Annotated in this window: 43 protein-coding genes (2 of these 43 running past the window's edge); 28 read left to right on the plus strand and 15 right to left on the minus strand. The window is 39.5% G+C overall.

Going from position 1 to position 57,671, the window contains the following annotated elements; genetic code table 11:
• The 11 genes from JN11_RS03005 to JN11_RS03055 all read left to right on the plus strand — a co-directional run.
• Positions 1-1,412, plus strand: partial view of an ABC transporter permease gene (locus tag JN11_RS03005; protein WP_144909478.1) — the 3' portion only. 1,024 nt of this gene lie to the left of the window's left edge; only the last 1,412 of its 2,436 coding nucleotides appear in the window; the start codon falls outside the window, past its left edge; the stop codon is at positions 1,410-1,412.
• Positions 1,413-1,575: 163 nt separating this feature from the next.
• Positions 1,576-3,996, plus strand: a complete 2,421-nt coding sequence (locus tag JN11_RS03010) for an ABC transporter permease (RefSeq protein ID WP_144909480.1) — start codon at positions 1,576-1,578, stop codon at positions 3,994-3,996.
• Between the two features lie 70 nt (positions 3,997-4,066).
• Positions 4,067-6,433, plus strand: coding sequence for an ABC transporter permease (locus JN11_RS03015; RefSeq protein WP_144909482.1), 2,367 nt, complete (start codon positions 4,067-4,069; stop codon positions 6,431-6,433).
• A 46-nt stretch (positions 6,434-6,479) separates the two neighbouring features.
• A complete protein-coding gene (locus tag JN11_RS03020) occupies positions 6,480-8,879 on the plus strand; it encodes an ABC transporter permease (RefSeq protein ID WP_144909484.1) in 2,400 nt (799 codons plus the stop codon).
• A gap of 308 nt (positions 8,880-9,187) precedes the next feature.
• Positions 9,188-9,865, plus strand: a complete 678-nt coding sequence (locus JN11_RS03025; protein ID WP_144909486.1) for an ABC transporter ATP-binding protein — start codon at positions 9,188-9,190, stop codon at positions 9,863-9,865.
• A gap of 26 nt (positions 9,866-9,891) precedes the next feature.
• Entirely contained in the window at positions 9,892-11,322 is a 1,431-nt protein-coding gene (locus JN11_RS03030; RefSeq protein WP_144909488.1) for a TolC family protein, read from the plus strand.
• A 94-nt stretch (positions 11,323-11,416) separates the two neighbouring features.
• Positions 11,417-12,010, plus strand: coding sequence for an outer membrane beta-barrel protein (locus JN11_RS03035; protein ID WP_144909489.1), 594 nt, complete (start codon positions 11,417-11,419; stop codon positions 12,008-12,010).
• A gap of 200 nt (positions 12,011-12,210) precedes the next feature.
• Positions 12,211-14,016 (plus strand): glycoside hydrolase family 9 protein, encoded by a 1,806-nt coding sequence (locus tag JN11_RS03040; protein ID WP_211360619.1) that lies wholly within the window; start codon positions 12,211-12,213, stop codon positions 14,014-14,016.
• A 53-nt stretch (positions 14,017-14,069) separates the two neighbouring features.
• Positions 14,070-16,340 (plus strand): glycoside hydrolase family 3 N-terminal domain-containing protein, encoded by a 2,271-nt coding sequence (locus JN11_RS03045; RefSeq protein WP_144909491.1) that lies wholly within the window; start codon positions 14,070-14,072, stop codon positions 16,338-16,340.
• A gap of 128 nt (positions 16,341-16,468) precedes the next feature.
• A complete protein-coding gene (locus tag JN11_RS03050) occupies positions 16,469-17,521 on the plus strand; it encodes a glycoside hydrolase family 53 protein (protein ID WP_144909493.1) in 1,053 nt (350 codons plus the stop codon).
• A 128-nt stretch (positions 17,522-17,649) separates the two neighbouring features.
• Positions 17,650-18,717: a glycoside hydrolase family 53 protein gene (locus JN11_RS03055; protein ID WP_144909495.1), complete on the plus strand. Its 1,068-nt coding sequence runs from the start codon at positions 17,650-17,652 to the stop codon at positions 18,715-18,717.
• A gap of 72 nt (positions 18,718-18,789) precedes the next feature.
• Here the strand turns inward: JN11_RS03055 and JN11_RS03060 are convergent, their stop codons facing one another.
• The 5 genes from JN11_RS03060 to JN11_RS03080 form a co-directional block, all read right to left on the minus strand.
• Positions 18,790-19,941, minus strand: coding sequence for a DUF3667 domain-containing protein (locus tag JN11_RS03060; RefSeq protein ID WP_144909497.1), 1,152 nt, complete (start codon positions 19,939-19,941; stop codon positions 18,790-18,792).
• Positions 19,942-19,949: 8 nt separating this feature from the next.
• Positions 19,950-21,230, minus strand: a complete 1,281-nt coding sequence (locus JN11_RS03065; protein WP_144909499.1) for a NupC/NupG family nucleoside CNT transporter — start codon at positions 21,228-21,230, stop codon at positions 19,950-19,952.
• A gap of 121 nt (positions 21,231-21,351) precedes the next feature.
• Positions 21,352-21,951, minus strand: coding sequence for a bifunctional nuclease family protein (locus JN11_RS03070; RefSeq protein ID WP_144909501.1), 600 nt, complete (start codon positions 21,949-21,951; stop codon positions 21,352-21,354).
• A gap of 28 nt (positions 21,952-21,979) precedes the next feature.
• Positions 21,980-22,957, minus strand: a complete 978-nt coding sequence (locus JN11_RS03075; protein ID WP_144909503.1) for an electron transfer flavoprotein subunit alpha/FixB family protein — start codon at positions 22,955-22,957, stop codon at positions 21,980-21,982.
• Between the two features lie 45 nt (positions 22,958-23,002).
• Complete coding sequence (locus JN11_RS03080) at positions 23,003-23,740, minus strand: electron transfer flavoprotein subunit beta/FixA family protein (protein WP_144909504.1); 738 nt, start codon at positions 23,738-23,740, stop codon at positions 23,003-23,005.
• Positions 23,741-23,851: 111 nt separating this feature from the next.
• On the opposite strand from JN11_RS03080, the gene JN11_RS03085 reads away from it, so the two are divergent.
• The 6 genes from JN11_RS03085 (at position 23,852) to JN11_RS03110 (ending at position 30,309) form a co-directional block, all read left to right on the plus strand.
• The gene (locus JN11_RS03085) at positions 23,852-24,178 is read left to right on the plus strand and encodes a tetratricopeptide repeat protein (protein ID WP_144909506.1); all 327 of its coding nucleotides are present in this window, start codon (positions 23,852-23,854) and stop codon (positions 24,176-24,178) included.
• Positions 24,179-24,278: 100 nt separating this feature from the next.
• The gene (gene chrA, locus JN11_RS03090; protein WP_144909507.1) at positions 24,279-25,478 is read left to right on the plus strand and encodes a chromate efflux transporter; all 1,200 of its coding nucleotides are present in this window, start codon (positions 24,279-24,281) and stop codon (positions 25,476-25,478) included.
• A 42-nt stretch (positions 25,479-25,520) separates the two neighbouring features.
• Positions 25,521-27,194 (plus strand): hypothetical protein, encoded by a 1,674-nt coding sequence (locus JN11_RS03095; RefSeq protein WP_144909509.1) that lies wholly within the window; start codon positions 25,521-25,523, stop codon positions 27,192-27,194.
• Between the two features lie 87 nt (positions 27,195-27,281).
• Positions 27,282-29,069 (plus strand): translation elongation factor 4, encoded by a 1,788-nt coding sequence (gene lepA, locus JN11_RS03100; RefSeq protein WP_144909511.1) that lies wholly within the window; start codon positions 27,282-27,284, stop codon positions 29,067-29,069.
• A gap of 23 nt (positions 29,070-29,092) precedes the next feature.
• Positions 29,093-29,431 (plus strand): hypothetical protein, encoded by a 339-nt coding sequence (locus tag JN11_RS03105; protein WP_144909513.1) that lies wholly within the window; start codon positions 29,093-29,095, stop codon positions 29,429-29,431.
• A complete protein-coding gene (locus JN11_RS03110; RefSeq protein ID WP_144909515.1) occupies positions 29,428-30,309 on the plus strand; it encodes a bifunctional 5,10-methylenetetrahydrofolate dehydrogenase/5,10-methenyltetrahydrofolate cyclohydrolase in 882 nt (293 codons plus the stop codon). The genes JN11_RS03105 and JN11_RS03110 overlap by 4 nt, the downstream gene beginning before the upstream one ends.
• Before the next feature lie 313 nt (positions 30,310-30,622).
• On the opposite strand, the gene JN11_RS03115 is transcribed toward JN11_RS03110, so the two are convergent.
• The 3 genes from JN11_RS03115 to JN11_RS03125 are packed head-to-tail and all read right to left on the minus strand — an operon-like array spanning position 30,623 to position 32,179.
• The gene (locus JN11_RS03115; RefSeq protein ID WP_144909517.1) at positions 30,623-31,057 is read right to left on the minus strand and encodes a hypothetical protein; all 435 of its coding nucleotides are present in this window, start codon (positions 31,055-31,057) and stop codon (positions 30,623-30,625) included.
• Complete coding sequence (locus JN11_RS03120) at positions 31,054-31,392, minus strand: Rieske (2Fe-2S) protein (protein WP_144909519.1); 339 nt, start codon at positions 31,390-31,392, stop codon at positions 31,054-31,056. The genes JN11_RS03115 and JN11_RS03120 overlap by 4 nt, the downstream gene beginning before the upstream one ends.
• A gap of 22 nt (positions 31,393-31,414) precedes the next feature.
• Complete coding sequence (locus tag JN11_RS03125) at positions 31,415-32,179, minus strand: hypothetical protein (protein WP_144909521.1); 765 nt, start codon at positions 32,177-32,179, stop codon at positions 31,415-31,417.
• 432 nt (positions 32,180-32,611) lie between these two features.
• On the opposite strand from JN11_RS03125, the gene JN11_RS03130 reads away from it, so the two are divergent.
• Both JN11_RS03130 and JN11_RS03135 read left to right on the plus strand, forming a co-directional pair.
• Positions 32,612-33,235 (plus strand): 7-carboxy-7-deazaguanine synthase QueE, encoded by a 624-nt coding sequence (locus JN11_RS03130; RefSeq protein ID WP_144909654.1) that lies wholly within the window; start codon positions 32,612-32,614, stop codon positions 33,233-33,235.
• 460 nt (positions 33,236-33,695) lie between these two features.
• Positions 33,696-35,561 (plus strand): OmpA family protein, encoded by a 1,866-nt coding sequence (locus JN11_RS03135; RefSeq protein ID WP_246138929.1) that lies wholly within the window; start codon positions 33,696-33,698, stop codon positions 35,559-35,561.
• Between the two features lie 825 nt (positions 35,562-36,386).
• On the opposite strand, the gene recQ is transcribed toward JN11_RS03135, so the two are convergent.
• Positions 36,387-38,579, minus strand: a complete 2,193-nt coding sequence (gene recQ / locus JN11_RS03140; RefSeq protein WP_144909656.1) for a DNA helicase RecQ — start codon at positions 38,577-38,579, stop codon at positions 36,387-36,389.
• A 245-nt stretch (positions 38,580-38,824) separates the two neighbouring features.
• On the opposite strand from recQ, the gene JN11_RS03145 reads away from it, so the two are divergent.
• Positions 38,825-39,910, plus strand: a complete 1,086-nt coding sequence (locus JN11_RS03145; protein ID WP_144909525.1) for a mannose-1-phosphate guanylyltransferase — start codon at positions 38,825-38,827, stop codon at positions 39,908-39,910.
• Between the two features lie 446 nt (positions 39,911-40,356).
• Here JN11_RS03145 and rlmB read toward each other — a convergent pair whose 3' ends face one another.
• Positions 40,357-41,124, minus strand: a complete 768-nt coding sequence (gene rlmB, locus JN11_RS03150; RefSeq protein ID WP_144909527.1) for a 23S rRNA (guanosine(2251)-2'-O)-methyltransferase RlmB — start codon at positions 41,122-41,124, stop codon at positions 40,357-40,359.
• A gap of 289 nt (positions 41,125-41,413) precedes the next feature.
• Here rlmB and dnaB point away from each other — a divergent pair, with 289 nt between their 5' ends.
• Positions 41,414-42,976 carry a replicative DNA helicase gene (gene dnaB, locus JN11_RS03155; protein ID WP_144909529.1) on the plus strand — a complete coding sequence of 521 codons (1,563 nt, stop codon included), beginning with the start codon at positions 41,414-41,416 and terminating at the stop codon, positions 42,974-42,976.
• A gap of 298 nt (positions 42,977-43,274) precedes the next feature.
• Here dnaB and JN11_RS03160 read toward each other — a convergent pair whose 3' ends face one another.
• The 3 genes from JN11_RS03160 to JN11_RS03170 form a co-directional block, all read right to left on the minus strand.
• A complete protein-coding gene (locus JN11_RS03160) occupies positions 43,275-45,101 on the minus strand; it encodes an ABC transporter ATP-binding protein (protein WP_144909531.1) in 1,827 nt (608 codons plus the stop codon).
• An 86-nt stretch (positions 45,102-45,187) separates the two neighbouring features.
• Positions 45,188-45,700: a hypothetical protein gene (locus tag JN11_RS03165; protein ID WP_144909533.1), complete on the minus strand. Its 513-nt coding sequence runs from the start codon at positions 45,698-45,700 to the stop codon at positions 45,188-45,190.
• A complete protein-coding gene (locus JN11_RS03170) occupies positions 45,697-46,479 on the minus strand; it encodes an SAM hydrolase/SAM-dependent halogenase family protein (protein ID WP_144909534.1) in 783 nt (260 codons plus the stop codon). Before JN11_RS03170 ends, JN11_RS03165 begins: the two co-directional genes overlap by 4 nt.
• A gap of 180 nt (positions 46,480-46,659) precedes the next feature.
• Between JN11_RS03170 and JN11_RS03175 the strand changes: the two genes are divergently transcribed.
• The 4 genes from JN11_RS03175 to JN11_RS03190 all read left to right on the plus strand — a co-directional run bounded on the left by JN11_RS03175 (position 46,660) and on the right by JN11_RS03190 (position 50,102).
• A complete protein-coding gene (locus JN11_RS03175; protein ID WP_144909536.1) occupies positions 46,660-47,619 on the plus strand; it encodes a PhoH family protein in 960 nt (319 codons plus the stop codon).
• 147 nt (positions 47,620-47,766) lie between these two features.
• Entirely contained in the window at positions 47,767-48,711 is a 945-nt protein-coding gene (locus JN11_RS03180) for a phosphoribosylaminoimidazolesuccinocarboxamide synthase (RefSeq protein ID WP_144909538.1), read from the plus strand.
• A 79-nt stretch (positions 48,712-48,790) separates the two neighbouring features.
• Positions 48,791-49,168, plus strand: a complete 378-nt coding sequence (locus JN11_RS03185; protein WP_144909540.1) for an STAS domain-containing protein — start codon at positions 48,791-48,793, stop codon at positions 49,166-49,168.
• A 22-nt stretch (positions 49,169-49,190) separates the two neighbouring features.
• Positions 49,191-50,102 carry a ribonuclease Z gene (locus tag JN11_RS03190; RefSeq protein WP_144909542.1) on the plus strand — a complete coding sequence of 304 codons (912 nt, stop codon included), beginning with the start codon at positions 49,191-49,193 and terminating at the stop codon, positions 50,100-50,102.
• 133 nt (positions 50,103-50,235) lie between these two features.
• Here the strand turns inward: JN11_RS03190 and JN11_RS03195 are convergent, their stop codons facing one another.
• A complete protein-coding gene (locus JN11_RS03195) occupies positions 50,236-51,180 on the minus strand; it encodes an MlaD family protein (RefSeq protein ID WP_144909544.1) in 945 nt (314 codons plus the stop codon).
• Between the two features lie 12 nt (positions 51,181-51,192).
• Positions 51,193-52,104 (minus strand): N-acetylmuramoyl-L-alanine amidase family protein, encoded by a 912-nt coding sequence (locus tag JN11_RS03200; RefSeq protein WP_144909546.1) that lies wholly within the window; start codon positions 52,102-52,104, stop codon positions 51,193-51,195.
• Positions 52,105-52,201: 97 nt separating this feature from the next.
• Here JN11_RS03200 and JN11_RS03205 point away from each other — a divergent pair, with 97 nt between their 5' ends.
• The 3 genes in view from JN11_RS03205 to JN11_RS03215 are tightly spaced (at most 56 nt apart) and all read left to right on the plus strand, a layout consistent with a single transcriptional unit that may run on beyond the window.
• Positions 52,202-54,871, plus strand: a complete 2,670-nt coding sequence (locus JN11_RS03205; protein ID WP_246138930.1) for a putative LPS assembly protein LptD — start codon at positions 52,202-52,204, stop codon at positions 54,869-54,871.
• Positions 54,872-54,873: 2 nt separating this feature from the next.
• Positions 54,874-56,109, plus strand: coding sequence for a competence/damage-inducible protein A (locus JN11_RS03210; RefSeq protein WP_144909550.1), 1,236 nt, complete (start codon positions 54,874-54,876; stop codon positions 56,107-56,109).
• A 56-nt stretch (positions 56,110-56,165) separates the two neighbouring features.
• Positions 56,166-57,671, plus strand: the 5' portion of a protein-coding gene (locus JN11_RS03215; RefSeq protein ID WP_144909552.1) for a dihydrolipoamide acetyltransferase family protein. It continues 30 nt past the right edge of the window; only the first 1,506 of its 1,536 coding nucleotides appear in the window; its start codon is at positions 56,166-56,168; its stop codon lies beyond the right edge, outside the window.

Here is a 57,671-nt window from a genome sequence, read left to right on the forward strand (position 1 = left end):
TTATAAGCCAGTTTTTAAGCGAATCGATATTAATTACATGGGTTGCATTGATCCTGGCTTTTGCTATCACCAGTTTAGTTCTACCGCTCATAAATAAATTGTCTAATCAGGTATTGTCAATTAACAGTTTGCTTCAATGGCCGGTTTTAATTCCAATATTATTGTTACCATTTGTAATTGGTTTAATAAGTGGTATTTACCCTGCCTTGTTTATGTCTTCATTTGCACCAGTAAAGGTTTTGAAGGGTGTTTTGAAGGTTGGTTCGGGAAACATATCTTTCAGAAAAGTTTTAGTGGTAGTTCAGTTTTCTATTTCTATCATATTAATTGTGGCTACTACAGTGGTGTATCAACAGCTTCAATACATCCAGGATAAAGATTTGGGTTTTAACAAGGACTTCATTTTAACAATGGATTATCCGAACACATTGACCAAACAATATGAATCATTTAAAATTGACCTTGAAAAGAATATAGCAATAAAGAACGTTGGCCGCTCTTCCCGTATCCCTTCCGGACGTTTACTTGACGAACAGGGGGCATCTGTTTTGCAGGGAGGAGTGATGCAATCTGTTAAAGTTGACTTGAAATGCATTGCTGCTGATTATGGTTTTGTCCCAACCTATGGAATGCAAATGGCATCCGGACGCAATTTTTCAAAAGCATTTTCAACAGATACTAATAATTTTATTATTAATGAAGCAGCAGTTTTGGCCTTAGGTTGGCGCACATCTGAAAATGCAGTAGGAAAGGACATTAAATATGGTAATGTACAAGGAAAGGTTATTGGAGTTGTAAAAGATTTTCATTTCGAATCGTTGCATCAACAAATTATCCCGCTGATTATGACATTGCCTTCACTAAATCAAATTAATTATGGTAAGCTATCGATAAAAATTGATGGAAATAATGTTAAATCTGCCATTGCAATAATAAACGATACCTGGCATAAATATCAACCCGAAGTGCCATTTGATTTTACTTTTTTGGATTCGAAATTTGCGCAATTATATTACAGTGAGCAGCAGCAGGGTAATTTGTTCACCATATTTTCATGCATAGCTATATTTATTGCCTGCCTTGGTTTATTTGGTCTGTCGGCATTTACTATAACACAACGGGTTAAAGAAATAGGTGTTCGTAAAGTATTGGGAGCCAGTGTGCCGCAAATAGTAGGTGAATTATCCAAAGACTTTTTAAAGCTTGTATTAATTGCAGCAATTATTGCTTTACCATTAGCCTGGTATGCTATGAACAAATGGCTGCTTGATTTTGCCTCACGTATCAACATAAGCTGGTGGGTATTGGCACTTGCCGGAGTTATTGCATTGATTATTGCCTTTGCAACTATTAGTTTTCAATCAATTAAAGCTGCTTTGGCAAACCCGGTAAAAAGTTTAAGAAGCGAATAACTTATTTATATCTGATCGATATATAATAACTGTATCGAAACCGAACAATTAGTGTGTCACTTACGAACATATTCGTAAATTAATTTTTTTTATAATTTATTGATTGTCAACTAAATATTAGTTTGGTATGCATTTGGATTTCTTATAATAAGAAAATAACATTATGATAAAGAATTACTTTAAAATCGCCTGGCGCAATATTATTCGCCATAAAATATATTCGGTTATCAATATAGCCGGACTAACTGTAGGTATAGCCGCATGCCTGCTCATTTTTACAATTATAAGGTATGAGTTAAGTTTTGATATTTTTCAGCCCAATTATAAAAATATCTATCATATTGTTACTGAACAAAAGAGCGAAAGTGGTATTGATTATAATCCAGGGGTTGCCGTACCAGCCACTGAAGCATTGAGGCTGGAATTTCCGAAAGCAAAAGTAGCATCAATAAATTCCAGCTATGGGAGTCAGATAACTGTAAACGATGGAAGTGACCTGAAATACAATGGTGGCAAAAAGTTTACTGAAAATATAGGAGTAGTTTTTATTGAACCTCAGTTTTTTGACATTTTCAGTTGGAAATGGTTGGCAGGTAATGCTGCTGTTTTGGCAAACCCTAACATGGTTGTTTTAGATAAAACTACTGCTACAAAATACTTTGGCAACTGGACAAAGGCTGTGGGGAAATCCATTACAATGGACAATTTGGTCAATTTGAAAGTAGCGGGAATAATTGAGGATGCACCCAGCAATAGCGATTTACCGTTTAAAGTTCTGATATCTCATATCACCTGGAAAAACTACGCGAGTGTATATAATTATTCAGAAGGTTGGGGGCTACTAAGTAGTAGTCACCAGATATTTATGCTTTTCCCTGACCATACCACTCAAAATGATATTGATAAACAGTTAAAAAGGGTAACCATTAAATATTATAAATCAGGACTAAAAGATCACCTTATTATCTCACAACCATTATCAATAATGCATTTTGATACCAGGTTTGGTGATAATTTAGGAGATCATATCACTACTAATGCAACGCTGCGTACCTTATCATTTATTGCCATTCTGATTATTATAATGGCGTCCATCAATTTTATCAATTTGTCAACCGCACAATCTGTCGGACGGTCAAAAGAAGTAGGTATCCGTAAAGTATTGGGTAGCAGTAGGAAGCAATTAGCTATTCAGGTAATTGGTGAAACTGCGCTTATTGTAATAGGTGCTGTAATTTTGGCTACCATAGTTGCCAAAATCAGCTTACCTTATTTAAAAAATATTGCCAGTGTACCTGATGATATAAGCCTGATAAATGGTGGTAGTATTATTTTTTTAACGCTTACCACACTTGTTGTAATTATCCTGTCTGGTATTTACCCTGCGCTTATAGTTTCTGGTTTTAAACCGGTTTTGGCTCTTAAAAATAAAATTACTGCTGCATCAATCGGTGGTATTTCATTACGTCGAACACTTGTAATAACGCAATTTGCCATATCCCAGCTATTAATTATTGGTACAATAGTAGCTGTTAATCAAATGGATTTTGTAAACAAAGCCGATCTGGGTTTTAACAAAAATGCTGTACTGATGCTTCCCGGATATACCGATAGTATCAGTCTAAAAAAAATGCAATCGTTTAAACAACAGCTATTGCAAAATCCAGCTGTACAGTCTGTCAGTTTTACTTCTGATGCACCATCATCTGATAATAACTCAGCCAGTAACTTTTATTTTAATCATTCGGAAAAGGAGATTGGTTTTTCAACATTTATGAAAATTGGGGACGCTGATTATTTTAAAACATTTGGCCTGCGTTTTACCGCAGGTACGGGATATGATGTTAGTGATACTATGCGCCAGGTAGTTGTAAACCAAACATTGCTGCGTAAACTCGGTATTCAGCATGACGATTATGCTGTTGGCAAAACCCTCAGAATGGGAACTGGGGTATGGGCAACAATAACAGGGGTTGTTGAAGATTTTAAAACTAATTCATTGCGTGAAGCGGTAAAACCTATTATTATTTTCCCATCAAAAAAATATGAGTCGCTGGCTGCCGTCAAATTAAAATCTAATAATCTTGTAAAGACTGTTGCCGGTATTCAATCATTATGGGAAAACACTTATCCCGAATATGCTTACAATGGATTTTTCCTTGATGAAAACATTGCAAAGTTTTATAAACAAGAAAATCAGATGGCCTTAGTTTACAAAATATTTGCCTTTATAGCCATTTTTATTTCCTGCCTTGGGCTGTACGGACTGGTATCATTTATGGCCATTCAAAGAACAAAAGAAGTAGGCGTTCGCAAGGTTTTGGGAGCTTCGGTAAGCAGTATTGTATACTTGTTTTCAAAAGAATTTATGGCATTAATTCTTATATCATGTTTAATTGCCATACCTGCAGCATATTATATAATGAATGGATGGCTGCAGCATTTTGCATACCGGGTTTCTTTAAACATTTGGGTTTTTGTAGCTGCTATTGCAGTATCTGTGGTAATAGCCTGGTTAACCGTTGGCTATAAAGCGATGAAAGCAGCTTTAGTTAACCCTGTGAAAAGCTTAAAAAGTGAGTGAGTTTAGTGATTGTGGGGGTATTAGTTGAGCTTATATAGTAGAAATCTATTAAATCAATAAACTAATTGTCATGATAAAGAATTACATCAAAACTGCTTTACGTAGCTTATTTAAAAACAGAGCATTCAGTTTTTTAAATATTGCAGGTTTGGCAATAGGTGTAGCTTGTGCGTCGCTCATATTTTTATGGGTGCAAGATGAGCTTAGCTATAATCACAACTTTGAGAAGCACAATAGTGTGTATACGATTTACGAAAATCAAACCTACGAGGGTAAGATCAGTACTTTTCATGCCACTCCAGGGCCAATGGCAAAAGTGTTAAAAGCAGAAATACCAGGCATAAAAACTGCAGCAAGGACCACCGGAGGTGATGGTGATGAGCTTTTTGCCCTTGGTGATAAAATAATAACTGAAAAAGGGCGCTTTGCTGATCCCGAAATATTTTCAATCCTTAAACTGCCTTTTGTAAGCGGGAATGCTACAAATCCATTTCAGCAATTACATTCTGTTGTGATTAATGAAACAATGGCGAAAAAGTTTTTTGGTGATATAAACCCTATCGGTAAAACATTAAAAGTAAATAATGAGCAGGAATATACGGTTACGGCGGTTTTTAAAAATCTCCCAAAAAACTCAAGCTTTCAGTTTCAATGGCTGGCGCCCATGGCCAACATTGACCATAAACAACCCTGGATGAATATTTGGGGAGCCAACTGGACCCGTACTTTTATTGAGTTGGAACCATCAGCAAATTTGACTTCCGTTAATCAGAAATTGCAACATTTTATTGCTGATAAAACAAAAAAGACTAACACCACCGTTTGTTTCCTTTTTGCAATGAACGATTGGAATCTTCGCGATAATTTTGTTGATGGCAGGATGAGTGGGGGACGTATACAGTACGTAAATATATTTTCATTTATAGCGGTCATAATTTTATTAATTGCCTGCATCAACTTTATGAATCTTTCAACTGCACGTTCCGAGCAAAGAGCTAAAGAAGTTGGGGTGCGTAAGGTTGTGGGGGCTGGTAAAGGTAAATTGATAGGTCAGTTTATCAGCGAGGCTGTAATTATGGCATTTATCGCAGTATTGGTTGCCATCGGGCTAATTTATGCAGCAATGCCGTCTTTTAATAACCTGGTTCAAAAAGATTTAGGTGTAGACATTGTTGCGCCTGCTCATCTAGCTTATTTGATAGGAATAGCCGTAATAACCGGTTTACTTGCTGGTAGTTACCCTGCATTCTATCTTTCATCTTTTAATCCGATAGCTGTTTTAAAAAATATAAAAATAAAATCAGCTTCAGGCACAGGCCTTATCCGGCAAAGTTTGGTAGTAATGCAGTTTTCTGTATCTATTGTATTGATAATAGGAACCATTATTATCTACCAGCAAATTCAGCATATAAAGAGCAGGCAATTAGGCTTTAATAAAAGCAATCTGATTTACATCAATCTACAAGGCAAACAAGTTGATCAATTCACCACTGTATATAATGACCTGAAGCAAACAGGTGTTGTTGCAGATGCCGCATTGAGTGATAATCCGGCTTTGCAAATCGGTAGTAACACCGACAATTATTCGTGGGATGGAAAAGACCCTGTTAAAAATCCACTAATCTCCTGGCAAAATGTAAGTCCGCAGTTTTTATCAACTATGGATATGAAGCTTTTAGCCGGAAGAGATTTTTATAATGAAGCTGCTTTAGATAGTAACAACGTAATTATTAACGAAGCTTTTGCAAAGCAAATGGGTAAAGAGGGACGAATTGGGGGGATTATAAGAGATGGCAGCAAAAAAGCATTAGCCATAACAGGTATTGTTAAAGATTTTCTTTACAACGATATGTATGCAAGTGCTGCTCCGCTTTTACTTTATTGCCATCCCGCCGGTACTAGTGTTTTAAGCATACGTTTTAAAAATGGAACTAACTTACAGGATGCTCTTATAAAAACAGGAGCTGTTATAAAAGCTGATAGCCCTGGATATTCATTCGAATATCAATTTATTGATGATGATTTTAATCAGCTATTTAAAACGGAAACATTAACAGCGATGCTAGCAGGCGTATTTGCTTCCTTAGCCATATTTATTTCGTGTTTGGGTTTATTTGGCCTTGCAGCATACACGGCCGAACGTAGAATCAAAGAAATTGGCATACGTAAAGTTCTCGGTGCTTCTGTATCTGGTTTGGCCGGTTTATTATCAAAAGACTTTTTGAAACTTGTAGGCCTGTCATGCATTATCGCTTTTCCTGTTGCCTGGTTTTTTATTAACAATTGGTTGCAAAGTTACCAATATAGGGTAACCATTAATTGGTGGGTATTTATAATATCGGGTGTTTTAGCTATGGCGATTGCTTTAACTACGGTAAGTTTTCAAGCTATTAAAGCAGCCTTAATGAACCCGGTTAGAAGTTTACGCAGCGAGTAATAATAAATTGATAGTATTAAGCGCAAATAACTCAATTACCTGAAAAATGATTAAAAACTATTTAAAAATTGCCTGGCGTAACATTTGGAAAAACAAGGTTTTTTCGGCAATTAATATCATTGGTTTATCCGTAGGGATGGCAGCCTGTATTGTTATTATGCTGTTTGTGTCATATGAAAAAAGCTTCGATAATTTCCATACGAAAAATATCTATCGTTTAAATGAGGTGCAGACGGTTGGCAGCCAGGGAACCACACAAAAGGTAGCACTATCCATGTTCCCAATGGGAGCAACATTAAAACAAGAATTTCCTGAGATAAAAAACTTTACACGAATACATTGGGGCGAGAAATATCAACTAACTCTTGAAAAGAAGAAAATATTCCTGCCGCAGATATTTTTTGTTGATTCCACTTTCCTCAGAATGTTTGATTTTAAGGTAATTCGTGGTGATAGAGAAACAGCATTGTTAAAGCCACATACTGCGATGCTTACTGAGGAAACTGCTAAGAAGCTATTTGGTGATGCTGACCCAATCGGTAAGACCATAACTCATTATGGCGATGATACTACTTCTTTTATAGTTACCGGTATTATGGCTAATGTGCCTAAAAACTCGCAGCTGCAATTTGACGCATTGTTTTCCTTTAGCAGTGTGTACAAGCCGTGGATGTTTACCAATTGGGGTGGTAATTGGTTAAATACTTACCTGGAACTTGCCCCAGGCACAAATCCTACATTACTGGATAAAAAATTCCCTGCCTACCTGAAAAAATATTTGAAGGGTGATGGCTGGAAATTTTTACAACTATTTGTTTTGCCACTGAAGGACATACATGCTAATTCAGCTGATATCGGACTTGATTATATTAATTATCAAAAATTTGATAAAAAATCAACCAACTTATTTGCCATTATTGCACTTATAGTGCTGATAATTGCCTGTGTTAATTTTGTTAATCTTTCCACTGCCAGATCGGCTGAAAGAGCCAAAGAAGTAGGCATCAGAAAGTCTATTGGGGCATATCGGTTTCAGTTAGCCATTCAGTTTATTGGTGAAACTATTCTGATTGCTTTTATGGCATTAATAATCGCTATTGCCTTGGTTGAACTGGCAATTCCTTACATAAACAATCTGAGCGAAAGAGATATCTCGTTTAATATATTCAATAGTGTTTATCCTTTATTAATTGTTTTGGGCGGCACTGTTGTTATTGGTCTATTATCTGGCATTTATCCTGCTCTCTATTTATCATCATTCAATCCTGTTAGGGTTTTAAAGGGATCAATAAAGGTAGGTAAAGACAAAGGGTCACTTAGAAATATTCTGGTTATTACACAATTTTCAAGTGCCATTTTTCTGATGATAGCGACTGTTTTTGTATTAAAGCAGTTAAATTTTATGCAAAAACAGGATCCTGGTTACAATCGCGATCAAATTGTTAATATACCTCTGGATGGTGTCACCACCAAAAAATACGATCTATTTAAAAAAGAATTATCAGGCAGTACTTTGATAGCAGGGGTTACGGCATCACAGGATATTTTGGGAAGCCATCTGGATCAAACAGGAGTAACATTCAGGCCAGCTAACGGTCCGAAAGAAGACCTCGGCACAACGCTGTTAGTCGTGGATACCAATTATCTCGATTTGTATAAAATCAAATTGGTTGCCGGTAAAGACTTCTCGGGCGATAAAATGCCGGACGGCAGTCAGTTTATTGTTAATGAAGCATTGGCTAAAGAACTATTAAAAGATCATCCTAAAGCGCCACTATCATCATTGGTGGGACAGCGATTTGGATTTGATTCATTGGGTACTATCACTGGTGTGGCAAAAAACTTCAATTTTAACTCATTACAATATAAAATAGAACCCATGTTTATGGTGAGCGCTAGGCATTGGGGATTTAGGAATATATCTGTTAAAATAAATGGCAGTAATACTGCAGCGGCACTTGCCCTCATTAAATCTAAATGGGATAGTATTTACCCTGATTATCCTTTTGAGTACCAGTTTTTGGATGACCATTTTAATGAAGTTTATAAAGCAGATAACCAGGTAAGCAAAATTGTAGGCATCCTCGCCGGCTTGGCCATTTTTATATCCTGTTTAGGCTTATTTGGTTTGGCATCCCATTCTGCCGAAAGAAGAGTAAAAGAAATAGGTGTACGAAAGGTATTAGGTGCCTCAGTTCAAAATATAACTTTACTGCTATCGGGTAATTTTCTCAAACTGGTGCTGTTCGCTAATTTGATAGCATGGCCCATCGCCTGGTTTTCAGTGTACAAATGGCTCCAGGACTTTGCCTATCATATTAATGTTCAGTGGTGGATATTCATTGTATCTGGTATTGTATCCATATTGATAGCCTTTTTTACGGTCAGCTTTCAATCCATTAAGGCAGCAATTACTAACCCCGTTGAGAGTTTAAGGAGTGAATGATAGTAATTAGAGATTAGTTGGCTAGCGATTAGGTGTAGTATATTCTATATCTGTATTCAACTAATCTCTATATTCCAGTCTCAGGTTACTAATCAATTGTATCATAATCGTACGCTTCCTGTTACATAAGCGAACAGTAATTGCTTAGTGTTTTATTTGTAAGTATCTGATATTTAATTAGTTGGTACTTTGGTATGTTATTGATGCTTTTGTGCCCAAATGAATGAGTACAAATCAGGGATTAAAGTACTTATTTAATAAATTAGCAACTTAGTAGTTCAATAAACAATAATTAATAACCAAAACACATGTTATCACTACAACATATTTCGAAATACTACCAGGTTGGCGGCAATAAAAACTTTGTATTAAATGATATCAGCCTTGAAGTTGATCAAGGTGAGTTTATCTCTATTATGGGGCCATCTGGTTCTGGTAAATCAACCTTGTTAAATGTTATCGGGATGCTTGATGAGCCATCAGAAGGCTATCATTATTTTGTTAATAATGCAGTTCATCAGCTTAAAGAAAAACAACGTTCGGCCTTGTATAAACAATACATTGGTTTTGTTTTTCAGGCTTATCACTTAATTGATGAGCTTACAGTTTATGAAAATATTGAAACGCCTTTAATTTACCAGGATTATAAAAGCGGAGAAAGAAAGGCTATGGTTGCCGATATACTTGACCGTTTTCAGATAGTTGGGAAAAAAGATCTTTTTCCCGCACAATTATCTGGTGGGCAACAGCAATTAGTTGGTATAGCCAGGGCATTAATTGCAAAACCTAAATTATTACTTGCTGATGAGCCAACAGGAAATCTGAACTCTAAGCAAGGAGAAGAAATTATGGAACTGTTCCGTAAATTAAATAAAGAAGATGGGGTAACCATTATCCAGGTAACGCACTCAGAAAAGAATGCGGAATACGGATCAAGAGTTATTAATCTTTTGGATGGCAAAATTGACTCCTCAAGGAAGTTCTGATCTATAAATAATAGTAAAACAACAAGATGCGACTTAGTAAATATTTTTTAATACTTCTTTTTTTAACCTGTGGTCTTTTAGCTCATGCACAGCAGGATAGCATATTTTCACTTCAAAAGTGCCTTAGTATAGCTGTAAATAATAATTTGAACGTTAAACAATCAGCCCTAACTATGGAACAGGACAGGATTGCTTTTAACCAGTCGAAGGAAAATTTATTACCATCCATTAACGGTAATATTAGCCGTGAGCTTAGCCAGGGGCGAGGTATTAACCCGGTAACTAATACTTATGTAAACCAGTCGTTAACTTCTGATAATTATTCGCTAAATGCCAGCCTTACATTATTTAATGGTTTAGCGCTACAAAATGCTGTTAAACAAGCCAAATTGGCTTATCAGGCCGGTAGAATGGATTTCCAGTCGGCAAAGGATTTAGTAACAGTAAATATCATTATTAATTATCTGTCCGTGCTTGATGCACAGGAAATATTAGGACAAACTAAAAGCCAGTTGGCTGTTTCAAAACAAAATGTGGACAGGTCTGAGATTTTGGAAAAGGATGGAGCAAATAAAGTGGCATCAGACTTTACTGATTTTAAGGGCGCCTTGGCCGGGAGCCAGGTTGCAGTTGTAAATGCTCAGAACTCATTAAATGCTGCAAAGCTTAACTTGTTTCAATTAATGAATATTCCTTATAATGAAAACGCTGTATTGCAGCCTTTAAATGCCGAGGATTTGGTAGGGCAATATGGCGTTAACCCTGATCAGGTTTACCAAACTGCATTACAGCAACTGGCAATAGTTAAAGCTGCAACCTTAAGAAGGGAAAGCGCTGAAAAAGGAGTAAAAGTAGCGCAGGGACAATTACTGCCAACGCTCGCTGTTAATGGCGGAATAACAACTAACTACTCAAGTGCAGGCCAAAAATCTGTATTTATTGATTCAACAGTTGTCCCTACAGGTGGCTACATCAATACACCAACTGGTAAGCAATCTGTTTATGCTAATGAAGCAAATTACTCCCAGCAGAATATTAGTTATTTGGATCAGTTTAAAAATAATTATGGTACCGCTTTAACATTGGGTCTTAATATTCCCATATTTACCAATCACGTTAAAAAGAATGCTGTAGCGCTTGCCAAAATAAATTTACAAAATCTGCAGTTAATTGAAGATAATACAAAGATTCAATTAAAGCAGAATGTTGAACAGGCGTATTATAATATGTCTGCTGCCTATAACAGGTATAAGGCAACTAGTGAGCAAGTAAACGCTTATACAGAAAGCTATCGTATTTCAAAAGTCCGTTTGGATGCTGGTGTAATTACTTCTGTTGATTTTATTATTGCTCAAAATAATTTGGACGCAGCCAAATTGAATTTAATTAGTGCACGTTACGATTATTTCATTTATAGCAAGATTCTTGATTATTATCAGGGGAAATTATTGTTATAAGATATATTAGATTTTATATTATCTTTAAATGTTTTAAAGTTTAGTTAAACTTATTGAATTTTATTTATAAGAGATTAATATTCAGATATCTGATATGAAAAAACTTTTATTTTCTGCTGTATTTTTCCTGTTCTCTATCACTATTGCAAGTGCGCAGTTATTGCCGTCATTTCAATTTGGCATTAAAGGCGGAGTAAATGACGCCACACTTAATTTAAGCAATCCTGCATTTAATAATAACACAAGGTTAGGGTATTTGGGTGGTTTTTGGGCAAGGGTTGGAGCTTTAGGTTTTAATTTTCAACCTGAACTTTATGTAACTTCAAAAAATGTAGAAATCTCTGACAATACCGGCGAAACTAAAGCTCAGTTTACCAGTATTGATGTTCCTCTTTTGTTTGGCGGTAAAGTTGGCGCTTTCGGATTGGGTGCACGCTTTTACACTGGACCCTTAGTATCTTTAGCAATAAATAAAAGCCAGAGCTTTAGTGGGGCATTAAATAATGCAGTCAATCTTAATTATAAAGATCAGAATTTTGCCTGGCAGTTTGGAACCGGGCTTGATATAAGAAATATATCTATTGATTTACGTTATGAAGCGGGTATAACCAAACAAACCTATGGTAATTCACAAACCAGAGTAAGTCTTTTTAGCTTAAGCTTAGCCGTCCCTTTAATCAAAATATAAAAAATAATAACTACCCTAAACACACAATTGAACTGGAACCGGCCTTTAAATAAGGCCGGTTTTTTTTATTGGCAATGTTTATTTAGTATTATATTTCTGACCGATATGGTAAATAAAGTATTATACTTATTGTAAAACATACACATATCTTTATAAACCAATTTTTTTATCAAAATATCAACCTTAGGTTTATAAACAAAATGATGGATAAGTATTTTTTCAATCGTAGAAAATTAAATGCTCTGCTTTTCATATGTGTTCAATTGTTTTTATTCAATGTAGCTTGTGCCCAGCAAATCCCTGAAGCCGGAAATGAAGATATCAGGGTAAATCAAATTGGGTTTTATCCTTTAGCATCCAAAACTGCTGTTGTTTTAAAAACAAAAGCGACAGTTTTTTATATTGAAACGATAGATAAGAAGAAGGTATTTACTGGTGAGTTAAAAGTATCTGGCAAACCTGATTTTGCAGGTAATACAACTTCAATAGCTGATTTTACATCCTTTGATATATCGGGAAAATATATTTTATACGTGCCTGATGTTGGTTATTCCTGGTCTTTTGAAATAAAAAAGGCCGTTCATGAAGCTGTTGGGAATGCTGCGATTAAGGCATATTATTTTATGCGTGCATCTATTCCGTTAAATGAAAAATATGCCGGGAAGTGGAGCAGGGCAGAAGGGCATCCGGATACTTCAATATTGATCCATCCTTCCGCTGCTTCAGACAAACGTGCTGCCGGGACAATTATCTCTTCGCCCCGCGGATGGTATGATGCCGGCGACTACAATAAATATGTGGTAAATAGCGGTATTAGCACAAGTACCCTGCTTTCTTTATATGAGGATTTTCCGGCTTATATGAAAACGGTTAAGCTCAATATCCCTGAAAGTGGAAATAATATTCCGGATGTGTTGAATGAAGCATTATGGAATCTGCGCTGGATGCTTACCATGCAGGATCCTAATGACGGCGGCGTTTATCATAAGCTCACCAATGCAGCTTTCGATAAGTTTGAAATGCCCGATAAAGGTACTGCACCCCGCTACGTGGTACAAAAAGGAACAGCAGCAACGCTTGACTTTGCAGCTGTTATGGCCCAGGCAAGCCGGATATTCAGAAATTTTCAGAAGGAATTGCCCGGGTTGGCTGATTCATGCTTAAGGCAATCTAAAATGGCGTGGAATTGGGCTATTGAACACCCGGATAGTGTTTATAATCAGGATGCTATTAATAAGAAATATAGTCCGCCAATTACTACCGGTGGTTATGGTGACCGGAATTTTAAAGATGAGTTTATATGGGCTGCATCTGAGCTGTTGGTTACCACGCATGATAATGCTTATATAAAAGATATTAATTTAGTGCCTGATAAAAGTATGCCGGTGCCAACCTGGGGACAGGTTAAATTATTGGGATATTATTCTCTCATAAAAAACAGTAATTCTTTAGGTAACAGTGCCCCGAAGGAATTGCCGGAACTTAAAGTACGGTTGTTAGCTTTTGCTGATGATTTAATAAATGAAGCCGGAGAAACTGCCTATCAAACCGTAATGGATAAATCAACCCACAATTTTGGATGGGGGAGTAATTCTGTAGCCGGTAATCAGGGGATTGCTTTGATTCAGGCGTGGAAACTTTCAAATAATCCTGAGTATTTAATCTATGCTTTGAATAATCTTGATTATCTGCTTGGGCGAAATGGAACGGGTTATTCTTTTGTAACGGGTTATGGAAGCAAAATACCTATGCATCCGCATCATCGTCCTTCTGTTGCTGACGGAATTGTTGATCCAATACCCGGTTTGCTGGTTGGAGGACCTAATCCGGGAATGCAGGATAACGTTCGTGTACCCTCAATTGTACCTGATGAAGCTTATATTGATGATGATCGCGCTTATGCGGTTAATGAGATAGCCATCAATTGGAATGCTCCGCTTGCTTACCTGGCTAATGCTATAGAAGCGCTTCAAAATCAGTTGAATATACCGGTAAAAAAGCAGTAATTTTAAACGCCTTATAATTATAAAACTACAAACCTTAGTCAAATAATAAATCCATGAGAAAGATATTTATTATCGTAAACATTGTTTTTCTGAATGTCCTTGTGTTATCTGCACAAACAAAGAAACCCGAAAGTGATATTGACCAAAAGGTTGATGTACTGATAGCCAAAATGACTTTGGAGGAAAAAGTAGGACAGATGACCGAAGTGACTTCAGATGTAGTATCAACCACCACCAATGGTGTTCATGAAATAGATCCCGAAAAAATAAAAGAAGCAATTCTGAAATATCATGTGGGCTCCATTTTAAATGTGAGTGCCCATGCATATGACCGTAAACACTGGTACGAGGTTATTTCAACTATCCAGGCCGAAGCTGCTAAAGACCGTTTAAAAATCCCGGTTATTTATGGTATTGATGCTATACATGGGGTTACCTATACCACAGGCAGTACTTTGTTTCCTCAGGAAATTGCGATGGCTGCTACCTTTAACAAGGAAATAGTATATAAGGCAGGTGAAATTACGGCTTATGAAACCCGTGCAAGCTATATCCCATGGAATTATTCGCCAGTTTTGGATTTGGGTAAATCACCGCTTTGGCCGCGTATTTATGAAACTTTTGGCGAAGATCCATACCTGATAAAAACAATGGGTGCAGCTATCATAACCGGTTACCAGGGGAATGATGTGAGCGATAAATATCATGTTGCTGCATGTATGAAACATTACCTGGGTTATGGCGATCCCTTGAGTGGTAAAGACCGTACACCGGCATGGATTCCGGATCGTTATATGCGTGAATACTTTTTGCCGCCATTTGCCGAAGCTGTTAAAGCAGGAGCAAGGACATTGATGATCAACTCCGGCGAAATTAATGGTGTACCCATTCATGCAAGCAAATACATGCTCACTGATGTGTTACGTGGAGAATTGCATTTTGATGGTATTGCAGTAACAGACTGGAGAGATATTGAATACCTGCATGATCGTCACCATATTGCTGCAACCCAAAAAGACGCAGTAATGATAGCAGTAAATGCTGGTGTAGATATGAGTATGGTACCTTATGAATACAGTTTTTATAATTACCTGGTAGAGCTGGTTCACGAAGGAAAAGTGCCTATGAGTCGAATTAATGAAGCTGTTCATCGTATATTAAAAGTAAAATATCAATTGGGCTTATTTGACCGCTCGGTAGGTAACCCGGATGATTATCCGAAATTTGGTTCGGAAGAATTTAGGCAGGTGAGTTTGAATGCAGCTACAGAAGCCATTACTTTGTTAAAGAATAACAATAATATTCTGCCATTAAAAAAAGATATGAAGGTGCTTGTTACCGGGCCAACTGCAAACACTATGCGTTCGCTTGATGGTGGTTGGAGCTACACCTGGCAAGGTGATCAATCTGATGTTTACGCTGCCGGTAAAAACACCATTTTAGAAGCTATTCAACAAAAAATAGGGAAGGATAATGTAAGTTATGAGCCCGGTGCTACGTTTGATAGTTTGCAGAATATTGATGAAGCAGTAAAAGCTGCTAAAAAATCAGATGTAATTGTATTATGTCTGGGCGAAACATCCTATACAGAAAATGTAGGTAATATTGATGATCTTAACCTCTCTGCGGCTCAAACTCAACTGGCATCGGAACTTGCAAAAACAGGTAAACCAATTGTATTGGTTTTGGCAGAAGGCCGACCGCGTATTGTTACCGATGCAGAAAGTAAGTCAGCTGCAACTTTAATGACCTATTTTTTAGGAAATGAAGGCGGTGATGCTTTAGCTAATATTCTTTTTGGTGATGCTAATCCATCAGGAAGGCTGCCTATAACCTACCCTCGTTATGCCAATTCATTGGTGAATTATTATCGCAAAAATTTGGAAAACGGTAATCCTGATGATAAGCACGGGTATAATCCTTTATATGAATTTGGTACAGGATTAAGCTATACAACATTTGGCTATAGCAATCTGCATATCAGCAAACCCAATTTGAAGGATAATGAAACGTTAACAATAACCGTTGATGTGAAAAATACCGGTCAGTTGGAAGGAAAGGAGTCTGTATTGCTTTATATAAGTCAGTTATATGCCAGTATAGCGCCGGATACCAAACGTTTAAGGGGCTATGATAAAATTGACCTTAAACCGGGCGAAACAAAGACGGTAAGCTTTAAAATAACGCCTAAAGATATTGCTTTTGTTAATGACATAAGCAAAACGGTTACTGAATCAGGTGAGTTTAAGATACAGCTTGGCGACCAAACGCAAAGCTTCAATTACATATCTAATACTATCCCGTCACGCACAGGAAAATTATAATAGGCTGTATAAAATGTTTATTTAACATTTATTAATAAATGTTAAATAAACATTTTATTTTTCAAAACCGAATTTTATATTTGTCATAGCCTTCTTGGGCAACCAATCTATAAACTAAAATTCCGGTTATGAAAAAAATGTTGTGGGTATATTCTGCAATTGCTGTATTATTGATTTTATCCTGCTCAAATAAAGGGGGTACACCATCACCGCAGCCATCTACCACTACAACTTATACTGCACCTGTTGTATCTGCCACTTTTGCCAAGGGGGCTGATGTAAGCTGGGTAACTCAAATGGAAGCTTCAGGAGTTAAGTTTTATGATAAAAATGGCAGTCAGCAGGATTTGTTTGCCCTAATGAAAAGTCTTGGGTTCAATTCTATTCGGCTAAGGGCCTGGGTAAACCCGACTGATGGCTGGTGTAATACTGCTGATGTTGTTGCAAAGGCTATCAGAGCTAAAAAGGCTGGAATGAAGATCATGATTGACTTTCATTATAGCGATGTTTGGGCCGATCCGGGACATCAGACTAAACCTGCTGCATGGGTATCTTTAGACTTTAACACACTCGCAGCCACCTTGCACGACTACACTGTAGGGGTAATGAATACCCTTAACAGCAATGGCATAACTCCTGATTGGGTACAGATAGGTAATGAAACCAATGATGGAATGTTATGGGAAGATGGCCGTGCCTCAACCAATATGGCTAATTTTGCTGCCCTTATAAAAAGCGGATATGCGGCAGTTAAGTCGGTTAGTAGTTCAACAAAAGTAATTGTACATATTTCCAATGGCTTTGACAATAGTTTATTCAGATGGATGTTTGATGGCTTAAAAGCCAATGGTGCGCAATGGGATATTATTGGAATGTCTCTTTATCCTTCAACTACCAACTGGCAAACTTTAAATATCCAATGTTTGGCCAATATCAATGATATGATATCGCGCTATTCAACACCATGTATGGTTGTTGAGGTTGGGATGGATGCAACTGCCCCTTCAACGGCAAGGGATTTTTTAACAGATATTATTACCAAAGTAAATGGTGTGAACAATGGAAATGGCTTGGGTGTGTTTTACTGGGAGCCAGAAGCTTATAACTGGCAAGGCTATGGATTAGGAGCTTTTGATAATACAGGCAAACCTACAGCAGCTTTAGATGCTTTTGGAAATTAGAAACTAAATTATTGATGCTTACCAAACCAGGTAAGCATTTTTTGTATGATTTAAATTAAATGTATAAATGACATAAATAAAACCTTAAACCTAATAAACCAATTTTTATTAACCAAAAACCAATTATTATGAAAAGAAGAATGACAATCAGCATGGCTGCTATGCTGCTGTGCTTTGGTATGAGCTGTAAAAAGGATACAACTCCTGCTGGAAACCAACCAACAAGTACCACAACCACTACACATCTGGCTACAGAAGCTACGAGTACATTTGCCAATGGATCAGATGTTAGCTGGGTAACGCAAATGGAAGCTTCAGGGCTTAAATTTTATAATAGCAGCGGTACCCAACAGGATTTGTTTACCATTTTAAAAGGATTGGGGATTAATGCTATAAGGTTAAGAGTATGGGTTAATCCATCATCGGGCTGGTGCAATACCGCAGATGTAGTGGCTAAAGCAAAACGTGCTGTTGCGGCTGGTATGAGTGTAATGATTGATTTTCATTATAGCGATACCTGGGCCGATCCCGGTGATCAGAATAAACCGGCAGCCTGGACAAGTTATAGCACAAGCACCTTAATCAGTACGGTTTATAGCTATACTTACAGCACATTAAGTGCTTTAAAATCAAACGGAATAACGCCAACATGGGTGCAGGTGGGTAATGAAACAAGTAATGGTATGTTATGGACAGATGGCGAGGCCTCGCTGTCATCAACCAATTTTCAAAACTTTGCCAATATGATTACTAATGGATATAATGCTGTAAAAGCAGTGTTTCCGTCAGCAAAGGTAATTGTGCATCTGGCAAATGGTTATGATAATACCACCTTCCGGTGGATGTTTGACGGCTTAAAAACATATGGTGCAAAATATGATGTTATTGGTATGTCGTTATATCCGACTACCAGCAATTGGTCGACTTTAGACAGCGAATGCCTCACCAATATGAACGATATGGTATCGCGTTACGGCAAACAGGTGATGATATGTGAAGCAGGAATGAGCGAATCAGCAGCAACTACCTGCAAATCATTTTTGAGTGACTTGATAACTAAGGTGAAATCAGTATCAGGAGGAAATGGATTAGGTGTATTTTATTGGGAACCTGAAGCTTATAATAACTGGCAGGGATATGGATCAGGAGCTTTTGATCCTACTGGTAAACCAACAGTTGCATTAACAGCTTTTTAATAAAAAAATTAACAACCAGGATGTAGGTTTTACCCATGCCCTGGTTGTTGCTATATATTTTACGGATAAGTATTAAACTACTGTTAATGCTGTAACCACAACTAATATGAGCATGCAAATACTAAATGCCATGGTATAGGTCATAGACATACCGAACATTTTTGAAAAAGTGCGCCACCTGCTGCGATGGTACATAACTCTTAAGGCGCGATATATATACCATATAATTACCAGCGTAGAGATAATATCTATCCAATCAATTACATCGCTCCATCCACCTGTGTCTGGTAATATCATTTTTAGAATCATCACTATTGTTAAGAATAGAAAAACAAAACAGTGTAAATGAAACGAAAAAATAAGATGTTCAACATAAAATTTCTTGTTTTTCCAGAATGCAATCTTTAATATCAATGCAAATAATGGAAGTAACAAGAACATCATTTTTGGAAAATTATGTTTAATACCTTCCTTAATTAGGTCCTTTTTGTTGATCTTGGGATTGTTTAAAGCAAAAGCTTTTTGGTTATAATATCTCATAAACAGCCCATCGCGTTCGGCCTCGGGCAATTTTTTTTGTGTGGCCAGGTATTGTGTGTAAGTAGTGTCATCCGTTGTGGTGGTAACGCCCTGTTCTAATACATCACCACTTACGCTATCGTCATCATCATCGTCTTTATCTGTAGTATCACGTGTTTTTTTTGTAATTGCGCTGGTAGTTTTACCCGAGGTATCAACCTTAATGTGCTTTTTTACATGATGACCTGAAGGTTTCGTTATTGCTGCAATTGTTTCTTGTTTTTGCTCAGGGGAGAGATTTTTGTTGTTTTTTATTTTATTAATAGCATCCCTTTTAACGGAATCCTGAAAATGTTCTTTATTAATCTGCTTAGCTTCAACTTTATTATCTTCTTTATTTTCCTTAAAAACTAATAAAAAGTAAATCAGGCTTATAAAGATGTACATTTTTACAGGATGTAAAAACTGAGCTCTTCGGCCAGCCATGTACTCATTGGTAAGCTTTCCCGGACTAAAAAACAGGGGTTTAAGTGTATGGAAAAATTGCTGATCGAAATGAAAATAATCACTTATAGCATGATTCATCATATGCCCGAAGCTTTCTTTTATCTGCAAGTTTTCCTGTCCGCAGTTATGGCAGAATTTGCCTTCTAAAATCGTACCGCAGTTTAGGCAGTCATTTTCATGACGGTAATGTTTTTTCATTTCAGGTATTACATTAAAATTCCGGCAATAGTGGCTGATAAATAAGATGCAAGTGTTCCGCAAATCAGGGCTTTTACACCAAGTTTAGCTAAGTCGGTACGTCTTTCAGGTGCCAGTTCTCCAATTCCCCCAACCTGAATGGCTATAGAACTAAAATTAGCAAAACCACAAAGTGCAAAACTGGTAATAACCAATGTTTTTGGAGCCATAGAGCCTTTAACCTTTATCAGGTCAAGATAGGCAACAAATTCATTTAAAACCATTTTGGTACCCATTAATGAGCCTGCGGTTTGTATGTCTTTGTGTGGTACACCCATGGCCCAGGCAAAAATGGCAAATAAAGCACCCAATATTTGTTTTAGACTTAATGTTTTAAGGTCGATATTGATGAAATCCAAACTCAAATGCAGGTTATTAGCCAAAAAGAAGCCTGTTTTGCCCAGCACATAATCCAACAGCCCAATAATGGCGATAAAGCCTATTAGCATGGCTATAACATTTAAACCGATTTTTAAACCATCACTAGCACCATGTGATATAGCACCAACCAAATTGGCGTCAGTCTTTTTTACTTCTAATGATACCTTTCCTTTTGTTTCAGATACTTCAGTCTCGGGCCATACAATTTTTGATATTACCAGTGCGCCGGGAGCCGCCATAATACTTGCTGCAAGTAAATATTCTGCAGGTACGCCCAATGCAATATAAGTAGCCATTACGCCTCCGGCAATACAAGCCATACTGCCCGTCATTGAAGCCAAAAGCTCAGACATGGTCATAGCTTTTAAGTAAGGTTTAATCATTATTTGCGCCTCAACCTGGCCCACAAAAGCACTGCCCACGTTAGATACTGCTTCGGCACCACTTACACCCATAACTTTGTAAACTATCCATGCAAATACCTTTACCACACGTTGCATAATGCCCAGGTGATAAAGTATGCTGATGATAACCGCAACAAATATGATAGTGGGTATCACTCTGAAAAAGAAAATGAAGCTGTATTGTGACCCTAATACCTTTGTAAGCTGCTCATCTTTATTGGCAACAATGCCAAAAACAAATTCAGCACCCTGGTCAGAAAATGAAAGGATTTTCTTTACCCCCTGAGCCAAAAAACTAAAGATATCTTTACCTATGGTAGTTTTTAGGATGAAAAGAGCCAGTAGTAATTGAATACCTAAGCCCGATAATACTACCCGGTAATTTATGGCCTTGCGATTGTTTGACATTGCAAATGCGATCCCGAAAATTAATGCAATACCTATTAAACCGGTATATCTTTCCATAAAATTGTGATATTCTTTTAATTTGAGGCTTAAAGTATAAAAAAGATTTGATATTAGTATCTCGCAGCCAGAGTTTAGAGCTTTTAAAAGTTCTTTGAAGCTTCTTGTTGCTAATATTTTATTATGAAGCTTTTCTGCGGTTTAACTCATCACGTATTTTGGCAGCTTTTTCGTATGATTCTTCTGCCAGGGCTTCCTGTAGTTTGGATTTTAATTCGTCAACACTAAGAGCGGTAAAACCTCCTGAAGCAGATGCAGGTGTTTTTTCTTCGGGAGTTTCATTAATGTTTTCCAGGTAAACAAAATCATTGCCTTCAATTACTATACCTGCACTTGAAAGTATAAATTCATAAGTATAAATAGGGCAATCAAATCTTACGGCAACTGCAATAGCATCAGAAGTACGGGCGTCTATTTCAATAACTTTTTTGCCATCAGAACAGATCAGTTTTGAATAAAAAATGCCATCAACTAAATTATAAATAATTATTTCCTGTACATTAATGTGGTAAGCTTGTCCCAGGCTCTTAAAAAGATCATGTGTAAGCGGACGGCTTGGAGTCATTTTCTCAATTTCAATGGCTATTGCCTGCGCTTCAAAACTGCCTATAATAATCGGGAGCCTTCTACGGCCGCTAACTTCGCCTAAAACCAGGGCATAAGCACCAGACTGGGTTTGGCTATAAGATAAGCCGACAATATCCAGTTTTATTTTTTTCATATCATTACCCATCACAACGGATCCTTTTTTATGCCGAAGCCTTAAATTGTTTTATTGCCGTAATTATTTTTGGTACCACTTCAAAAGCATCACCAACAATGCCATAGTCAGCCACTTTAAAAAATGGCGCTTCGGCGTCTTTATTTATAACCACAATAACTTTTGATGAACTCACACCTGCCAGGTGTTGTATCGCGCCCGAAATTCCTATCGCAATATACAAATTTGGACTGATAGCAATGCCTGTTTGTCCAACATGTTCACTATGAGGACGCCAGCCGGCATCCGAAACAGGTTTTGAGCAAGCCAAAGCAGCTCCCAATAAATCAGCCAGTTCTTCTACCATCCCCCAGTTTTCAGGGCCTTTAAGGCCACGGCCGCCGGATATTACAATATCTGCATCAGGGAGGGAAACTTTATCTGTTGATCGTACAATCTCTTTAATAACTGCAGCAAAATCACCTGCTTTAGCCTCTACCGAAAAATCTTCAACTGATGCAGTCTTGTTCGTTTCAACAACTTTGTATGCATTAGGTGTTAATGAAATAATTTTATTGGCTGATGTTAATTCAACTATTGCAAAAGCTTTACCTGAGAAAGCAGTTTTTTTGATTTTGAATTTACCATCTGTTTGTTCGGGTAATGCAACCGCACCATCTGCAACACCTGCTTCCAGTTTAACACCTAACCGGGGTGCTAACCCACGGCCCGAAAATGAATTGGATAAAACTACAATATCAGCACTTTCTTTTTTAGCTGCTTCGGCAATGATGGAAGCATAGGCCTGATTAACAAAGTTTTTTAATTGCTCATTCGAAACATTTAATACTTTTTCTGCTCCGTATTTCCCTAAGGTGGCTAATTCTGCTGCACTTACACTGCCTATTGAAACAGCAATGAGTTTGGTGTTATTTTGATCGGCAATTGCACGGGCATAGGAAACCACCTCAAAAGTTGATTTCTTGAATTTTCCATCGGCATTTTCCGTATAAACTAAAACTGACATATTTTAAGGTAAAATGGATCTTTGATCGGTTTTTAATTGTTTTATTTATATAACCCGTGCTTCTTCGTGTAACAAGTTAACCAGTTGGGTAACATCATCAGCAGGAACCAATTTTACCTGGCCGCGAGGTGCAGGAGTTTCATAACCGATCACTTCTGAAAATGTTTTTACTTCTACAGGTTCAATAACGTTTAATGGTTTGGTACGGGCAGACATAATTCCACGCATATTAGGAATCTTAACTTCAGCCACTCCCTCAGCAGTACCGGCTACAAATGGTAATGGAATAGTCAATACTTCTTTACCACCTTCAATTTCGCGCTCAACTGTCCCGCTATTACCATCAATATCCAGCTTTTTAATGATGGATATTGATGGGATATTCAAAAGCTCAGCAATCATTGCAGCTACTTTTGAGCCATTATAATCAATAGATTCACGCCCGGTTAATATTAGGTCAAACGAATTGGCTTTAATGTATTGCGCTATTTGGTAAGCCACAAACCAGGCATCATGTGGTTTTGCATTGATGCGTACGGCATCTGTTGCGCCAATGGCCAGTGCTTTGCGAATGGTTGGTTCAGTACTTATATCACCAACATTTACAACCGTAACTGTACCTTTATCTCCATCAGTTAATTCAATGGCACGTGCAAGGGCAATCTCATCATACGGATTTAATATAAATTGCACACCATTTGTATTAAATTGGGTGTTGTTATCAGTAAAAGTTATTTTTGTCGTTGTATCGGGAACATTACTTATACAAACCAGGATTTTCATCTCGTTGTTGATTTTTCTATGGTGACAGATACCCATTTAATAATCAACACAAATCAATGTTGTATTATAAACAGGTTTGTGCAAATTTAATTAAAAAAGAGAGAGTTTAAAATGCAGATTAGCAGATTAGAAAAGCTATTGGAATTTATTAAAAGTGAACCGGAAGATCCGTTTTTAAAATATGCACTTGCAACCGAGTATCTGCGTATCAATCAAACTGATAAGGCCCTTGAGTATTATGAAGACCTGGTAAACAATCATCCCGGCTATACAGGTACTTATTATCATTTAGGAAAGCTGTATGAAGCCCTTGACCGTAAGGACGATGCACTGAAAACCTACGAAACCGGCATAAAAATAACCCGTGAGCAACGTGATAACCACGCCTTATCAGAATTACAGGCCGTTTATAACGAATTATCAGGTTTGTACGATTAGCTTATGGTTTATAGTTAATAGTTCTTAGCAGCATCAACTGCTTTTGACTAACAAACTTTAATTACTATGAACTATAAACAATCATCCATGAACTAAAAAGATGAACAAACGGCAGCTTCTATTTTTACGCGATGTAATTCTTTATACATTTACAGCTTTTGGTGGCCCACAGGCCCATATTGCCGTTTTGCTGCGCGAATTTGTAGAGAAACGCCGTTATATTACCGAAGAAGAACTGATGGAGCTGAATGCTTTATCGCAATTGCTTCCCGGCCCTTCATCTACTCAAACATTAGTGGGCATAGCCTGGAAAGTAGGAGGGCTCCGCTTAGCCATCACTACTTTTTTAATATGGATATTGCCCTCAGCATCAATAATGTGCCTGGCAGCCATCAGCTACAAAATGTTTGCCGATAGGGCCAAATTTGCCGAAGTATTGCGTTTTGTACAACCCGTAGCAGTAGGTATAGTAACTTATGCCACCTATTCTTTTGCCAACAAGTTTCTGAAAACACGGGTTAGCACCATGCTGGCCATAGGATCGTTAATAGCTACCCTTATTTTACAAAATGCTTATGCGTTTCCTATACTGGTTTTGTTGGGTGGCATTATTTCATCAGCATTAGAGACACAGCCACATGAAAATGAATTGCGGGTAAAGCTATTCTCTAACGTAAACCCTAATAAGGTTGCTTACTTTATTGGTATTTTATTGTTTTTTGCTGCCCTGGGTGCTGTGGTAAATCAAACTTCGCCCTTTAGTTTACCTATCCGCTTGTTCGAAAACTTTTACCGTAACGGTATCCTGATATTTGGCGGAGGACAAGTGCTGGTTCCATTAATGTACACCGAGTTTGTTAACGTAAAACATTACCTCTCTGAATCTGAATTCCTTTCTGGATATGCGCTTCAACAGGCATTACCTGGTCCAACATTTTCATTCACTTCTTTTTTGGGAGGGATAACCATGGGAAATAAGGGCGGAGGAATAGCCGGGCAGATAATTGGCAGCGTGGTTGCTGTTATCGGTATCAATATGCCGGGTCTTATCCTGATACTTTTTATAGTTCCCTTTTGGGATGATCTTAAAAAAATAACCCGTATAAAGAATTCCCTTAGCGGTATTAACGCTGTTGCTGTTGGCTTTATGGCTACGGCCCTGATACTATTAATCAGGCCATTTGGACTAAACTGGATGGCTTATTTATTAATGGCCGGGACCTTTTTACTTTTAAACTTTACCCGTATAAAAACCCCTTTCGTTATCATTATCGGGATTATTTTAGGGTTGATGTTTTAATGGTTATTCATACTAAAGCCGTACCTTGTAACAAGCGCATCAATGATGAGTAAACTATTAAGTTATAAAGCCGTCCCCATACTTTTTGCAGCGATATTTTTTTTTAATTGCAGTAATTCAGATTCCAACGCAGATAGTATCGCCTTTAAAAATATATCGAGGTTAACACCTGATACTACGCCCATTGCTGCCATCAATAAGCCCCCGGTAAATATTATACATACAAGCAGCCCCACGCCGCTGAAGAACATGTTTGGCATTAATGCTTATGAATGGAATTTTTTGGAGAATCCGGCTAGCCCTGGTGATCGTAAGCATATTTATGAGGATAACATGTCGCTCATCAAAACTTTCAGCGCAGTAAGGCACTATTTAAACTGGGACAGGATGGAAAGCATTAAAGGCGACTATACCTTTAACCCGGTTTTTAACGGCAACTATAATTTTGATATTATTTACCAGCGTTGTAAGCAGGAAGGTATTATGGTACTGGCTGATATTAAAAACTGCCCTTTATGGATGGCCAATACCTATCCTGCTGGTATGCGCGATAATGACAATGCTCCGGTTCCCTTTGGATTAAGCCTCAATAACCCGGCTTCTTACATTGATCAGGCACATGTTGCTTTTCAGTTTGCTGCCAGGTATGGCTACAATAAAAACATCGACAAAAAAATAATTAAAGTAGATACCCATAAACGCTACCCGGACGATATTCCTAATGAGCTATTGACAGGTATGGGCCTTATTAAATACATGGAGTGTGGTAATGAACGCGACAGGTGGTGGGGTGCTGATCAGACGCATCAAACGGCCGAACAATATGCCGCTAACCTATCTGCATTTTACGATGGCAATGTGGGTAAGCTTGGCCCCGGCGCAGGTGTTAAGGCAGCCGATCCCAATATGCAGGTAGTAATGGGTGGCCTGGCTTCGGTTGATATTAATTATGTTAAAAGGATGATTGAATGGTGCCGTAAGAACAGGGGATACCGTAAAGATGGCAGTGTTAATCTTTGCTTTGATATCATCAACTACCATTTATATTCCAATAATGGTGATGTACGCATCCATAAGCGCGCTACAACAGGCATAGCTCCCGAGCTTTCTACTGCGGGCAGTGTTGCCAATGATTTTATGAAACTGGCCAACAGCCTGCCGCAACATCCCGAGGTTTGGGTAACCGAAACAGGTTATGATATTAACCAGGAAAGCTACCAAAGGGCTGAGTCTATAGGTAAAACTACCGTATTGGAGAATCAGGCTAACTGGATCTTACGCAGCTCGTTGCTCTACATCCGGTATGGTATTAAGCGGCTTTTCTTTTACCAGTTATTTGATGATCACGCAGGTGGTACTACCCAATATGCCACATCCGGCCTTGCAGAAGGTTTAAAAAGGCGACCGGCTGCTGATTATATCCTCCAAACAACAAAATTGATGGGCAGTTACAACTACATCAAAACCATTTGCAAAGATCCATTGGTTGATGTTTACCAGTTGGGTAATAAAACCATGTACATACTCACCATCCCCGATGAAACAGGCAGAACAGCCAACTATACTTTAGATTTAGGTAAAGCATCCGCAGCTAATATCTACAACTTAAAAGAAGGTGCCGACGCTATGGATAAAAAGCAGGTGAATACCATAAACGGGAAAATAACTATTAAAGTAACCGAAACACCGGTGTTTGTTGAAGGGCTGGTGAAATAGTTATTATTAGAATGCTTAAATTCACTCAAATACCTAATTAACAACTCCTATTAAATTATCACCCAAAAACGCTATTTTTGCGCTTCAATGGAACACATTCGTAATTTTTGTATTATAGCACATATTGACCACGGTAAGAGTACCCTTGCCGACAGGTTATTAGAATATACCCACACCATTACCCAACGCGAATCACAAGCGCAGTTATTGGATGATATGGACCTGGAACGGGAGCGTGGCATCACCATAAAAAGTCATGCCATACAGATGGATTATGTGCTTGATGGTCAAAAATATGTCCTCAACCTGATTGATACCCCCGGGCACGTGGATTTTTCGTACGAAGTATCACGCTCTATAGCAGCCTGCGAAGGTGCTTTGCTTATTGTGGATGCAGCACAGGGTATACAGGCGCAAACCATTTCAAACCTGTACCTGGCTCTGGAAAACGACCTGGAGATTATCCCGGTATTAAATAAAATGGACCTTCCCGGTGCTATGCCCGAGGAGGTTAAAGACCAGATTGTTGAGCTGATAGGCTGTAAACGCGAAGAAATTTTAGCGGCATCCGGCAAAACAGGTATGGGTGTGCATGATATTTTACGTGCCATTGTGGAGCGTGTACCTGCTCCTGTTGGTGATCCTGAAGCACCATTACAGGCACTTATATTTGATTCTGTTTATAATTCATTCCGTGGCATTGTAGCTTACTTTAAAGTAGTAAACGGCGAGATCCGTAAAGGTGATAAAGTGAAATTCTTTGCTACCGAGAAACAATATTTAGCAGATGAGGTGGGTACTTTAAAATTAAAGCAACTCCCCAAAGATGTTATTAAAACCGGTGATGTAGGTTACATCATTTCAGGTATAAAGGAAGCACGTGAGGTTAAGGTGGGAGATACTATAACCCGTGTTGATCGCCCATGCGAGCAAGGGATACAGGGCTTTGAGGAAGTAAAACCAATGGTATTTGCAGGTATTTACCCTGTTGATACCGATGATTTTGAGGAACTGCGTGAATCAATGGCGAAATTGCAGCTGAATGATGCTTCACTGGTTTTTGAACCGGAATCATCTGCGGCTTTAGGATTTGGTTTCCGTTGCGGTTTCCTTGGGATGCTGCACATGGAGATTATCCAGGAACGCTTGGAACGCGAGTTTGATATGACGGTTATTACTACCGTTCCTAACGTATCCTATATTGCTTATACCACAAAAGGTGAACCTATAACGGTTAACAATCCATCAGATTTGCCTGACCCAAGCAGAATTGACTATGTGGAAGAACCGTACATAAAAGCTACCATCATCTCCAAATCTGAATATGTTGGCTCTATAATGTCCTTGTGTATTCAGAAACGCGGTTACATAAAAAACCAGTCATATCTTACTTCTGATCGTGTGGAACTGATTTTTGAAATGCCAATGGGCGAGATCGTATTCGACTTTTATGATAAGCTGAAAACCATATCCAAAGGCTATGCCTCATTTGATTATCATCAGATCGGGTACCGTAAATCAGATTTGGTTAGGTTGGATATCCGCTTAAACGCTGAACCTGTTGATGCCCTGTCCTCATTAATCTTCAGAGGAAATTCATACGATTTTGGTAAGAAAATCTGCGAAAAGTTAAAAGAGTTGATACCGCGCCAGCAGTTTGAAATTATTATACAGGCATCTATCGGTGCCAAAATTATAGCCCGCGAAACGGTGAAAGCCCTGCGTAAAGACGTAACCGCCAAATGTTATGGTGGTGATATCTCCCGTAAGCGTAAACTATTGGAAAAACAGAAAAAAGGTAAAAAACGCATGCGCCAGGTTGGTAACGTAGAGATACCTCAATCGGCATTTATGGCGGTGTTGAAACTGGATTAAGCCCCGGTTCAAGGGTGTCAAGGATGAAATATTTACAATTAACCTTTTATTCTTTTACAGGTATAAAAAAAATAATTGATTTAGGTGATTTTTCTTATGCCGAGTGGATTGTATATGATAATGACGTGCCGAAGTATCATATCAATTTATATACTGAACTTAAGTCAGATATGATGATTAATTCGATCCTCAATAAAAAAGAAAACACAATAGAGGGTATACTTAAGAATATTAATACCCAATACGGAACAAAATTATCGTTAACTACCAGACCATTAATTATGCTGTTAAAGAAAGAAGAGCTAGTCGAGCTTGATTTAGGTACTCTTCCTGAACAGTGGGTTAAAAATATTATACAATGAAGCTTTTAGACGGAAAATACGTATCAGAAAAACTTAAGGGTGAAATAGCTATATCGGCAGCTAAAATATTGGAGGCAACCGGTCGTAAACCACACCTGGTTGCGGTGTTGGTTGGGCACGATGGCGGCAGCGAAACCTATGTAGCCAGCAAGATTAAAAACTGCGAGCAGGTAGGCTTTAAATCTACTTTAGTTAGATATGAAAGTGATGTAACCGAGGAAGAGCTGCTAAACAAAGTAGCCGAGCTGAATGCTGATGCTGATATTGATGGTATTATTGTACAACTACCCTTACCAAAACACATCGACCCTGAAAAAGTAACCGAGCGTATTGATTACCGTAAGGATGTGGATGGCTTTCACCCGGTAAATTTGGGTCGTATGCAGCGCAATTTACCATCATTTATCCCGGCAACACCTTATGGCATTACCTTAATGCTGAAAGAATATGGAATTGAAACCGCAGGCAAGCATTGCGTGGTAGTGGGTCGCAGTAATATTGTGGGCTCACCTATAAGCATCCTGATGGCACGCAACACCTATCCGGGTAACTGTACCGTAACCATTTGCCATAGCCGTACGCCTGATATTAAAAGCATCACCCTGCAAGCAGATATTCTGATAGTAGCCATCGGCAAAAAGAACTTTATTACTGCCGATATGGTAAAAGAAGGTGTAGTAGTGGTTGACGTAGGCATGAACCGCGAAACCAGCACCCTAACCAAATCGGGCTTTAAGCTGTATGGCGATGTGGATTTCGAAAACGTAGCCCCTAAATCATCATTCATTACCCCGGTTCCCGGTGGCGTAGGCTTAATGACCATTATCGGCTTACTCAGAAACACTTTGGCTTCCGCAAATAAGGAAGTTTATAGTTAAGTCGATAGTCGATGGACCATGGTAGAAGGTTATTGGTATAAAATTTCTTCTTGTCATGTTGATCCGCCGATAGGCTGAGAAACATCTTCTTCGCCTTGCAGGTAGACGAATATCTGTTGAAGAAGATCCTTCGTTCCTCATTGGCTATGGTCCATCGACTATGGACTATGGACTTTCCCCGTACCGTCCGTCCGAAAACAAGTATAGGGTATAGCGCAACAATGCGGACAGGAGAGTCCATAGTCCATGGGTACTTCGCTATCAATTTTCCCGCATTCACCATGGTCTATGGTCCATCGACTATGGACTCCTCTTACAAATACTCTTCCGGTATCTGGTAATTTTCATTCTCATCGGCCCAGGCCATTGAGGTAATGAGCCAGCTGTCGTCTGTCTGGATAAATTGAATATAGTTAATACCGCGTGGCAGGTTATCGGTTTGGTAATCAGAAAAATTGTATTCATAAACGCTGATGCGCTGTGCCACCTTGCCAAATATTTCGGTTTTGGCATAAAGCTCCCTTTGCATAAATTGTTTGAGGGTGCCTTCAGCAATCTGCGATTCGAGGGTTTGTGTAAAGCTTTGGGCAGTAAACACAAAGGGCTTGCTAAAGCTGTTGTTAATCAGCAGGCCATCACCATAAAATAATATTTTTACGCTATCCAGATCAGGAACTTCGCCATCCTGAAAAGATAAAGATTCATAAAATTCTTCTGTAACGTAATCTATTGCTCTTGGATTCATCATTTTAGTAACTGTTTAAGTTTTTCCCAAAAGGTATTAATGCCAATGTAAATGGCATCATCCTGTATTTTAACCGGGAAAGTGTAAATAAAATCATTTTGCCCGGTGCTGCCTTTGCCTGTATGCAAATCATATGAATAACGATGGAGTGGGCAAATTAGTTTTTGATTTTTGCACCAGCCTAAGCTTAAATCGCCACCGGCATGAGGGCACCTGGCCGAGACGGCAAATATATCGCCCTCGGCGCCAACAACGCAAATACTTTTACCACCAATTTTAACTTTTTTAATGAAGGCTTGCTGTGTTGGTTTAAGTTCAGGTATTTTATACCATCTCATACGGTATTAATCTCATAAGGTATTAATAATCAATTTTTAAATTCATTACTGATGGATTTTTTATTACATCATCCATATTGGTAATTAAGGTCACCCGCTTTCTATCGGCTGATATAATGGCTTTTGGGTTATTTACTTTTTTAATGGGTTTGGCAAAGTTAAGTACCACTTTATAAGGCATATCAATGAGCATAGCTTTGGCCATGGCAAAGGTTGAAGCCGTTTTTTTAAGGAAAGCATTAAACTTAACCTTATCAATTACACGGTAAAATTTATGGGGCGTAATTTCGTACAGGTAATAATCTTCGCCGGCAAGCAGCTGCTGGGCATCAAAGCCTTTGGGGTTTTTATCGGTTTTGGTTACCCCGTTAAGCTGACTGCTCATGGATATTTTGGATAAATGCTGCAAATAATATTGCAAATCAGCAGGGTTTTTGGCATGGTGGTCAATACTTACCTTCATAAGGTTTTTAGGCAGATTCATCTTTACTGATAAGTTGCTCCCTTTAGCCATGTCTGCCTCTTCCACAGTCATTTTTTGCTGGGTACTATCGGGCAGGGCCGAATAAAAGTTGAGCGTCGTATCTTTAACAATAGCAAATTGAGGGGTGGATTTAACTGAGTCGGTCATGAGGTTCATCAGTACCGATACGGCGCGGCTCATATCAAAAGCATAAATCACATTGCAGGAGCCATCGGGTTTAAAATCATACTTTTCCTCAATGTCTACACACGAAGAAAGGCAAAGCATTACGAAAAGCAATAAGGGATAGTAGCATTTTTTCATAGTGCCGAATTTGAAGTAAGTATAACCAAAATAGATGAAAAATCAAAGGTTTATTTGGTTCATTTAATAGTCCATGGTCCATAGTCGATAGACCATGGTAGGAGGTTATTGGGTGATGGAGTTCATGGTTGATAGTTCATGGATCATGGCAGTACAACTTTCCCGGCATTGCTATGGACCATCGACTGTGGACTATAGGCCCATCCCGTACCGTCCGAAGCGGAGTATAGGGTAGGTGTTGACATTGCGGACAAGAGAGTCCATGGTCGATAGACGATAGACCATGGATAATCCGTCATCAAATTCAACTATGGACCATGGACTATGGACTTCCTACTATGGACCATCGACTATGGACTGACAAAACTATCAACTCAAAAAAAACCTTCGCCTTTATCGTTTCGTCATAAAACCGTACTTTTGCACTTTATTATGGCACACCAGATACCGGACGACGGCACATTGCTTCCTTTAATGGAAGAATTTTATACGATACAGGGCGAGGGATTTAACACCGGCAAGGCTGCATACTTTATTCGCCTGGGTGGCTGCGATGTAGGTTGCCACTGGTGCGATGTAAAGGAAAGCTGGGATGCCGAGCTGCATGCCCTTACTGCTGCCGATCAGATTATTGCCAATGCTTCTGTACATCCATCAAAAGCAGTGGTAGTTACCGGTGGCGAGCCATTGATCTATAACCTTGATTACCTTACCGCAGGTTTACAGCAAAAAGGCATCAAAACCTTTATCGAAACATCCGGTGCTTACCCGCTGTCGGGTAGTTGGGACTGGATCTGCCTGTCGCCTAAAAAGTTTAAGTCGCCCATGCCATCTGTGGCCGAAAAGGCCGATGAGCTGAAGGTGATCATCTTCAACAAATCAGACTTTGAGTTTGCTGAGTGTAATGCCAAACTGGTATCCAATACCTGTAAGCTGTTTCTGCAACCTGAATGGTCAAAATCAAAAGAAATGATACCCCTTATTGTTGATTATGTGATGAATAATCCGCAGTGGGAAATATCTTTACAAACACATAAATATCTCAACATCCCGTAAGGAAATAGGTAGCCCCCTCTAAATCTCCCCCGGAAGGGGAGACTTTAACTTCGCACGCGCTTATCTTTTTAAGTTCTCCCTACCGGGGAGGATTTAGGTGGGGCTTCATTATCCCGAAGGTCAAAAATCTTTTCACGATAAAATAATAAGTGTACCTTAGTTGATATTTCGTGTATCATAATGAGCAATCTTATTAGTTAAGGAAAATGCTTTTTTCAATTGCCATAATTACCTTCTTTGCGCGAAGCGGAGAGAAGGTCGACCAGCGCAGCGTCGTCGGGATGAGTCCACACCGTCAATGCACTTACGTTAATGTCGCTAGCAGAGTGGACTCACCCGAACATTGCTCCGCTCGTTCACCCTCTCTATGGCAAGCCATAAAGAGGGTTGGGAAAATTTATTCTTAACCTAACGATATCGCATAATGAGGGTTACCTTTTGCTCAATATTTTTGATTCTTATGTCGGTTTTTGCATTTGCCCAGCAAAAACAATTCAGCACCACCAATAAAACGGCTATAGGATATTTTGTTGATGCCAACCATAGTTTGGACGACAATATGTACGATGAAGCCGTCACCCAGCTTAAGCAGGCTATTGATGAGGATAGTAAGTTTATAGAGGCCCATTTGCTGCTTGCCGATGTATATCATGCTAAAAGACTGTACCAGGCTTCTATTGCCGAATACCTGAAGGTAATTGCCCTGAACCCGGAGTTTAACAAGGCTGTTTACCTTAAACTTGGGAGTGATGAAATTGGCGCTGCCCAATATGACAATGCCCTTAAACACCTGCAAAAGTATTTAGGCTACCCGGATATCACCCCCAAAACCAGCACAATGGCACAAAAGCTGGTGGCCGATTGCACCTTCAGCATTGATGCTGTGGCGCATCCGGTGCCCTTTAAACCGCTCAACATGGGCCCGGCAATAAATACTGCCGATGACGAGTACCTGCCTGTAGCCACTGCCGATGAAAGCACCCTGATATTTACCCGCAAAATAAACAACAACGAAGATTTTTATAAAAGCATTATGGTTGATGGCAAGTGGCAAACCGCTACCTACCTGAGCAATCGCATTAACACGCCCGAGTATAATGAAGGCGCACAATCTATCTCGCAGGATGGTAAGTTTCTGTTTTTTACGGGATGTAACCGCCCGGATGGTATGGGCCGATGCGATATTTATGTGGCCCAAAAGAAAGGCGACGACTGGGGCAAACCCTTCGACCTGAGTGCTCCTGTTAATACACCCGGATGGGAAGCTCAACCCTCCATTAGTGCCGATGGACGTGCCCTGTATTTTGTGAGCAATCGTGCTGGTGGATATGGTGGTTACGACATCTGGAAATCAACCCTTACAGATAAGGGATGGGGTGAGCCTGAAAACCTCGGTCCCAATATTAATACGGCGTATAATGAGCAATCGCCCTTTATTCATGCTGATGATAGTACGCTTTACTTCTGCTCAAACGGCTGGCCGGGTTTAGGGGGGATGGATGTATTTGTGAGTCGCCTGAGTAAGGATGGTAAATGGCAAAAGCCCGAAAACTTGGGTTATCCGATCAATACCAATGGCGATGAGGCAGGCTTAACGCTGAGTGCCAATGGCAAGGATGCTTTTTACTCGTCGAACAATTTAAATGGCCTTGGTGGATATGATATTTACACCTTCGAGCTGCCTGCTAATGTAAAGCCACGTGTGGTAACCTATGTAAAGGGTAAGGTGAGCGATGCCAAAACCCTGCAACCGCTGGAAGCTGCCATAGAGATCATCAACCTGCAAAAAAACACGCCCGTATACCAGGATTACAGCGACCCCCAGCAAGGCGATTTCCTGGCTACCCTTACCGCGGGGAATGATTATGGTCTCAATATTTCAAAAACGGGATACCTGTTTTACTCTGAGCATTTCTCGCTGGCGGGGCATGAGCCGACAGATCCGTTTAACATAACCGTATTGCTGCAACCCATTGAAGTGGGCGATAAGGTGATACTGAACAATGTGTTTTTTGATACCAATAAGTTTAATCTGCGGGATGAATCCATTTCCGAGCTGCAAAAGCTGGTTGACTTTTTGACTCTTAACCCAAGCTTGCACATAGAAGTATCGGGCCATACCGATAACGTGGGTAACGATGCCGCGAACCAGGTGCTATCAGAAAACCGCGCCAAAGCAGTTTGCCAATACCTGGTAAACCACAGCATTGGCGCCGCCCGACTAAGCTACAAAGGCTACGGCAAAACCCAACCCATATCCCCCAACACCACCGACGACGGCCGCCAAAAGAACCGCAGAACGGAGATAAAGATTGTGGCGAAATAGTTCATGGTTGATGGTTCATAGATCATAGTCGATGGTTGAAATAGTATCTCGCGATCCTTCTCCGCGCGTCATTGCGAGGTACTGCCTGTCCAGAACTTGTTTCGGGAAAGCAACCTCTACTGAGGACAATCAACAGCACGGTATTACGTCATCTAACAAAATCCATCTCCATTGACTTGCAAGGCGTATAGATTGCTTCGTACCTCGCAATGACGTTGTGGTGAGATTCGTATCGTCTGTCCGGTTTTGAGTATAGGGTAGGTGATGACATTGCGGACGGAGAGGGCTATGGACCATCGACCATCAACTATGGACTTACCAAAACCATACCGTCCGTCCGAAACCAAGTATAGGGTACAGCGCAACAATGCGGATGGATCTACAACCTCAACTCTCTCGCGGCGTCATGGTGAGGAACGAAGCCATCTCTACTGAGGACAATCAACAGCACGGTATTACGTCATCTAACAATATCTATCTCCACTGATCTGCATGGCGTATAGATTGCTTCGTACCTCGCAATGACGCCAGTAGAAAGGTTTGAGCTAGATACAATAGCACTCCTCCGTCCGCTTTGTCAACCACCACCCTATACTTGTTTTCGGACGGACGGTACAGGGGGGAGTCTTTACATAGGATAATCTTCTTTTTGTCATGTTGAGCGTGAGCGAAACATCTTCTTCGCCTGGTAGGTAGACGAATTTCTATTGAAGAAGATCCTTCGCTCTCGCTCAGGATGACAATTCGCACCAAAACTCATCAACCAACAACAAAAAAGCCCCCGAAAATTAATCCGAGGGCTTGTATGCGTTAAAGCTTGTGTGCTTAGTTACCCATTTCTGACAGGAACTTGATGCGTACCAGCTGTATTTCTTCGCGGGTGTATTCGTCGCTGCCAAGTTCGGCAAGGGCTTCGTCTATCGAGTCTACTTCTGCGGTGCGGAAATACTCAAATATCTCTTCCTGCTTATCCTCGTCAATCACCTCATCAATATAATAGTTGAGGTTTAGCTTGGTGCCCGAGTTTACAATGGTTTCTACCTCTTTCAATATCTCATCGTACGATAAGCCTTTTGAAGCGGCAATATCATCCAAATTTAAATGACGGTCGATATTCTGAATAATGAATACTTTAAGGGCCGATTTGTTGGCGGCACTCTTTATCACCATATCTACCGGACGGTCGATATCATTATCCTCTACATATTTCTGAATCAGATCGGTAAATGGCTTGCCAAATTTAAGCGCCTTACCTGCACCCACGCCTGATATTTGTTTCAGCTCATCGGTAGTAATAGGGTAGTGCGTACACATTTCCTCTAACGATGGATCCTGGAAGATTACAAACGGAGGTAATCCTTTTTGTTTGGCCAGCTTTTTACGCAGGTCCTTCAGCATTTGCAGTAATGCGGTATCTAAAGCACCACCGCCTTGTTTAGGGCCATCTTCCGAGTCGTCATCATCTGTATTTTCCATCGGCTTGTTCAGTATGAAACGGATGCTGTATGGATTGTCAATAAATGCGAGGCCGGTTTTGGTTAAGTGCAGTAAGCCGTACTGGTCAATATCTTTAGCTAAAAAGTTATTAAGTAATGCCTGGCGCAGCAGTGAGTTCCACAGGTTGCGTCCCTCTTCCTTGCCCGATCCGAAATATTCGAGCGTATCGTGCTCATAATTTTTGATCTGGGCATTCTCCTCACCAATTAATATGCTGATGATGTGGTGATCGTCAAACTTCTCGCCAATGGCTTTAATAAGGCTCAATGCGCGGTGCAGATGTACCTCACCATCAAAATGTTCTTTAGGTCCGCAGCAGTTGTCGCACATGTTGTTGCAGCCTGCTTCGTTAAAGTTTTCGCCAAAGTAATGCAGCAGCTGTTTACGGCGGCATACAGATGATTCGGCATAGTCTATCACTTCCTTCAGTATCTGGGTGCCAATTTCGCGTTCAGCAACCGGCTTATCCTTCATAAACTTCTGGAGCTTATCAATATCTTTTTCGGAGTAAAAGGCAACGCAAACCCCTTCGCCACCATCACGCCCGGCTCTACCGGTTTCCTGGTAGTAACCTTCCATGCTCTTAGGCACATCGTGGTGTATTACGTAACGCACATCGGGTTTATCAATACCCATACCAAAGGCTATGGTTGCTACAATAACATCCACATCCTCCATCAGGAATTTGTCTTGTGTATCGGCGCGTACTTTAGGGTCGAGGCCTGCATGGTAGGGCAGGGCCTTTACGCCGTTAAGGTTCAGTGCTTCGGCAACTTCCTCCACCTTTTTACGGCTCAGGCAGTAAATAATGCCCGATTTTCCTTGGTTTTGTTTTACAAACTTTACAATCTCCTTAATCACATTACGCTTGGCCCTAACCTCATAAAACAGGTTTGAACGATTAAATGATGATTTATAGATGGTTGCATTGTTCATTTGCAGGTTTTTCTGAATGTCCTGCTGAACTTTTGGGGTAGCGGTTGCAGTTAGGGCGATGATTGGAATGTTATCGCCAATATTGCTGATTACCTGTCTTATTTTGCGGTACTCCGGGCGGAAATCATGTCCCCACTCAGAAATACAGTGCGCTTCATCAACAGCTACAAATGATACCAGGTTGAGACGCAGAAAGTCGATATTTTCCTGTTTGGTAAGCGACTCTGGCGCTACATAAAGCAATTTGGTTTTACCGGCCAGCACATCTTCTTTAACCCGGGCAATATCTGATTTTGTTAACGATGAATTTAAAAAATGTGCAATGCTGTCTGATCCGCCAAATGCCCTCAACTGGTCAACCTGATTTTTCATCAGGGCAATGAGCGGGGAGATCACGATCGCGGTTCCTTCGCTCATCAAAGCCGGTAACTGGTAACACATGGATTTGCCGCCACCGGTAGGCATAATCACAAATGTATCGTTCCCCGCCAAAATGTTTGTTATAATCGCTTCCTGTTCCCCTTTGAAATTGTCGAACCCGAAAAAGTTCTGTAGGTTATCAAAAAGCGACTTCTTTGTTTCAATCATTATTTATGTATGCTTATTATTCGATTTAAAAGTTTAAAGTAACAAATTTTTATCAATAAACGACAGATTTACTTTAAAATTTTATAGAAAAATGATTATTCTTTTAAAAACAATTTTGCTTAATTATGCATTTAAACAACAATATTGTGCCGCGGTAATTATTTAATTTTATTTGATACTAATTTTACAAATTATTGACCAAATTTACCGCGCATTTACCAAATTAAAATTGTTAGCAACACATGAATAAAAATTACTATGCCATCATCATGGCAGGCGGTATCGGAAGCCGTTTTTGGCCCATTAGCCGTACTTCGCACCCAAAACAATTTATTGACATTTTAGGTACAGGCAAAACTTTGATCCAAAATACCTACGACAGATTTTTAAAAGTTTGCCCAAAGGAGAATATTTATGTGGTGACCAACGATATTTATACCGACCTGGTAAAGGCGCAACTGCCAGATATGGCCGACCAGCAGATACTAACCGAGCCGGTGATGCGCAACACGGCCCCTTGTGTGGCTTACGGTTGTTTTAAAATTGAGAGCCTTAATCCGGATGCTGCTATTGTTGTGGCCCCTTCAGATCACTTGATATTAAACGAGACCGCTTTTATTGCAGCGATTGAAAAATCGTTAGAGGCGGCTTCTAAAAATGATTTACTGATTACCCTGGGTATACAGCCATCTCGCCCTGATACTGGGTATGGCTATATCCAGTACACTTCCAATACACTCCATAACGATTTTCATAAGGTGAAAACCTTTACCGAGAAGCCTACGCTGGAAATTGCCAAGACCTTTATCCAAAGTGGCGACTTTTTATGGAACGCGGGGATCTTTGTATGGTCGGCTAAATCAATTGTAAAGGCATTTGCCCAGCATTTGCCTGATATGAATGAGATTTTTGCCGAAGCAAGACCCGTTTACAATACCGGTAGCGAAAAGAGCCACATTAACAAAGCTTACCTGCAATGTACCAATATCTCTATTGATTACGGTATTATGGAAAAGGCTGATAATGTGTATGTTTTACCATCAGAATTTGGCTGGAGCGATTTGGGTACCTGGGCATCCATTTACGAGCTTGCAGAGAAAGATTACGTAGGCAATGCCGTAATTCCATCAGAAAAAGTGATTATGTACGATTCATCCAACTGTATGGTTAACGTACCCGAAGAAAAGCTGGTGATATTACAGGGTCTGCATGACTTTATCGTAGTAGAATCAAACAATACCCTGTTGATTTGCCCACGAGACCAGGAGCAAAATGTTAAAAAGGTAGTAGCCGACGTAAAGCAGAAATTCGGAACGAAGTATATTTAGGGTTGATAGTTCATGGTTGATAGATCATAGACTATGATAGGAGGATGGTGGGCGAGTTAAATTGTCGCGCGCATAGCTAACTCACCCGGTCGTATTCCGCCTTTAGGCGGATCGACCACCCTCTCTTTTGCAAGCAAAAAAGAGGGATTGGTAAACGGTTGTTTTTTTCTTATTTCTTTTTTACCCTCTTTACGACTTGTCGTAGAGAGGGTGGTCCAGCGTAGCGTCGACCGGGTGAGTCAACTCTGCGCCATCCCTGTCCGCTTCGTCAACCATTACCCTATACTTGTTTTCGGACGGACGGTACAAAGATGGGTCCATGGTCCATAGCAATGCCGGGAAAGTTGTGCTGTCATCATCCAATGACTCAATTGCTATCAATCATTGCAGAAATAATCCATGGACCATGGTCTATCGTCCATCGACTACCATCTATCAACCATCAACTACTTAACCACCAACCTCTGCCTAATAGCTTCATACACAATAATACCAGTAGCTACTGATACGTTGAGTGATTCAATTTCGCCGTACATAGGTATTTTAGCCAGATGATCTGAAATGCGGATAATCTCGTTACGTACCCCGTCTTCTTCCGATCCCATGATGATAGCCGTAGGGTCGGTATAGTCGGGAGTATAGATATCGTCTTTGGTTTTCTCGGTGCAGCAAACCAACTGTAAGCCCGATTCCTGCAAGAATTTTACGGTTTGTATAAAGTTATCATGCCTGCACACCGGGATCTTGTACAAGGCTCCTGCCGAGGTTTTTATAGCATCAGGGTTTATCTGTGCCGATCCTTTGGCAGGTATCACAATGGCATGTACGCCGGCACACTCAGCAGTACGCGCAATGGCGCCCATATTGCGTACATCGGTAATAGAATCCAACACTAAAATGAGCGGTACCTGTCCATCTTCAAATATCTGCGGGATAATGTTTTCTATCTTATGGTAAGTGATGGGCGATATAAAAGCAACCACCCCCTGGTGATTTTTCGGCGTAAGGCGATTCAGCTTTTCTACCGGTACTTGCTGGGCCGTTAGCTGGTATTCGTTCAGTAGTTCTTTTAGCTCAGTAAGCAGGCCGCCACCAAGTCCGCGTTGCAGGTATAATGCCTCAATTTCTTTACCCGAACGGATAGCCTCAATAACTGCACGGATGCCAAAAACCATTTGATTGCTCTCACGTGCAGGCCTCGAATTATAACTCATTTTTAATATTTTACTAAAAGGCAAAAGTAGCTATATTAATTGATTTAGCACTTATTGAACCGATTAACCATTTTGGTTTTTTTTATAATAATTAACACCCCAAAGTTATTAACATGCTATTAAGTACTTGGTAATCAAGTTTAATTTAAAATTGCTAACAAGTTCTTAACATCGACACAAAAACAATGTTATTAAAAAGCAGGGCATTTTGATAGATTTTTTTTTGCTAAAAATGCGATTGTTTAAAATCAAATGCATTACCAAATATCTTTTGTATATTTTTGTTTCGATGAATTTTGAGAACGATACTCCCTTTAACAAGCCTAACACCAACGAACGCAGAAGCCGGGTAACCACCCCAACTCCTTATACTGGTTTGGGCAAGCTTCAACCTCAGGCAATTGACCTCGAAGAGGCCGTGCTGGGTGCATTAATGCTGGAGAAAGACGCCTTATCGTCGGTTATTGATATTATAAAACCGGAGGTTTTTTATAAGGATAATCACCAGAAAATATTTCAGGCTATCAGGGTGTTGTTTGAAAAATCATCGCCGGTTGATATCCTTACCGTAACGGCACAGTTACGCCAGCAGGGTGAGCTTGAAATGATAGGCGGTGCCTATTATATTACCGAGTTAACCAACCGTGTAGCCTCTGCTGCCAATATTGAATTTCACGCCCGTATCATCATCCAGAAATACATTCAGCGCGAGCTGATCCGTATCTCTACAGATGTAATTCAGAGCGCTTATGAAGATACCAGCGACGTTTTAGATCTGTTAGATAAAGCAGAAAAGAACCTGTTCGAGATTGCCCAGAATAACCTTCGCCGTGACTCACGCAAGATGGATGACCTGATGCATGAGGCCCTAAAGGGGATTGAATCTCTTAAAGATAAAAAAGACGGTTTAACAGGTGTTGCATCAGGCTTTACAGAGCTGGATAGAATGACCTCGGGCTGGCAAAAATCAGATTTGGTAATTATAGCTGCCCGTCCGGCAATGGGTAAAACAGCATTCGTACTAACCTGCGCCCGTAATGCAGCGGTTGATTTTAACAAACCGGTGGTAGTATTCTCACTCGAGATGTCGTCGGTACAGTTGGTTAATCGTTTAATATCCGGAGAGGCACAAATTGAGCAGGAAAAGATCCGTAAGGGTAACCTGGAAGAATGGGAGTGGGCACAAATACACTCCAAAATAGGCAGGCTGGAGCAGGCACCGTTAATTATTGACGATACCCCGGCACTAAATATCTTCGAATTCAGAGCCAAATGCCGTCGTTTAAAGTCGCAGCATGATATCCAGTTAATCATCATTGACTACTTGCAGCTAATGCATGGTAAGGCGGCTGATGCCAAAGGTGGTGGTAACCGTGAGCAGGAAATTGGTAGTATATCAAGAGCCTTAAAATCGGTAGCTAAAGAGTTGAATGTTCCGGTGATAGCCCTGTCGCAGTTAAGTCGTGCGGTAGAGAGCAGGCCAGGTGGTTCAAAAAGGCCGATGCTATCAGATTTGCGTGAATCGGGATCTATTGAGCAGGATGCGGATATGGTATTGTTCCTTTACCGTCCCGAATATTACGGCTTGGAAGTGGATGAGGATAATAACCCAACACAAGGCGTAGGTGAGGTAATTATAGCCAAGCACCGTAATGGTGAAACCGGCCGTGTAAGGCTCAAATTCGTAGGTAAATACGTTAAATTCACCGACCTTGACACGGGTATGGATGGCGCATTTTCGCCGGGCAATGCCTTTACAGGTTTAGCACCGTCACAAGATTTTGAGAAGCCCAATAACTTTATTATAAGGCCATCACGTATGGATGATATTGATGATGAGCAGCCGTTTTAATAGAGTTGGTGAATAGTTGATTAAGTGAGTAGTTGATTGGGTATAGTCGATAGTTTATAATTTTTACGGCGCTGTCCGCAATGTTGCGCTATACCCTATACTTGTTTTCGGACGGACGGTACGTGAGGAAGTCCATAGTCGATGGTCCATAGACCATAGCCCTCTTCGTTCGCATTGTTGAGCTATACCCTATACTTGTTTTCGGACGGACGGTACGGAGGATGTCCATAGTCAACGATCTATGAACCATGAACTATTCACTCAATCAACCTATCAACCTAATCAACCACTCACCAATTTACCCCACCTCAAACTGCAAGCTGCTCAGATACCTGTAGAGGCCTTGCTCATTGCTGATGAGTTCCTGGTGATTGCCTGATTCAATGATATGGCCCTTTTCCAGCACGATGATCTTATCTGCTTCGCGGATGGTTGACAGGCGATGGGCTATGATGATAGAAGTGCGGTTTTTCATCAGCTCTTCCAAAGCTTCCTGCACCAGGCGTTCAGATTCTGAATCGAGTGACGAGGTAGCTTCATCCAATATCAATATAGCCGGATTTTTAAGCAAGGCCCTTGCAATGGCAATCCGCTGCCGCTGACCACCTGATAGTTTAACACCACGCTCACCAACCACGGTGTCATAACCTTCAGGAAACGACATGATAAACTGATGTGCATTGGCACGCTGGGCAGCCTGTATAATTTCTTCTTTTGATGCGCTGAGTTTGCCATAGGCGATGTTTTCCAGTATGGTGCCGCCAAATAGCATTACATCCTGCGGTACAATAGCCACCTGGTTACGGATATCGGTTAGGGAATAATCAGCCGCAGGCTTACCATCAAAGCTGATGAAGCCACTTTGCGGATGATAAAACTGCAATATCAAAGCCGCCATAGTTGATTTACCCGAACCGCTTGGCCCTACAATGGCTACCTTTTGCCCGGCTGCGGCATCAAATGAAATATCTTTTAATACGGTTAATTCCGGTCGTGATGGATAGGCAAAAACAACGTTATTGAAAGACAGGTTACCTTCTATTTTTTGTTTGATAGCGTTATCAGCTTCGTTAATGGATACTTCTTCACCTTCTTCGTCCAGTATTTCCAGCACACGTTCGCTGGCACCTACCGCCTTTTGCATGTTGCCGTATAGCTCAGGGAAACTACCCATTGATGCTGCAACAAATACCCCGTAAATAACAAATTGAATAAGTTTACCGATAGTAAGCTCATGATGGTTAACCATTACCGAGCCATACCAAATTACGGCTACAATGGCCCCAAAAAGGCAAAAAACAACAAAGGAAGCAAATAGTCCCCTGAACTTGGCCCCTTTAACAGCAAGCTTCACTACATCGCGCAGGTTCTTATTGTACCGTCCTGCTTCAAAGGCTTCGTTTACAAAAGCTTTTACATTAGCTATACCCTGCAAGGTTTCTTCCACAACGGTATTTGATTCGGCCAGCTTATCTTGTGCCTGGCGGGAAAGTTTGCGGATAAATCTGCCAAAAACCACTGCTATAACCACTAGTACAGGCATCATCAATAACAAAGTCAGCGTAAGCTTTGGCGATACGATGATGAGAAAAGTAATACCACCGGTAAGCAATATCAACTGCCTGATCATTTCGGCCAGGGTAGTGGTTATCGCATCCTGTATTTGTGAAAGATCGGCAGAAATACGGCTGTTGAGTTCACCAACCCTGCGGTTGGAAAAGAAATTCATGGGCAGGGTAATCAATTTAAAATAGGTATCGCGTCTTATATCAGCTAACGACCGCTCTGCTACCTGAACAAACCAAATCACCCTGAAAAATGATACAAATGCCTGTGCAAGCAAAACCACCAATGCCACCAGGCCAATACCGTTAAGCGTACCGGGTAAAAAAGAAAATTTATGTTTACCCTGTGCAGCATCAATCAAAGCACCCAAAAACTGCGGAAAGGCTAATCCAACCAAACTCGACATAAACAAAAATAGCATGGCTGCTATGAATCTGCCCCGGTAAGGTTTAATATAGGAAAGCAGTCTTACTACCTGTTTTAAGCTTTTACTGTTGATTTTTGCCTTAGGTAAATCTTGCTCTGCTGCGTTGCCACTGTTTAGTCGTCCTCTTGCCATTATTGTTTTGTATGATGGTGTTAATATCCATAAGGACGATTGATATGCCTTAACATTTTAAAAGATGCTGAAAAGAAATATTAAAATTAAGCTTTTCGTTTGCGGGTAGCAAAATAAAGAGTGCTTGCCAGCATCAAAACCAGCAGTATGATTAACCAGCTTACTGTTTTATCGTGCTCCTGTTGCTGTTTAGCAGCATCCGTTTTCAGCTGATCAACCTGATCCCGAAGCTTATTAATAGTGGTCATAAAGCCAATGTTGCTATTCTCGGCTTCTTTGGAGTGGGTTTGTACCTGTGTTTGCTGAAAGGTGCGCAAATCCAGTAATATTTTTAGCTCTTTGTAGATGTCATCATCTGTTTTAACAATATCCATTAAGATATCATTTGATCGGCGGATGTCTTTTTTAGTCTGGAAACCAAAAATACCCGTATGCATGCTTAAACTCTGATCGTACTGACCAAATTTAACGGTACGTTGAGCCAGCATGCTGTTGATTTTTTTACGCTGCAACTGGTAAGCCAGCGAATCGCTGTTTACCTGTGCAAAGGCGGCTATGCACAAAAAATAAAATAGCAGAAATGAGCTTAGTTTCTTCATGAATCCAAAAAATCAATTATCACACTATCGCCTAAATTTAATCCTAATAAACCACTTGCATTGCCCTTATTAATAGCAATTTCCAGGTGATCGCTAATGCCAAACAAGCAAAGCTTTTCGCCTTCGGGAACCTCGTTATAATGCCAGCTTAAATGATTTATGGTTTCATTACGTTTAAAGGAAAGCATAAACCGGCGGCCCTGTTGTACGGTATTAAAAAACTCCTTGGTAATATTGGTAATCACATTCTGAAATGAATCGATATAAATAACCACTCCCTTTATCAGGTTTTTTTCTATCACGGGTTGCAGGGTCATTTTCTTCTCAATATCACTTACCGGTATACCAATTTGAGTGAGCTTACCACTTTTGGCTAAGTGGCAGGCAGCCTTTACAAAAATATCAGCCAGCGGAAAATGCAGAAATTTAAGATCCTGCATAATGTTTATCTCCACAATTTCATCAGGATCTTTATCAAACATTAATGAAAATATGCCATTATCGGCACCAACAAAGTAGTGGTTTTTATACCTAATAGCCAGATAACGAGTATCTTCATTATAAACCGTATCAATGCCAATTAAATGAACCGTATCATCAGGAAAATAATAGAAACTATTTTTCAAAATGAACGCAGCCTGTTGTATATTGTAAGCGGCAACGCTATTGGTAATATCAACAATATTTACTGTAGGCAACAATTTAAGGATACTTCCTTTCAGGGCAGCCTGATAAATATCTTTGTCGCCCAAATCAGTAGTTAAAGTTATTATTGCCATTAATTTTTTAAATATTTATCACTAATCTTGTGGAAGCATATTTAGATGAGAGACATAAGATTTGAGAGGTGAGATGGGCGAGTCCCAATCTCAAATCTCACGTCTCAAATCTCCTATCTAAACAGTTACAAATATTCAATTTTTAATTCATAAAAATCTGCAACTATAAATCAATTTGTATTGAACGAGCTTAAATTGTCAATTGAACAGATCAACCCGGCGGTATTGTGGGGACCTAATAATGATCATTTTGAGATCATTAAAAAGCAATATCCAAAGCTTAAAATAGTAGCAAGGGGTAACGAGGTGAAGATTTTGGGTGACGATCATGAACTCAATATTTTCCAGGAAAAATTTGCGCACCTGCTTCAGCATGTGGAGAAATATGAAAATCTGAATATAACGGACCTGGAACGCATTTTAGGATCAAAAGCTTCTGATGCACCGACTGATAACGGCCCTACCGATAAATTTGCCAGCGGCGAAGTAATTGTATTCGGACCGAATGGTGTTATGGTAAAGGCGCGTACAGCCAACCAGCGTAAAATGGTTGATTGTATCAATAAAAGCGATATCCTTTTTGCCATTGGGCCCGCAGGTACCGGTAAAACCTATACTGCGGTTGCACTGGCAGTAAGGGCACTTAAAAATAAAGACATTAAACGTATTATATTAACCAGGCCGGCAGTAGAGGCAGGGGAGAACCTGGGCTTTTTACCGGGTGACCTTAAGGAAAAAATTGATCCTTACCTTCGTCCTTTATATGATGCTTTGGATGATATGATTCCGGCTGAAAAGCTTAAGATGTATCTTGAAAATCGCACCATTGAAATTGCACCATTAGCATTTATGCGCGGCCGTACGCTTGACAATTGTTTTGTGATACTGGATGAGGCGCAAAATGCCACCGATATGCAGTTGAAGATGTTTTTAACGCGTATGGGGCCATCAGCCAAATTTATTGTTACGGGTGATGTTACACAGATTGATTTACCCAAAAAACAACAATCGGGCCTGCATACTGCTTTAAGGATATTAACGGATATAAAGGGAATTGAAATAGTTTACCTGAGCGGCGAAGACGTTGTAAGGCACAAATTGGTACGCAAAATATTAGAAGCTTACGGAGATATTCAGTAGAGATGTGAGATATTTAATGTGAGATATGAGATAGAAAGCTAATTTTGCATTTTCAAATCTTACGTTAGAAATTAAGCTAGTGGCGATATAGGTAGTTTACGTTTTAAGCAAAAAACGAAAATCTTTATATCCCAAATAAAAAGAAGAATGAACGCAATAAAAGAAACACACTTTAATTTCCCGGGCCAAACCAATTTTTATAAAGGTAAAGTAAGGGATGTATACACTATTGATAATAAATACCTGGTAATGGTTGTTTCTGACCGTATATCAGCATTTGATGTTGTTTTACCAGAAGCTATACCATACAAAGGGCAGGTGTTAAACCAGATAGCCGCCAAGTTTTTGCAGGCTACAGCCGATATCGTTCCCAACTGGGTGGTGAATGTTCCGGATCCAAGCGTTACTATAGGACGTATTTGCGATCCGTTTAAAGTGGAAATGGTTATCCGCGGTTATTTGGCCGGACACGCATGGCGCGAGTATAGTGCAGGCAAGAGGCAGGTTTGTGGTGTAAGTTTACCCGAAGGACTTAAAGAAAATGATAAGCTTCCTGAGCCGATAATTACCCCTACAACAAAAGCATCAGTAGGGCATGATGAAGATATTTCAAAAGAGCAGATTCTGGAAAGAGGAATAGTTTCGGCAGAAGATTATGCACAGCTTGAAAAATATACCAGGGCTCTTTTTGCCCGTGGAACTGAAATTGCTGCGAAACAGGGATTAATATTAGTGGATACTAAATATGAATTTGGCAAAGCCGATGGAAAAATTTACCTGATAGATGAAATTCATACACCAGATTCTTCAAGGTATTTTTACAGTGAAGGCTATGCCGAAAGACAGAAAAACGGAGAGCCACAAAAACAATTATCAAAAGAATTTGTAAGAAAATGGTTAATTGAAAACGGTTTCCAAGGTAAAGAAGGGCAGGTAGTTCCGGTAATGACAGCAGAAATTGTAAAGTCGATATCTGAGCGTTATATTGAGCTTTTTGAACAAATAACCGGCGAAAGTTTTGTTAAACCGGGCCATGATAGTGTATTGAACCGGGTAGAAAATGCCATAAATAACGCACTAAAAGCCTTGTGAAATTTTGTTTAAACACAAAATAATTATAACTTAAAACACAAAAAATAATTATATCTTAGCTTTTTAATTAGTATAAACAATGAAATTTACTGTTGATAAACACGAAAAATATATTTTACTAAGGCTTAACGAAGGTAAGTTGAATTCAATTGTTTCGCCTCAGCTTAAATCTGAACTCATTCTAATCAATACAGAAGGGCAGAGAAATATAATTTTTGATCTTTCACAGGTTAAATTTGCTGATTCTTCGGGATTAAGCAGCTTACTGGTGGGGCATCGCTTATGTAAAAATGCAAGTGGTAGTTTTATTTTAACTGGTTTAAATGATGCAGTATCCCGTTTAATAACTATTTCTCAATTAGATAGTGTACTTTCTATTGTACCTACAGCTGAAGAAGCCATTGACCTTGTTTTTAGTGAAGAAATAGAAAAAGAATTAAAGAGAGAAGCAAAATAACCCAACTGATTGTTAACCAAGTATGAAATTTGAGCTAACAATACTTGGCAGCAGTTCTGCAACCCCCATATTTAACCGTAACCCTACATCACAGGTACTCAATATTAATGAGCGCCTTTACATGATTGATTGTGCCGAAGGTACACAGCAACAGATGTTGCGCTATGATGTAAAAGGTAGTCGTATCGATCATATTTTTATCAGTCATCTTCATGGCGATCATTACTTAGGCCTGGTTGGTTTATTATCATCCATGCACCTTAACGGCCGTACAAAGCCCTTAGCTATTTATGGCCCTCCGCATTTAAAAGAAATAATATACCTGCAGCTAACTTACTCCGAAACTACTTTGCAATACCCAATGGAATTTGTTTCTATTGATGCAGAGAAAGCCACGGTAATTTTAGATAACCATGATGTAACGGTTGAAACCATTCCACTGTTTCATGGTATTCCATGCACCGGTTTTTTATTCAGAGAAAAGAAAAGACTAAGAAAGCTTTTAAAAGAAAAACTTGAAAGGCTAAAAATCCCTGTCGAGTATTTTTCAGCTTTAAAAAAAGGAGCAGATTACACCGCTACTGATGGTACTGTACTTAAGAATGATACTTTGACTGTTGATTCTGATACGCCAAAATCATATGCTTATTGTTCAGATACCATGTACAATGAAGCTTATTTTGAGCAGATAAGTAATGTTACCCTGCTATATCATGAAGCTACCTTTTTAAATAATATGCTTGAAAGAGCTGTTGAAACCCAACATACTACTGCACTACAGGCTGGCGAAATTGCTTTAAAAACCAATGCGAAAAAATTGATCATTGGGCACTTCTCGGCCAGGTACAAAACCCTAAGCGAGCTATTGGATGAAGCTAAAAGTGTATTCCCCGAAACAGAACTTGCTACAGAAGGGAAAACGTTTGTGATTTGAGTATAGGTGGGGGTGATTAGCGGTTGGAGATTAGAGATTAGGCAGAAGTAGGAGAAAAGAATATTCCTAATCTCCAACCTCTATTAATATTCCCTTCCTAATCACTGATTTCTAATCTCTCTCTAACTTAATCTTAATCCTTTTTACCTCCAAAAACAGAGAAGCTTACATAACGCTTAGGATGTGCTTTCAGGTCAATTAACAGGTTGTTAAGGCTTGCAGAAGCATCTTTCAGGTTATTGTACATTTTATCATCATTAATCAGCAATCCTATACTTCCTTTGCCGCTATTGATTTTGTTAATAGCATCCTGCAAATCGGCCATAGCCTTATTGGTGTTATCCAGGGTTTGTTTAATATTGGCATTGGCAACATCATTGCTAACTTTTTCAAAGTTTGCACTAATGCCGGTTAAATGCTCCGTACTTGTTTTTAAGTTGCTCGATACGGCATCAGCATTAGCTAATATGCCATTAATGTGGTCAGACTGGCCTCCTACAAGGGCATCAATTTTTTTAGTAGTTCCTTCAAGAGTTTGCAAAGAGTTGGCAATGCTCATAAAGCTTCTGTCTACATTTTTTTCGAAAGCCGGGTTTAATATTTTGTTAATTGATGCGAGTGCTGAATCTAATTTGCCAATAAGATTTTCTGCTTTGTTTTGAATTGGTTGCAAGCTTTCGGCAAGGCTCCCCTGAATATCAGCTCTCAGCGTGTCATTATCTTCTGCATAGGTATTGCTGTTACCGTATTCAAACACAATAGCTTTGCTTCCCAGAAGATCAGTACTTACCAGTTTGGCAAGGGTATTTGAGGGAACATTGTATTGTTTTTCAATTTTAAACTCCACAACAGTATGCCCATCGGCACGTAAGTTCATTTTTGAAATCCTGCCAATCTGGAAGCCATTTACCAATACTGGTTTTGAAATGGACAGGCCATCTACACTTTTATAAACGGCGTAAAACTTGTTTGAGCCCGAAAATATGTCATTGCCCCTTAAAAAACTATAGCCTAAAATTAATATGGTTATAGCAATGGCAGTAAGAGCCCCAATTTTTGTTTCGTTTGATATTTTCAATTTGATAGATTTTTATTGTGGTTGTGATACTGATTCTACTTCGTTTTTATAATTTTCCAATGCTCTTACAATTGAGGCAACTATCTCATCTTGACCTTTTTCGGAGTTGAGGTAAGCTTCATCATCCGGATTATTAATATACCCTGTTTCCACAAGTACTGCAGGCATTGCGCTATGGCATAGCACCAATACACCCTGTTCACGTATACCTTCACTTGGCCTGCCATCAGTTTGCACAAATTCATTGTTTATAAGCTCGGCTAAATGTATGCTTTGCTTTCTGTATTTGCGTTTGTATTCATTCATCAGAATCATTGATGCCGGATCGTTTGGATCAGGGTCAGTATTCATCTCTGAATCGTCTTCGATTAGGTTTTCTTTAATCGCTTTTTCTTCCTCCTTGGTCCTATGAAAACCATAAACCAAAATTAAAACACCTTTGCCTGAACGATTTGGTACTTCTACCGTTTTGTAAATAGGTTTATGATGTTTATGACCAATAACTTCCCGTATAGTTCTGTCAGCAAGAGAGTTACAGTGGATCGAGATGAACAGATCCCCTTTGTTTGCATTAGCAATATCTGCACGTTTTTGCCATGCTACGTCCTCTTCGGTACTGCGTGTTAATACCACTTTTACACCTGTCAACTGTTTTTCTAGTTCAACCTGCAATTTAAGTGCTATGGCAAGCGTTACATTTCTCTCAAAGGAATAAGAACCTGATGCCCCGGGAGAGTAGTGGCCAACTGCTCCTGACGGACGGACACCGTGACCAGCATCAACAATAATGGTTTTAATTTTATAACCATTACCGGTAACTGTATCCTTTGAAGAATTAATGCTCAATGAGAACGAAAAAAACGGTAAAGAAACCAGTATTATCAACAAACCATAAATCAATCTTTTCAATGCCTTATTTTTCATTATTTTTGAACGCGGTTAACTATATCTGCAAAAATACTATTCATAATTGATTTTGAAATTCATAAGCATCTTTTTTCTTATTGCAATAATTTTTACGATGCGGGTAAACGCTACTGCACGTACAAGCAATTTTGGATTTAAGCCGATACGGGATACCATTATAAAGGTAGATACCATTAAAAGCCAGAAAGGTAATAAAGGTAAAAAATCTAAGGCAACTTCAGCAACAAAAAAAGCAGGAGCCCCAGCTGATACCTCAAAAAGTTCTGGCGAATTAAAGGAAGAAGTAACCTCCCATGCGGAAGATTCAACTTTTGTTGACCAGGTAAATGAGATTACCTACCTGTATGGCAAAGCGCGCGTAACCTACGGAGATTTTGAATTAGACGCAGATTATATCAGGCTTGATAAAAAAAATCACCTGCTTTTTGCAAAGGGAAGTATAGATCCAATTACCAAAAGATACGTTGGCAGACCCATCTCCAAACAAGGAAAAGAAAAACCGCTCTTGTCTGATTCTTTACTTTTTGATTACAAATCAAAGAAGGGTAAACTATACAATCCGGCATCTGAACAAGATGGTAGCTTTCTTTCGGGTGGACAGGCTAAGAAGTTAAATGAAACAGAAATAGCCTACCGGAACGTTATTTTTAGTACCTGCGACCTCCCATACCCAGATACACACTTTGGTATTGTGATTACAAGAGGTATTGCTGAAAAAAACCGGATTATTTCCGGGCCTGCTTATCTTGAAATTGAAGGTATCCCGCTTCCCCTGGCTATACCATTTGGTTTTTTCCCAAAGCCAGATACACGAACCTCGGGGGTTATTATTCCAACCTTCGGCGAAGATGCAAAACTGGGTTTTTATCTGCGTAATTTTGGATATTATGTTGGGATAAGCGATTACATGGATTTAACCAATATGGGTACAATCTATTCCAAAGGATCATACGAGCTGAATACCACGTTACATTACTTAAAACGATATAAATACGGAGGTACGCTATCGTTAAGCTATGGTTCGCATAATTACGGCCTTGAAGGTGATCCGCCAACCCGAGATTTTAATGTAACCTGGACACATACCCAGGATCCTAATGCTAATCCAGGGAGTACTTTAAGTGCCTCCGTAAATGCTGGTACATCAACATTTTATCAAAATAATCCATCAGCCAGTAATTATAACTTACAGGCGCTTACACAAAATAACTTACGTTCAACCGTAAACTATAGTAAAACCTGGGCCGGAACACCATTTAACCTGAGTGTGGGCCTTTCACACAGCCAGGATCTTACCAATAAAACGGTAACGCTTGATTTGCCTACGTTAAGTTTTACTATGGCATCATTAAGCCCGTTTGATTCAAAAGATAGGGTAGGAGATCCGAAATGGTATCAAAAAATTACTGTTAGTTACAGTTTGCAGGCTAATAATGAAATAAACGCTATTCCCGAATCAGAGTTATTTAAAGGCAACACGCTGCTGAAGGATATGCAAACAAGCATTGTTCATCAAATACCTATTGGTTTGAGTTTGAATTTTTTGAAATATTTTCAATTCAGTAGCAGTATAAATTATACCGAACACTGGTATTTGCAAACTATCAGGAAAAGCTATGCCAGGGGAAGTACTTCAGGAAGCGATTCATTAGTTACCGATACCGTAAATGGTTTCAGAAGAGCTGGTACTTATTCATTAAGTACAGGAGTATCAACCAAAGTTTATGGTGTAATAAACTTTAAGAAAGGTAATGTAGAAGCCATCAGGGACGTAATAACACCTACTTTGAGCTTTAGTTATAATCCCGATTTTTCTGCTCCTGGCTATGGTTATTATAAAACGGCAATAAGCAATGCAACAATACCATATCCTTATCAATCACTTACGTATTCAATTTTTGAAGATGGTTTCCCGTCTGCGGGAAGGCAGGCCGGTATTGGGTTAAACCTTGATAATACTATTCAGATGAAGCTTAAACCTAAAGCTACAGATACTTCCGGAAAGCCCAGGAAAGTATCATTGCTTGATGGGTTAACTTTTTCGACGTTTTACAATTTTGCGCAAGATTCATTAAGGTTACAACCCATATCCTTTTCAGCACATACCGGAATATTGAATAACAAAGTTAACCTCAGCATTTTCGGATCGCTAAACCCGTATGAAAATCAGGTGCTTGATTCTATTTCAAATGGGCAAATATTGCGTTATACCCGTGAAATTAATCGCTATACTTTACAGGACGGAAGATTCCCCACATTAACTTCCATTAGTTTTTCAGTGAGCGGGAGCTTAAATTCAACTTCTTTTAACCCGCAAGCCCCTGTACAGCCACAAGCAGGTAATACATTAAGCACTATTAATGCACAACAAGCTCAACGGCTTGCTGTTATAAATAGTGACCCAAGTGCTTATGTTGATTTTAATGTCCCATGGAACTTGTCATTTAATTATAGTTATAGCTATAATAATAACTATATCAGTACAAGTAGCTCAAATACTATTATGCTTAGCGGTGATGTCAACATTACTTCTAAGTGGAAAGTACAGTATAGTACTAACTATGATATCAGGGCACAAAAGCTTGCAGTAACCTCGTTTGGTATTTATCGCGATTTACATTGCTGGGACCTTAACTTTCAATGGGTGCCTTTCGGACTCTACAAATCTTATAATATTACCCTGAAAGTAAAAGCTGCCATATTGCAGGATTTGAAATTGAGCAAAAGAAGCGATTACACCAGCAATCAAAATTTCACCCAATAAACATGCTTGCAGAAATTATAACCATTGGCGACGAAATACTTATAGGTCAAATTGTTGATACCAATTCGGCCTGGATAGCCCAGGAGTTAAATAATATTGGTATACGAATTAAGCAAATCTCATCAGTTTCTGATGATCGCGAACATATTTTAGCTGCGCTTAAGGAAGCAAGCAAAAGGGCAGATGTTATTTTAATAACAGGCGGACTTGGCCCTACAAAAGATGATATCACCAAAAAAACTTTGGCTGATTATTTTGGCGTTGGCTTTGTTGAGAATAAGGATGCGCTTGATAATGTGCTGCAAATTTTTTCAAGGTACAACAGGCCTATGCTTGATGTTAATCGCTTACAGGCCCAGGTGCCAGCTAATTGCGAAGTAATATTAAACAAGAATGGTACTGCACCCGGTATGTGGTTTAATGTTGATGGGAAAATTTATGTATCAATGCCAGGTGTGCCGCACGAGATGATGTATATGATGGAGGATTCGGTGATTCCAAAGCTTAAAACATCATTAAAGCTGCCATTCATTATCCATAAAACTATTTTAACTGTTGGCGAAGGTGAATCATACTTAGCTGAACGGATTGCCGATATTGAAGATGCATTGCCATCCTATATTAAACTGGCGTATCTGCCTAAACTAGGACAGGTGCGATTAAGATTAAGTGCATACGGCGAAGATGAAGTTTTATTAAAGGAGAAGATAAATGAGTTTTCGGCCAAAATAGTTGAACGTGTTGCTAACGTTGTTGCAGCTGAAGAAGATATACCGGTTGAAAAGGCGATATTAAACTACATGGAACAAAAAGGCTTTACCTTATCGGTAGCCGAAAGCTGTACAGGCGGATACATTTCACATTTGTTTACGCAGCATCCCGGTTCATCAAAAGTGTTTTTTGGTGGAGCTGTTTCTTATTCGTATGAATTAAAGGAAAGTATTTTGGGGGTGAAAAATGAAACGTTGCAAAAGTATGGAGCAGTGAGTGAAGAAACTGCTACCGAAATGGTTCAAGGAGCATTGCTGAATTTTAAATCGGATTATGCAATTGCGGTAACCGGTATTGCTGGTCCGGATGGCGGAACGCCTGACAAACCTGTTGGTACCGTGTGGATTGCAGTTGCAAATGTTAATAAAATGGTAGTAAAGAAATTAACATTTGGTAATAAACGCCATCAAAACATTGAAAGAAGCGCAATATCAGCTTTAAATATGTTGAATACTTTACTTCACTAAAAGTAAGAAATAACAATAAAATCAGCTAATTTTGGCCTTTACGATAACTAGTGTCTATGGCTAAATATAAACTGTTACTGCCTAAAATGGGGGAAAGTGTTGCGGAGGCAACCGTAATCAAATGGACAAAAAATCCGGGAGATTATATTGAAGCCGACGAAACAGTAATGGAAATTGCTACGGATAAGGTAGATTCTGATGTTCCATCTCCGGTTGCAGGCAAATTGATTGAGCAATTCTTTAAAGATAATGATGTAGTTCAGGTAGGTGCAATTATTGCAATAATTGAAACTAATGAGCCTGAAGAGGAAGTAAAAGGACCTTCTTTGCAACATGAATCTGTTGTAGCCGAAACTCCAAAACCTGTTGAAGAAGTACATCAACCCATAATTGAACCGTTTGCAACTGATAGTACTAATGCATCTGAAGCAATAGTTCCGCCTGTATTTGAGGATTATCGTTCGGATTTTGCCCAGGCAGTTCCTTACATTGATCAAATTGAGCAGACAAATGTACCTGGTGTAGAAAGTGCTGCTAAAAATTCGCTGCGTTTTTATTCTCCGTTGGTAAAAAATATAGCTGCACAAGAAGGAATAAGCAGTGTTGAATTGGATCAAATTACAGGTACAGGCGCTGAAGGTCGTTTAACAAAAGACGATTTGCTGGCTTATATCCAAAATAGGTTTAAACCAAACCCTTCGTTTGAAAATAATCCGGTTAAAGCAGAACCTGTTTTGGCCAACACTATTGAAGCGCCGAAATCAGAGCCTGTAGTTGAAAAATCCCAACCAGTTATTGAAACGCCTGCTCCCGTAACCGAAGTTCCAAAAGTAACGCCTGCTGCTCAATCAGAACCAGTTCCGGTAGCAAAATCTGTATCGGGTGAAGATGAAATTATTGAGATGGACAGAATGCGCCGCATAATTGCCGATCATATGGTAATGAGCAAGCATACTTCGCCACACGTTACCTCGTTTGTTGAAGCAGATGTAACTAATATTGTTTTGTGGCGCGAGAAGATAAAGAGTAGCTTTGAGAAACGCGAAGGTGAAAAGATAACCTTTACCCCAATTTTTATTGAGGCGGTAGTAAGGGCCATAAAAGATTTACCGATGATCAATATCCAGGTAAATGGAACACAAATCATTAAAAAGAAAGATATCAATATCAGTATGGCAACTGCTTTGCCAAATGGTAACCTGATAGTTCCGGTAATAAAGAAAGCTGATGAATTAAGTCTGATTGGCTTAACCAAAGCTGTTAATGACCTGGCAAGCCGCGCCCGTACCAATAAATTAAAACCAGATGATGTACAAGGTGGTACATTTACTATCACCAATGTAGGTTCATTTGGTAATGTAATGGGTACGCCTATTATTAACCAGCCGCAGGTAGCTATTTTAGCCGTTGGCGCTATCAAGAAAAAGCCTGCAGTGATTGAAACCTTACAAGGCGATATGATTGCGATCCGTCATATGATGTTCTTGTCATTATCATACGATCACCGTGTGGTTGATGGATCATTGGGCGGATCATTTGTAAGGCGAGTTGCCGATTATCTT

This window comes from Mucilaginibacter frigoritolerans, assembly GCF_007830615.1.
Lineage (GTDB): Bacteria > Bacteroidota > Bacteroidia > Sphingobacteriales > Sphingobacteriaceae > Mucilaginibacter > Mucilaginibacter frigoritolerans.

What these genes read in the sequence shown, in the direction of transcription:
- JN11_RS03010 (WP_144909480.1), top strand. Translation starts at nt 1,576, where the DNA reads ATGATAAAGAATTACTTTAAAATCGCCTGGCGCAATATTATTCGCCAT.
- JN11_RS03015 (WP_144909482.1), top strand. Translation starts at nt 4,067, where the DNA reads ATGATAAAGAATTACATCAAAACTGCTTTACGTAGCTTATTTAAAAAC.
- JN11_RS03020 (WP_144909484.1), top strand. Translation starts at nt 6,480, where the DNA reads ATGATTAAAAACTATTTAAAAATTGCCTGGCGTAACATTTGGAAAAAC.
- JN11_RS03025 (WP_144909486.1), top strand. Translation starts at nt 9,188, where the DNA reads ATGTTATCACTACAACATATTTCGAAATACTACCAGGTTGGCGGCAAT.
- JN11_RS03030 (WP_144909488.1), top strand. Translation starts at nt 9,892, where the DNA reads ATGCGACTTAGTAAATATTTTTTAATACTTCTTTTTTTAACCTGTGGT.
- JN11_RS03035 (WP_144909489.1), top strand. Translation starts at nt 11,417, where the DNA reads ATGAAAAAACTTTTATTTTCTGCTGTATTTTTCCTGTTCTCTATCACT.
- JN11_RS03040 (WP_211360619.1), top strand. Translation starts at nt 12,211, where the DNA reads ATGATGGATAAGTATTTTTTCAATCGTAGAAAATTAAATGCTCTGCTT.
- JN11_RS03045 (WP_144909491.1), top strand. Translation starts at nt 14,070, where the DNA reads ATGAGAAAGATATTTATTATCGTAAACATTGTTTTTCTGAATGTCCTT.
- JN11_RS03050 (WP_144909493.1), top strand. Translation starts at nt 16,469, where the DNA reads ATGAAAAAAATGTTGTGGGTATATTCTGCAATTGCTGTATTATTGATT.
- JN11_RS03055 (WP_144909495.1), top strand. Translation starts at nt 17,650, where the DNA reads ATGAAAAGAAGAATGACAATCAGCATGGCTGCTATGCTGCTGTGCTTT.
- JN11_RS03060 (WP_144909497.1), bottom strand. Translation starts at nt 19,941, where the DNA reads ATGAAAAAACATTACCGTCATGAAAATGACTGCCTAAACTGCGGTACG.
- JN11_RS03065 (WP_144909499.1), bottom strand. Translation starts at nt 21,230, where the DNA reads ATGGAAAGATATACCGGTTTAATAGGTATTGCATTAATTTTCGGGATC.
- JN11_RS03070 (WP_144909501.1), bottom strand. Translation starts at nt 21,951, where the DNA reads ATGAAAAAAATAAAACTGGATATTGTCGGCTTATCTTATAGCCAAACC.
- JN11_RS03075 (WP_144909503.1), bottom strand. Translation starts at nt 22,957, where the DNA reads ATGTCAGTTTTAGTTTATACGGAAAATGCCGATGGAAAATTCAAGAAA.
- JN11_RS03080 (WP_144909504.1), bottom strand. Translation starts at nt 23,740, where the DNA reads ATGAAAATCCTGGTTTGTATAAGTAATGTTCCCGATACAACGACAAAA.
- JN11_RS03085 (WP_144909506.1), top strand. Translation starts at nt 23,852, where the DNA reads ATGCAGATTAGCAGATTAGAAAAGCTATTGGAATTTATTAAAAGTGAA.
- chrA (WP_144909507.1), top strand. Translation starts at nt 24,279, where the DNA reads ATGAACAAACGGCAGCTTCTATTTTTACGCGATGTAATTCTTTATACA.
- JN11_RS03095 (WP_144909509.1), top strand. Translation starts at nt 25,521, where the DNA reads ATGATGAGTAAACTATTAAGTTATAAAGCCGTCCCCATACTTTTTGCA.
- lepA (WP_144909511.1), top strand. Translation starts at nt 27,282, where the DNA reads ATGGAACACATTCGTAATTTTTGTATTATAGCACATATTGACCACGGT.
- JN11_RS03105 (WP_144909513.1), top strand. Translation starts at nt 29,093, where the DNA reads ATGAAATATTTACAATTAACCTTTTATTCTTTTACAGGTATAAAAAAA.
- JN11_RS03110 (WP_144909515.1), top strand. Translation starts at nt 29,428, where the DNA reads ATGAAGCTTTTAGACGGAAAATACGTATCAGAAAAACTTAAGGGTGAA.
- JN11_RS03115 (WP_144909517.1), bottom strand. Translation starts at nt 31,057, where the DNA reads ATGATGAATCCAAGAGCAATAGATTACGTTACAGAAGAATTTTATGAA.
- JN11_RS03120 (WP_144909519.1), bottom strand. Translation starts at nt 31,392, where the DNA reads ATGAGATGGTATAAAATACCTGAACTTAAACCAACACAGCAAGCCTTC.
- JN11_RS03125 (WP_144909521.1), bottom strand. Translation starts at nt 32,179, where the DNA reads ATGAAAAAATGCTACTATCCCTTATTGCTTTTCGTAATGCTTTGCCTT.
- JN11_RS03130 (WP_144909654.1), top strand. Translation starts at nt 32,612, where the DNA reads ATGGCACACCAGATACCGGACGACGGCACATTGCTTCCTTTAATGGAA.
- JN11_RS03135 (WP_246138929.1), top strand. Translation starts at nt 33,696, where the DNA reads ATGTCGGTTTTTGCATTTGCCCAGCAAAAACAATTCAGCACCACCAAT.
- JN11_RS03145 (WP_144909525.1), top strand. Translation starts at nt 38,825, where the DNA reads ATGAATAAAAATTACTATGCCATCATCATGGCAGGCGGTATCGGAAGC.
- rlmB (WP_144909527.1), bottom strand. Translation starts at nt 41,124, where the DNA reads ATGAGTTATAATTCGAGGCCTGCACGTGAGAGCAATCAAATGGTTTTT.
- dnaB (WP_144909529.1), top strand. Translation starts at nt 41,414, where the DNA reads ATGAATTTTGAGAACGATACTCCCTTTAACAAGCCTAACACCAACGAA.
- JN11_RS03160 (WP_144909531.1), bottom strand. Translation starts at nt 45,101, where the DNA reads ATGGCAAGAGGACGACTAAACAGTGGCAACGCAGCAGAGCAAGATTTA.
- JN11_RS03165 (WP_144909533.1), bottom strand. Translation starts at nt 45,700, where the DNA reads ATGAAGAAACTAAGCTCATTTCTGCTATTTTATTTTTTGTGCATAGCC.
- JN11_RS03170 (WP_144909534.1), bottom strand. Translation starts at nt 46,479, where the DNA reads ATGGCAATAATAACTTTAACTACTGATTTGGGCGACAAAGATATTTAT.
- JN11_RS03180 (WP_144909538.1), top strand. Translation starts at nt 47,767, where the DNA reads ATGAACGCAATAAAAGAAACACACTTTAATTTCCCGGGCCAAACCAAT.
- JN11_RS03185 (WP_144909540.1), top strand. Translation starts at nt 48,791, where the DNA reads ATGAAATTTACTGTTGATAAACACGAAAAATATATTTTACTAAGGCTT.
- JN11_RS03190 (WP_144909542.1), top strand. Translation starts at nt 49,191, where the DNA reads ATGAAATTTGAGCTAACAATACTTGGCAGCAGTTCTGCAACCCCCATA.
- JN11_RS03200 (WP_144909546.1), bottom strand. Translation starts at nt 52,104, where the DNA reads ATGAAAAATAAGGCATTGAAAAGATTGATTTATGGTTTGTTGATAATA.
- JN11_RS03205 (WP_246138930.1), top strand. Translation starts at nt 52,202, where the DNA reads ATGCGGGTAAACGCTACTGCACGTACAAGCAATTTTGGATTTAAGCCG.
- JN11_RS03210 (WP_144909550.1), top strand. Translation starts at nt 54,874, where the DNA reads ATGCTTGCAGAAATTATAACCATTGGCGACGAAATACTTATAGGTCAA.